Source organism: Leptospiraceae bacterium (genome assembly GCA_024233835.1).
GTDB lineage: Bacteria > Spirochaetota > Leptospiria > Leptospirales > Leptospiraceae > JACKPC01.
In genome coordinates, this window is the sequence record JACKPC010000002.1 from 1 (window position 1) to 57671 (window position 57671).

At 36.5% G+C, this 57671-nt stretch carries 55 protein-coding genes (1 of these 55 running past the window's edge); 24 read left to right on the top strand and 31 right to left on the bottom strand.

Features of this window, described 5'->3' with window-relative positions:
• The first annotated feature begins 123 nt into the window (after positions 1–123).
• Positions 124–738, top strand: coding sequence for a hypothetical protein (locus H7A25_09290; protein ID MCP5500083.1), 615 nt, complete (start codon positions 124–126; stop codon positions 736–738).
• A gap of 140 nt (positions 739–878) precedes the next feature.
• Entirely contained in the window at positions 879–3101 is a 2223-nt protein-coding gene (locus H7A25_09295; protein ID MCP5500084.1) for a hypothetical protein, read from the top strand.
• A 10-nt stretch (positions 3102–3111) separates the two neighbouring features.
• On the opposite strand, the gene H7A25_09300 is transcribed toward H7A25_09295, so the two are convergent.
• The gene (locus H7A25_09300) at positions 3112–3741 is read right to left on the bottom strand and encodes a hypothetical protein (protein MCP5500085.1); all 630 of its coding nucleotides are present in this window, start codon (positions 3739–3741) and stop codon (positions 3112–3114) included.
• 123 nt (positions 3742–3864) lie between these two features.
• Entirely contained in the window at positions 3865–5160 is a 1296-nt protein-coding gene (locus tag H7A25_09305) for an AarF/ABC1/UbiB kinase family protein (protein ID MCP5500086.1), read from the bottom strand.
• Between the two features lie 133 nt (positions 5161–5293).
• On the opposite strand from H7A25_09305, the gene H7A25_09310 reads away from it, so the two are divergent.
• The 11 genes from H7A25_09310 (at position 5294) to H7A25_09360 (ending at position 17282) form a co-directional block, all read left to right on the top strand.
• The gene (locus H7A25_09310; protein MCP5500087.1) at positions 5294–5650 is read left to right on the top strand and encodes a hypothetical protein; all 357 of its coding nucleotides are present in this window, start codon (positions 5294–5296) and stop codon (positions 5648–5650) included.
• Positions 5651–5672: 22 nt separating this feature from the next.
• The gene (locus H7A25_09315) at positions 5673–6056 is read left to right on the top strand and encodes a hypothetical protein (GenBank protein MCP5500088.1); all 384 of its coding nucleotides are present in this window, start codon (positions 5673–5675) and stop codon (positions 6054–6056) included.
• Between the two features lie 6 nt (positions 6057–6062).
• Complete coding sequence (locus H7A25_09320) at positions 6063–6404, top strand: hypothetical protein (protein MCP5500089.1); 342 nt, start codon at positions 6063–6065, stop codon at positions 6402–6404.
• 65 nt (positions 6405–6469) lie between these two features.
• On the top strand, positions 6470–8137 hold the full coding sequence (locus H7A25_09325) for a hypothetical protein (protein ID MCP5500090.1): 1668 nt from the start codon (positions 6470–6472) through the stop codon (positions 8135–8137).
• Positions 8138–8146: 9 nt separating this feature from the next.
• Positions 8147–9016 carry an NADH-quinone oxidoreductase subunit H gene (locus H7A25_09330; protein ID MCP5500091.1) on the top strand — a complete coding sequence of 290 codons (870 nt, stop codon included), beginning with the start codon at positions 8147–8149 and terminating at the stop codon, positions 9014–9016.
• 5 nt (positions 9017–9021) lie between these two features.
• The gene (locus tag H7A25_09335; protein ID MCP5500092.1) at positions 9022–9627 is read left to right on the top strand and encodes a formate hydrogenase; all 606 of its coding nucleotides are present in this window, start codon (positions 9022–9024) and stop codon (positions 9625–9627) included.
• Positions 9617–10831, top strand: a complete 1215-nt coding sequence (locus tag H7A25_09340) for a formate hydrogenase (protein MCP5500093.1) — start codon at positions 9617–9619, stop codon at positions 10829–10831. The genes H7A25_09335 and H7A25_09340 overlap by 11 nt, the downstream gene beginning before the upstream one ends.
• On the top strand, positions 10824–12254 hold the full coding sequence (locus tag H7A25_09345) for a metal (Ni/Fe) hydrogenase large subunit (GenBank protein ID MCP5500094.1): 1431 nt from the start codon (positions 10824–10826) through the stop codon (positions 12252–12254). Before H7A25_09340 ends, H7A25_09345 begins: the two co-directional genes overlap by 8 nt.
• Positions 12251–13075, top strand: coding sequence for a 4Fe-4S binding protein (locus H7A25_09350; protein ID MCP5500095.1), 825 nt, complete (start codon positions 12251–12253; stop codon positions 13073–13075). The genes H7A25_09345 and H7A25_09350 overlap by 4 nt, the downstream gene beginning before the upstream one ends.
• Positions 13072–14658, top strand: a complete 1587-nt coding sequence (locus H7A25_09355; GenBank protein ID MCP5500096.1) for a SulP family inorganic anion transporter — start codon at positions 13072–13074, stop codon at positions 14656–14658. Before H7A25_09350 ends, H7A25_09355 begins: the two co-directional genes overlap by 4 nt.
• A 203-nt stretch (positions 14659–14861) precedes the next feature.
• A complete protein-coding gene (locus H7A25_09360; GenBank protein ID MCP5500097.1) occupies positions 14862–17282 on the top strand; it encodes an EAL domain-containing protein in 2421 nt (806 codons plus the stop codon).
• Between the two features lie 30 nt (positions 17283–17312).
• Here the strand turns inward: H7A25_09360 and thrB are convergent, their stop codons facing one another.
• From thrB to H7A25_09380, 4 genes are read right to left on the bottom strand one after another with little or no spacing between them, the layout of a single operon-like run.
• On the bottom strand, positions 17313–18272 hold the full coding sequence (gene thrB, locus H7A25_09365) for a homoserine kinase (GenBank protein ID MCP5500098.1): 960 nt from the start codon (positions 18270–18272) through the stop codon (positions 17313–17315).
• Positions 18257–18787: an aminoacyl-tRNA hydrolase gene (locus tag H7A25_09370; protein MCP5500099.1), complete on the bottom strand. Its 531-nt coding sequence runs from the start codon at positions 18785–18787 to the stop codon at positions 18257–18259. The genes thrB and H7A25_09370 overlap by 16 nt, the downstream gene beginning before the upstream one ends.
• 2 nt (positions 18788–18789) lie before the next feature.
• Positions 18790–20319 carry a 2-isopropylmalate synthase gene (locus H7A25_09375; GenBank protein MCP5500100.1) on the bottom strand — a complete coding sequence of 510 codons (1530 nt, stop codon included), beginning with the start codon at positions 20317–20319 and terminating at the stop codon, positions 18790–18792.
• 4 nt (positions 20320–20323) lie between these two features.
• On the bottom strand, positions 20324–20599 hold the full coding sequence (locus tag H7A25_09380) for a Smr/MutS family protein (GenBank protein MCP5500101.1): 276 nt from the start codon (positions 20597–20599) through the stop codon (positions 20324–20326).
• Positions 20600–20735: 136 nt separating this feature from the next.
• Between H7A25_09380 and H7A25_09385 the strand changes: the two genes are divergently transcribed.
• Positions 20736–22280: a hypothetical protein gene (locus H7A25_09385; GenBank protein MCP5500102.1), complete on the top strand. Its 1545-nt coding sequence runs from the start codon at positions 20736–20738 to the stop codon at positions 22278–22280.
• Positions 22281–22307: 27 nt separating this feature from the next.
• On the opposite strand, the gene H7A25_09390 is transcribed toward H7A25_09385, so the two are convergent.
• The 4 genes from H7A25_09390 to H7A25_09405 are packed head-to-tail and all read right to left on the bottom strand — an operon-like array spanning position 22308 to position 27060.
• Complete coding sequence (locus H7A25_09390; protein MCP5500103.1) at positions 22308–23189, bottom strand: hypothetical protein; 882 nt, start codon at positions 23187–23189, stop codon at positions 22308–22310.
• 14 nt (positions 23190–23203) lie between these two features.
• Positions 23204–24538, bottom strand: coding sequence for an alpha/beta hydrolase (locus H7A25_09395; GenBank protein ID MCP5500104.1), 1335 nt, complete (start codon positions 24536–24538; stop codon positions 23204–23206).
• Between the two features lie 3 nt (positions 24539–24541).
• On the bottom strand, positions 24542–25813 hold the full coding sequence (locus H7A25_09400; GenBank protein MCP5500105.1) for a hypothetical protein: 1272 nt from the start codon (positions 25811–25813) through the stop codon (positions 24542–24544).
• 2 nt (positions 25814–25815) lie between these two features.
• Positions 25816–27060, bottom strand: coding sequence for a response regulator (locus H7A25_09405; protein MCP5500106.1), 1245 nt, complete (start codon positions 27058–27060; stop codon positions 25816–25818).
• A gap of 127 nt (positions 27061–27187) precedes the next feature.
• Here H7A25_09405 and H7A25_09410 point away from each other — a divergent pair, with 127 nt between their 5' ends.
• Positions 27188–28093, top strand: a complete 906-nt coding sequence (locus H7A25_09410; GenBank protein ID MCP5500107.1) for a hydroxymethylglutaryl-CoA lyase — start codon at positions 27188–27190, stop codon at positions 28091–28093.
• A 59-nt stretch (positions 28094–28152) separates the two neighbouring features.
• Entirely contained in the window at positions 28153–28812 is a 660-nt protein-coding gene (locus tag H7A25_09415; GenBank protein ID MCP5500108.1) for a Uma2 family endonuclease, read from the top strand.
• A 184-nt stretch (positions 28813–28996) separates the two neighbouring features.
• On the opposite strand, the gene H7A25_09420 is transcribed toward H7A25_09415, so the two are convergent.
• The 7 genes from H7A25_09420 to H7A25_09450 all read right to left on the bottom strand — a co-directional run bounded on the left by H7A25_09420 (position 28997) and on the right by H7A25_09450 (position 34128).
• Entirely contained in the window at positions 28997–29326 is a 330-nt protein-coding gene (locus H7A25_09420; GenBank protein MCP5500109.1) for a XisI protein, read from the bottom strand.
• Positions 29314–29730 (bottom strand): XisH family protein, encoded by a 417-nt coding sequence (locus tag H7A25_09425; protein MCP5500110.1) that lies wholly within the window; start codon positions 29728–29730, stop codon positions 29314–29316. The genes H7A25_09420 and H7A25_09425 overlap by 13 nt, the downstream gene beginning before the upstream one ends.
• Positions 29731–29946: 216 nt before the next feature.
• The gene (locus tag H7A25_09430) at positions 29947–30483 is read right to left on the bottom strand and encodes a hypothetical protein (protein ID MCP5500111.1); all 537 of its coding nucleotides are present in this window, start codon (positions 30481–30483) and stop codon (positions 29947–29949) included.
• A complete protein-coding gene (locus H7A25_09435) occupies positions 30480–30761 on the bottom strand; it encodes a hypothetical protein (GenBank protein MCP5500112.1) in 282 nt (93 codons plus the stop codon). The genes H7A25_09430 and H7A25_09435 overlap by 4 nt, the downstream gene beginning before the upstream one ends.
• 95 nt (positions 30762–30856) lie before the next feature.
• On the bottom strand, positions 30857–32965 hold the full coding sequence (locus H7A25_09440) for a tetratricopeptide repeat protein (protein MCP5500113.1): 2109 nt from the start codon (positions 32963–32965) through the stop codon (positions 30857–30859).
• A 41-nt stretch (positions 32966–33006) separates the two neighbouring features.
• A complete protein-coding gene (locus H7A25_09445; protein MCP5500114.1) occupies positions 33007–33570 on the bottom strand; it encodes a hypothetical protein in 564 nt (187 codons plus the stop codon).
• Between the two features lie 48 nt (positions 33571–33618).
• Positions 33619–34128 carry a hypothetical protein gene (locus tag H7A25_09450; protein MCP5500115.1) on the bottom strand — a complete coding sequence of 170 codons (510 nt, stop codon included), beginning with the start codon at positions 34126–34128 and terminating at the stop codon, positions 33619–33621.
• 137 nt (positions 34129–34265) lie between these two features.
• Between H7A25_09450 and H7A25_09455 the strand changes: the two genes are divergently transcribed.
• On the top strand, positions 34266–34619 hold the full coding sequence (locus H7A25_09455) for a hypothetical protein (protein ID MCP5500116.1): 354 nt from the start codon (positions 34266–34268) through the stop codon (positions 34617–34619).
• Positions 34600–35235, top strand: a complete 636-nt coding sequence (locus tag H7A25_09460; GenBank protein MCP5500117.1) for a hypothetical protein — start codon at positions 34600–34602, stop codon at positions 35233–35235. Before H7A25_09455 ends, H7A25_09460 begins: the two co-directional genes overlap by 20 nt.
• Before the next feature lie 35 nt (positions 35236–35270).
• Here the strand turns inward: H7A25_09460 and H7A25_09465 are convergent, their stop codons facing one another.
• The 5 genes from H7A25_09465 to H7A25_09485 are packed head-to-tail and all read right to left on the bottom strand — an operon-like array spanning position 35271 to position 36841.
• Entirely contained in the window at positions 35271–35582 is a 312-nt protein-coding gene (locus H7A25_09465; GenBank protein MCP5500118.1) for a XisI protein, read from the bottom strand.
• 4 nt (positions 35583–35586) lie between these two features.
• Positions 35587–35811 (bottom strand): DUF433 domain-containing protein, encoded by a 225-nt coding sequence (locus tag H7A25_09470; GenBank protein MCP5500119.1) that lies wholly within the window; start codon positions 35809–35811, stop codon positions 35587–35589.
• Positions 35812–35839: 28 nt separating this feature from the next.
• Positions 35840–36037: a hypothetical protein gene (locus tag H7A25_09475; GenBank protein ID MCP5500120.1), complete on the bottom strand. Its 198-nt coding sequence runs from the start codon at positions 36035–36037 to the stop codon at positions 35840–35842.
• Positions 36038–36077: 40 nt separating this feature from the next.
• On the bottom strand, positions 36078–36560 hold the full coding sequence (locus tag H7A25_09480) for a DUF3368 domain-containing protein (GenBank protein ID MCP5500121.1): 483 nt from the start codon (positions 36558–36560) through the stop codon (positions 36078–36080).
• Positions 36557–36841: a UPF0175 family protein gene (locus H7A25_09485; GenBank protein ID MCP5500122.1), complete on the bottom strand. Its 285-nt coding sequence runs from the start codon at positions 36839–36841 to the stop codon at positions 36557–36559. Before H7A25_09485 ends, H7A25_09480 begins: the two co-directional genes overlap by 4 nt.
• A 572-nt stretch (positions 36842–37413) precedes the next feature.
• Between H7A25_09485 and H7A25_09490 the strand changes: the two genes are divergently transcribed.
• Positions 37414–38151 carry a PrsW family intramembrane metalloprotease gene (locus H7A25_09490; protein MCP5500123.1) on the top strand — a complete coding sequence of 246 codons (738 nt, stop codon included), beginning with the start codon at positions 37414–37416 and terminating at the stop codon, positions 38149–38151.
• A 30-nt stretch (positions 38152–38181) separates the two neighbouring features.
• Here H7A25_09490 and H7A25_09495 read toward each other — a convergent pair whose 3' ends face one another.
• Positions 38182–39180 (bottom strand): hypothetical protein, encoded by a 999-nt coding sequence (locus tag H7A25_09495; protein ID MCP5500124.1) that lies wholly within the window; start codon positions 39178–39180, stop codon positions 38182–38184.
• A 75-nt stretch (positions 39181–39255) separates the two neighbouring features.
• Between H7A25_09495 and H7A25_09500 the strand changes: the two genes are divergently transcribed.
• From H7A25_09500 to H7A25_09515, 4 genes are read left to right on the top strand one after another with little or no spacing between them, the layout of a single operon-like run.
• Entirely contained in the window at positions 39256–40782 is a 1527-nt protein-coding gene (locus H7A25_09500; GenBank protein ID MCP5500125.1) for a hypothetical protein, read from the top strand.
• A gap of 41 nt (positions 40783–40823) precedes the next feature.
• Positions 40824–42917 (top strand): TauD/TfdA family dioxygenase, encoded by a 2094-nt coding sequence (locus H7A25_09505; GenBank protein ID MCP5500126.1) that lies wholly within the window; start codon positions 40824–40826, stop codon positions 42915–42917.
• Positions 42910–43992, top strand: a complete 1083-nt coding sequence (locus H7A25_09510; protein MCP5500127.1) for a hypothetical protein — start codon at positions 42910–42912, stop codon at positions 43990–43992. Before H7A25_09505 ends, H7A25_09510 begins: the two co-directional genes overlap by 8 nt.
• Positions 43985–44536 carry a hypothetical protein gene (locus tag H7A25_09515; protein MCP5500128.1) on the top strand — a complete coding sequence of 184 codons (552 nt, stop codon included), beginning with the start codon at positions 43985–43987 and terminating at the stop codon, positions 44534–44536. The genes H7A25_09510 and H7A25_09515 overlap by 8 nt, the downstream gene beginning before the upstream one ends.
• 15 nt (positions 44537–44551) lie before the next feature.
• On the opposite strand, the gene H7A25_09520 is transcribed toward H7A25_09515, so the two are convergent.
• The 5 genes from H7A25_09520 to H7A25_09540 all read right to left on the bottom strand — a co-directional run bounded on the left by H7A25_09520 (position 44552) and on the right by H7A25_09540 (position 52668).
• A complete protein-coding gene (locus H7A25_09520) occupies positions 44552–45754 on the bottom strand; it encodes an OmpA family protein (protein ID MCP5500129.1) in 1203 nt (400 codons plus the stop codon).
• Between the two features lie 74 nt (positions 45755–45828).
• The gene (locus tag H7A25_09525) at positions 45829–46035 is read right to left on the bottom strand and encodes a hypothetical protein (protein MCP5500130.1); all 207 of its coding nucleotides are present in this window, start codon (positions 46033–46035) and stop codon (positions 45829–45831) included.
• An 86-nt stretch (positions 46036–46121) separates the two neighbouring features.
• The gene (locus H7A25_09530) at positions 46122–47261 is read right to left on the bottom strand and encodes an ankyrin repeat domain-containing protein (GenBank protein MCP5500131.1); all 1140 of its coding nucleotides are present in this window, start codon (positions 47259–47261) and stop codon (positions 46122–46124) included.
• 110 nt (positions 47262–47371) lie between these two features.
• The gene (locus H7A25_09535) at positions 47372–49822 is read right to left on the bottom strand and encodes an EAL domain-containing protein (GenBank protein MCP5500132.1); all 2451 of its coding nucleotides are present in this window, start codon (positions 49820–49822) and stop codon (positions 47372–47374) included.
• Positions 49822–52668, bottom strand: coding sequence for a hypothetical protein (locus H7A25_09540; GenBank protein ID MCP5500133.1), 2847 nt, complete (start codon positions 52666–52668; stop codon positions 49822–49824). Before H7A25_09540 ends, H7A25_09535 begins: the two co-directional genes overlap by 1 nt.
• 136 nt (positions 52669–52804) lie before the next feature.
• Between H7A25_09540 and H7A25_09545 the strand changes: the two genes are divergently transcribed.
• Positions 52805–54088, top strand: coding sequence for a hypothetical protein (locus H7A25_09545; protein MCP5500134.1), 1284 nt, complete (start codon positions 52805–52807; stop codon positions 54086–54088).
• Here H7A25_09545 and H7A25_09550 read toward each other — a convergent pair.
• The 3 genes from H7A25_09550 to H7A25_09560 form a co-directional block, all read right to left on the bottom strand.
• The gene (locus H7A25_09550; protein MCP5500135.1) at positions 54085–54636 is read right to left on the bottom strand and encodes a hypothetical protein; all 552 of its coding nucleotides are present in this window, start codon (positions 54634–54636) and stop codon (positions 54085–54087) included. The genes H7A25_09545 and H7A25_09550 overlap by 4 nt on opposite strands.
• A 3-nt stretch (positions 54637–54639) precedes the next feature.
• Positions 54640–55755, bottom strand: a complete 1116-nt coding sequence (locus H7A25_09555) for a hybrid sensor histidine kinase/response regulator (protein MCP5500136.1) — start codon at positions 55753–55755, stop codon at positions 54640–54642.
• A 230-nt stretch (positions 55756–55985) separates the two neighbouring features.
• On the bottom strand, positions 55986–57671 hold the 3' portion of the coding sequence (locus H7A25_09560; GenBank protein MCP5500137.1) for an AAA family ATPase. Its footprint extends 1050 nt past the window's final position; the window shows 1686 of its 2736 coding nt (coding positions 1051–2736); its start codon lies off the right edge, out of view; the stop codon is at positions 55986–55988.

Below are 57671 nucleotides of genomic sequence, written 5' to 3' on the forward strand. Positions count from 1 at the left end.
GGATTAAATTTCCCTTTATTCCGGTTAAAGATGGGAATAATTCGAAAAAAAACTTATCAAAGATTAAGTAAATACTTGACTATTCCATTCTTATCTGCTACTCTGGTATTTCGGTGCAGAGCGATGAATATTACAGTTTATTCTCAAGAACCTTCAAAGGAACCCGTTTATAGGCTTATTTTGCATTCTCTTTCAATGAAAAAAGTTCCGGTTCTTATCATGGGGGCACAGGGCTTCCCCTTTCGTTCTTACATACAGTATGCAAGACAAAAGCACTTCTCTTCGGAACTCTTCGGAAGGCTGCAAGTCGCCAGTGCAGTTAATATGCACCATATTCGAGCCATTTTCAAGCAACTCGGAGGGAAAGATATTCTTCCTGTTCTTTTTAACTTGAGTGAAGTCTATACCGACGATACTCTCGAAGAACGAGTTCGTCTATTTATTTTCAGGCGAGACTTGAAAAAGCTTTCGGCAATCAACAGGCTTTCTTTTGCTTTTGAATACAACTATGATCGTCAATTTGAGCTAAGAAAAAAGTTTATTCGAATCCTCTTTCACAAAAGCCATCTTTATATTCATAGCACAAAAGGAATCATCAAAAACCACCTATCCCAAAAAGAGGAGGAATATCTCTATGGGCATTTTAGTCCCCACCTATTCCATTTTACTCGAAGAACTGCAATCAGAATGGACGAATTTTCGCCGAACCCTCTCCAAAACAGACAGGTACTATTTTGATAAATTGTTTAATCTGGCTAATTCTTATGTACAGGCAGGGAATACACAGGGAAATGCCTTTCCTTCAGAAACATTTTTCCTGTCTTTGTTTTTGGAATTACTCAAACAGAACCACAGTTTAGAGAAGAGGATACAAAAACTTGAAGGTGAACTATCTAAACTCAGCCTGTCTCGTTGATGCCTGGTATGTACCTTTTGAAATCAACCTCTGGATAAAAGATAAAGAAGGAGGAAACTATTTTTTAAAAGATACATTTTTTCCGGAAATCTTAGTCGAGCTTAAAACTCAAAAAGGGAAGTTCTACTTTGATAAATTTCTACAAAAGGGAATTTTTGATATATTGGAAAATACGAAAAGAATAGATGTATGGGAAAATCAAACCAAAGACTACATTTTAGTTCGAGTGAAGAAATACCTGGCCTATAAAAAAATTTTAAAAGAAGCTGACTTCTTTGACGAGGACATAGAATACTATAATGCCGATCTATTGGAAGTGCAACAATATTTCTTATTGCATGATCTATTTCCTCTCTGTGAACTGGAACTGGAATTTGATAAAAATCGACAGGTCCATTCTATTCATAGAACAAAGGAAGTCTTCATTCCGAATTTTTCTATGGCTCTTATGAAAGCCAAATTTGGAATCTATAAACCTATAGGCAAAGACAATCCGGTATCATTCATTAGCCGAAGCGGGAAAAGCTTTGAGATATGTGCAGAGGGTGAATCTTTCTTAAAAGAGCTCAATCTTTGTCTTCAAGAATTGGATCCGGATATTATTTATTCTGTTCGGGGAGATGAGAAGATCATGCCTACTATCTTCCAATGGAGCAATCGGTACAAACTCCGAACCCTTCTGGATAGAAGTGAATATGTATACAGAAGAAATCCATCCGTTCGTAAGCGCTCCTTTGTAGTTTACGGCCGTCCCCTGTCTAAAGTTAGCCCATTTCCCCTTTTCGGTCGTTTGCATATAGACAAGGGCATTTCTTTCTTCCAACAAGAAGCAAAGTTAGAAGGCATATTGGAAATCGCCAGGCAATCTCGACTTCCTATACAGAAGCTGGCTCGCTCAAGCCCCGGTAATGCCATGTCCGCTATGGAAGACGAAGTTGCCTTAAAACGAGGTTATTCGATTCCAAGGATAAAAGGAAAACCCCCTCTTCCCCGCAGTCTTTCGATTATACTCAAAACCGATCAGGGCGGGATAAGCTTTCGTCCTCCTGCTCCCGGTATATATGAAAATGTAGCGGAACTTGACTTTCGTTCTCTATACCCAAATATTATGCGCTATCATAATGTATCCGGAGAAACAATCAATTGCTCCTGTTGTGAAAAAGATGGAACGAAACAGGTAGTTCCTTTTACACCTTATCATACCTGTTCTAAAAGAAAGGGAATTGTGGGAGATACCATTTCGACTCTCCTTGACAGAAGAGAAGAACTCATAGAAGAACTCAAAAGAAATTTAAGTATGAAAGAAAAGTTGGCAATAACCAACCGTTCTGAAGCGATTAAATGGTGCCTGGTAACAAGTTTTGGTTATACGGGTTATAAAAACGCCAAGTATGGAAGAAGAGAAGCCCACGAGGCCATTACCGCCTGGGGTAGAGAATGTCTTTTAAGTGCAAAAGAGATAGCGGAAGATAGGGGTTATATTTTCCTTCACGGCCTGACAGATTCTCTCTGGCTCTGGAAGGGAGGAGAAAAATTTAGCAAAGATGAAATATTAGAGATTACGAACGAGATCTATAATTCTATTCAAATTCCGATTATCCATGAAGCCAATTATTCTTTCCTGGTCTTTCCGGAATCAAAAGTAAAAAAAGGAAATACAGTAGCTACAAGATACTATGGCAGAAAAGAAAATGGAGAGCTGAAGATCAGGGGTTATATGGTTCGCAAATCTGATGTCCCTAAAATTATCCATACGTTTCAGGAAGAACTATTTAAAGAAATAGGGACCTGTCAATCAGCAAAAGAATTAGAATTACTCGATACAAAATTATATAAGATTTATTGCAGATACTATACCTACATCACTTCCGGTAAACTTCCTCTCGACGAACTCCTGGTAAATAAACATGTTTCAGGCAAATCGAAGGATTATACACAAAATAATGCATCAAAAATTATCTTACAAAAATTAGAAACAGATGAACTAGAGCACGTAGGAGGAGACAGGATCGAATACATTGTGTTTGATTCCAGGGCCCGGGATCCGAGTAAACGTTATATCTCGATTATGGAATACGATTTCAAGAAAGGCTATGATATACAATGGTATTGTAGAGAATTGCGAAGAGCTTTTGAAGAAGTTCGGTTTAGAGAAACGGATACATTATTTCCGGGCTGGGTATAGAGCCTTTCATTCAGGAGAAAAGATCGTCGAGTTCATCCATGTTCATACTCAAACTACCCTCTTTCATATCTTCAATATGCTCTTTAATCGATTCTATGTAGTTATCCATAAAGTATACACTATTCAAATAAAAATCTATAATTCCCTGAAACTCTTCTAATTCTTCCGGACTGAGTTTATTCTCAATCAAGAGAACCGAAAGGCAAACTACTCCAAAAGCAGACTTTATATGAGACTTATCTTTTGCCAGGTCTAACAATTCCCGAATTTCCAGATCCTGAAAGCTGGAAAGCTGACTGGCAATGAACTTGATGGCTCCGAGAGGAATGGGCCTGTCCAGAGATTTTCCGTAATTGATAACAATGCGGTAAGATTTACTGTCTCCAATTCTTGAGAGCATGAAGAATATTCCACATAGAAGTTCTTTGTGATACCCCCAGGAGAGCCTCCCTGCATCGGCTTCTCGAATAACCTGGTAGATCACAGACCAGGTCAGGTTATTACTGGATGATTTAGCATTTTCTATGAGTACATCGATTAGGTATTTAAACTCGCTGGTCTGGGACTTTTTTTTCAGGTATGTCACAAATTCGCTGAGCGTTTTGGGCATTTCATCCCGGAATTCTTCCGTATACTTCATCTCTTGGTTATGTTCTCCCATTTTGTTTATACTGGGGAATGAATATATTTCAAGCGATTTTTAAAATTTAGAAAGAAAGATGAATGACAGGGTGAAGAAAGTCACTTCACCCCGGTAAATATTTTACTGGCCGATATACATCTTCTGATCTCGCAAAAGATCAATATCAGGGGCAAGAGCTTTCACATAACGATCAAAGTAAAGAAGTTGTTTAATCAGAAGGCCAAACTCTCTCGGAATTTTAAGACCATTATTTCGGCTCACTTCACTTAAATCTAACATTACACGGTTTAATCGGTCTTCATCGATCATACCGACGCCTGACTGCATGTTGAAAGCTATAGAATTAATTTCATCAAAAACACGCTGTAAGTCCCGAATAAAGGCCCTTTCATCGATTTCTTTAGCGGTAGAATCCATAGCAATAAGTCCTTTGGCCATTAATTCTGCATTATTGGATTCAATTCCCTCCATAAAGGTTAAAAGTCCGAGCCATACTTCTTTCGAAATCTTCCCTACAATACCAAAGTCTATAAATCCAATCTTTCCATCGGTAAGAACCATCAGGTTTCCTGCGTGCACGTCTGCATGGAATACACCGGTAGTGCCGAGGGAAGTAAACCAAATATTCAGAGCGTTTATCAGGGTTTGTCTTGGATCATCGGAATATTTCTTAATGCTCTTTATGTCAGTCAAGGGAACACCATACAGCCTTTCCATTGTAAGAACTTTTTTCGTACTCAAATGGTGATAAACCCTCGGAACTCTGGCCCTGTCTTCTCTTGTCATTTGCAGGTGCCTATCAAAAAGCTCGATATTCTCAGCTTCTTTAATAAAATCAGTCTCCATTAAAATAGAGGTATAAAAATCTTTTACAATATCCATTATTCCGGATTTACTTAATCCCGGTGATATCTGGTTAAAAAGCAGGGTTGCCAGATAAATCAGGTTCATATCGGCACCCAGAATATCCTCAATATCCTTTCTCTGTACCTTTATCACTACATCCAGACCGTTTCGTGTAGTAGCCCCGTGAACCTGTGCAATAGAGGCGGAGGCGATCGGTTCTTCGTCTACATGGCGAAAAAAGTCAGAAAGACTTCCTCCTAACTCTTCTTCTATGGTTTCCTTGATTTCATAGAAAGGAACCGGCCTGACCGAATCGAGACATTTTTGCATTTCTTCTACATAGTCTTTAGGAAATAAGGAAGGGGCTGAGGCAATAAACTGGCCGAGTTTAATATAGGTAGCTCCTAATTCCTCAAAAGTTTCCCTGAGCCTGACAGGTAAATTTATGCTTTTTTTTCCATTAGCGAGATCCAGAGTAATAGCCATAAGCTTTACCGAAAAGACCATGCCTGACTGAAGGATACGTACGGCTCCGTTTATGCCGGAGCGAATGGGATCTTTTAGCTTCATAATGACCATTTTTTTACGGGCACTTTTCGTGACAACCACATTATTATATAGTGTTTTCTTTATTTTTGAGTCCTGCTTAACAATGTCTTTACAAAAATAGAAATCTTCTATATCCTACGAAAAGGAGATATATATGTCTGAAATTAAGGGTCTGGATAACATAACTTATGCTCAACTGGATATAGAACTACGGAATGGTGCAAAATTTGTATATTACGAATACTGCATATCTATTCTTGTAATGACATTTAAACGACCTTCTAAAATTTACTTTATTCGTGCCGAAGAAAATCCGGTGTTTAAAGGACTCATCTTTACAATTATAAGCTTTTTCTTTGGCTGGTGGGGGATACCCTGGGGCCCTATCTATACAATAGCTGCATTTATCACAAACTTTTCCGGTGGAAAGGATATCACTTCCGAGGTAGTAAAAAGCCTTCAAAGCAATATGGAATCATCAGCGAAAGAAGAAGAGGATGATAGATGGTAGTTTTAGAGATAAGGTATATTTTATGAAAGTAATTTATCTTTTCCTTATCATTACTTCTTTATCTTATGGACCCGTTTTTTCTGAGGAGAATAGTTCTAAAAATCGGGAGCAGAATCATTTTATACACAAATTAATGAAAGAAAGTTATGAAAAAGCAGAACGAGAACGAAAAAAGCAAGTAGATAATGTTAAACTAATACTCTATCCTCTGGGTTTGCTTTTTATTTTTATAGGTTTGAGTAATTTCTTTGCTACAGATTTTTGGATAAAACTTAGAAAGACAAGGAATGAACTAAGAGGAGTTAAAACCAGGATCAAGCGAACTACAGTCAACGGAATTTACCTTGGAGGAATTGTTTTCATTATAGGAGGTTTATATTTTTTACTTATGGCGTCAAAATTATAATGGAAAATGCTTGATAATTTTTTGAGTTATAATAACATGGAAATTATGAAGTTCAAAGGCTTAGCTCTACTTCTCCTTTTAGGTTTTTTAAACCTTCTTTCTTTCGTTTCTAAGCCTGTAAGTCCTGTCAAATCTGCATCTTTCCAAAATCCCGGATATGTTCAAATATTCGACTTTAACGAAGAAGAGGAAGAACTCCTACAATTAGTCAGCTTACTCTGTTCCTGTTATTATCTATTTTCTCATGTTGTACAGATAAAAGCGAAAAGAATTTCTACTCAAACTTTAGTTCAAACTTTTTCCATACCCTTTCATTTACTAAACCTACCTCCTCCCCAACACTCCTAAGTTTTTAATTATCCGAGTAATCGGGTGTGTTTTAAGCATTATCACATAATTTATTAGGAGTTTTCATGTACAATATTCTACACGTACTCACGGGTATAGGTTTGCTATGCCCTCTTATCTACCTTTATCTTCAAGGTAGTACTAACTGGCCTTTATTTCTGGTTCTGTTTCTCCAGGGTCTGATTGGAAATATTGCCCTGTTATACGTTCGGGCTTATGAAGATAAGCGAAATTGGAGTCTTCATTATACTGCTTACTTTCTTTTCTTCACCGGTTTATCCGCAATTTACTTTACAGGTAAAACAAATTGGATCTGGTTTTTTTGGGAACTCAGTGCTTCTGCCTGTTTTCTTTTCTATATAGGTAAAGAGAAGATTCTCAAGCGGGATATCTTGAGTATACTTAGCTTGAGTCTTGTAAGCGCAGTTTCCATGTTCTTATTGGCCACCTGGGTATTTTTAAAAGAAGACGACAAGGCTATCTACTTTTTAATATCTGCCCTATTTTTAAAATCAGCTTTTTCCGGCTTTCATCTCTGGCTATCGAAGGCTGATAGCGGAGGGCCTTCTCATAGTCTTGCTATATTTTCCAGCTTATACTTAAATATGCCCCCTATATTATTTTTACTTTACATCGGACCGGTTTGGGAACAGGTAAAACTCGGTTTTATTCTAATTCCTTTAGCCGGTCTCGGTGTTTTCTTTGGGGGAATCACAGCCTTCTTTCATAAGGACATTAAGAAATCCCTTGCTTATTCCAGTATAGAAAATATCAATCTTATATGGTTTTCCCTATTCATGTTCCTTGAGTTAAAAAGCTCAAGTATCGAAAATCTTAGATTCTTATCTGATGGCTTTTATGTGCTCTTCTTACTGAGTATCCTGAATCACAGTTTATCCAAGAGTTTTCAATTCTTTTCTTTTGGATATTTAACGAAAGTATTTCATGTAGAAGATATAGATTCTGCCAAAGGAATCGGAAGATTGAGTCAAATACCTTCCTGGCTATTAGGTGTAGGTACATTTAGCTTTTTAGGACTACCGGGAACTCCTGGCTTTCTTTTTGCAGCAAGCCTACTCTATATGTTTTCTTTTATAATCGATTTATCTATTCCGGATTCAATATTCATTTTATCCGGAATTATTCCGGTTATTTTCGGGATAATCCTTGGAGATTTCTCTCACTTGCGATTATACTTAAGCACAACTTTTTCCTTACCGGATAAAAAACATTTTGATAAAGTGGTATTAGATAAGCCGATTCTTCTTAAAAAATCTCTTATACTCCATGCTTCCGGTATGATAATTCTCGGAATAGTTATGAATGTTCTTCTAATATACTTCACGGATAAAAACTTTCAAAACTGGTTTCTGTCCTTACTTTTTGTAAGTATTCTAACTATAATTTTTATTTCATTTCTACTCTTTATCAAAAGAAAATCTATCGTTCGTAAACTGAGTTGGGATTGCGGGAATAATTATAGCTCTTCAGTAACCAATATCCCTGCTTCGGTTATTTCCGATCCGATTCATTCCTTCATAGGAAAATACTTTATTAGTTCCGAGGGAGAGTCGATCATCGATACTTTTTTGGAAAGAAATCTTTTATTTCTTATGAATATACGAAAGTTAAAAGCTGGAATAGAACAAAGTGGAGAGGTTTCCAATTATCTTGCCTTTTCTTCTTTCGTCTTTATTCTTTCCATTTTGATTTTAGGTATATTATTATTCTGAGGAGAAAACATGGAATATATACTATCTTATATTATCGCAATTTTAATTTTCATAGGCTTCCCTATTCTTCTACCGGGAATTATTCGCAGTGTCAGGGCAAGAGCACAGGGTAGAAAGGGTCCTTCTATCCTGCAAGCCTTTTATGATGCAAGCAGAAGCTTTAAAAAGGAAAGCTTATATTCTAATGAAGCGGGTTTTTTTAGCCCCATTGTTCCTTATGTTTCTGTATTTGCTTCATTATTACTCTGGTCATTAGTAATGTTTGAATGGTCTTCCCCGGTATTAATTCCTTTTCTTTTAGGACTTTCACGTTTGTGTATTCTTTTATTTGCCATGGAAGGGGGCAATTCATTTGGTGGACTCGGAACTTCCAGGGAAATCCTTCTATCCCTAAGCGGTGAACCTATACTGTTCATTGTTATTCTTTTTGCCGGCTCTCATCTCCAACTCCAGCTCTCTTTTGAGGTGATGATAGCCGGCTTTCTTTTTATCATAGCTTCCTTCGTGTTGATATTTGCAGAAACAGCAAAACCACCTTTCGATGATCCAAGAACTCATCTCGAATTAACAATGGTGCACGAAGCTATGATACTGGAAGCCTCCGGAAGAAGCCTTTCTCTTTTCGATATAAGTGCTTCCATCAAACTTTCAGCTCTTCTAATATTCGTTGTTAACCTCGGAATCGAACATTCCAATATAAAGGATATGGGAATGATCTGGCACTATGGAATATTAGGTATTTCAGGTTTATTGTTAAGTGTTGGAATAGGTATATGGGAAGCCTCCCGCATGAGACGAAAATGGAAATGGAACCCTGAAATTATGGGCTTAACTTTTATATTCATCCTTCTTCTGGGAACTTTAATTAAATTGAGGTAAACTTTATGTTTTATGATATTATTTATCTTTTACTTCTTCTTTCAAGTGTAATTATCTTGATTGAAAACCGTTTACACAGGGTATTTCGCTTTTTAACATTCCAGGGAATTTTGCTTGTATTTCCTCTTTTACAGGTGCTTCCCATTGAGGAGATTCATACCCACATACTAATTCTTTTAACCCTAATATTCAAGGCTTTTCTTTCTCCATATGTCTTGTTTTGGATTACAGAAAAAAAGCACTTACCGGAAGCTACCAATCCGAGAATAGGTTCTATAGCTACATCTTTTTTCCTTCTGCTCGGTCTTGTAGTTACCGTAACCTTTGCAAATAAGTTAAGCAGTTTTTCTGAAGGAATTCATAAGATTGATCTAATATATGTTTTTCTGATGATTTATACCGGTATGCTAACTTTAATTATCCGAACCCACTGGATAGCGCTAATTACCGGTTTTGTAATTTTTGAAAATGGAGCTTTTATTTTAAGCCTACTATTACGAAAAGGATTACCCTTTGGAATTGAACTAGGAACCTTTATCGACGCTTTAATGATTCTTGTAGCAGCAATTACTTTAAAATCCGGAAAAGAGGAGATTTTACATGAAGCTTGAAATATTTGCTGGTCTTGCCATTTATACCGGCCTTACCCTAACCTTCCTTTTCATCTTTGCAAATACGCGAGAAAAAGGAAGGACTATTTTTTGGCCATTAATAATTCTTTTATTTCTTTCCACCATTATCGGATCTTTCTTCACGAAAGATATGGGTTTACAATGGGTTTTAATTGAAGCCAGTACTCTCAGCGGAGCGGTTTTAATTTCAACAGCAAAGACGGAAAGATCAATGAAAGCAGCCTGGAAGTTTTTGCTTATGAATTCCTACGGACTTGGAATTGCATTTATAGGCCTGCTATTCATATTCTATGGAAGTACCGTTAAGGGCTTAAATCGAGAACTGGTATCTCAATCTGTTAATGAACATGATACACTGATTGTTCATGTGGGAATCTGGTTTACTTTATTTGGTTATTCTGCTAAGCTGGGTATATTTCCAAATTACTCCTGGGTAGGTGATACTTATGCAGATAGTCAAAGCCTGGTTTCTGCTTTAATTGCATCCTTCGTTCCACCTGCTGTCTCTTTGGCGATTTATCCCCTGATACAGATGGACAAAACACTTCAACACAAATATATAAGTCCTTCTACAGTATTTGTAATATTCAGCTTTATTACTATACTTTATAGCATCTGGAAGCTTTACCATACAAATGATATAAGACGTTTAAGTGCAAAAATTGCTCTTTTTCACAGTGGTTTGCTCGGTGTAATTCTTTACTTTAGCCCGGAAATGGAAATTCTTTATTATATTCTTTTAACAGTTTTACTGGTTAAAACCATGTTGTTTTTAAGTCTGGGTCTTTTAAGGATGAATACAAAAACCAGGGATCTTCCAGAAATAATTAAATCAGGAAGCATTCATAAAGGAATTCTTTATGTTTTTCTATTTGCAGTATTTATCTCTTTATCATTCCCCTTATCTCCTGTATTTATAAGCGACATACTCTTATTATTTACAGGACTCGCTCGGAATGCTTATTGGGTCCCATTTATCTTATTTTCGGGTCCCATTTCTTTTGCGATTCTTATTTATAAACTTTTACCTCTCTGTAATCTTTCAGACAAAGCCATAAATGAAAAAGATAAGAAGATAATAAAGATACGCTACATTGCTACTCTTCACTTCATGATCCTGATAATTCTTCTAGGTACTTATGGAGTTTATAAAATTCAATTCGGAGAAATTTTCCATGGATAATAAACGTCTAAAAAAAGCAATTACCGGTCTCTTTTACCCCAGCCTCGGTGATAAGATGTACACTTTTTATGTGGGCGAAGAGAAAATATGGGTAGAACAGAATACCAGATTAAGTATTAATGAACTGGTAAAAAATAGAGCTTATCCGATACAAATCCTTCAGCATTCCCTCGGAGTAGATAATTCTGAAGAAGACTATCGTAATATTCCTCTTGAAGATTATCTTTCTAAAGATAGAAGAAATCTTATAAAAAGATTATATTCCAAGAGTCTAAAAAGCTTTAATTTTACCGGTCTGGAAATACCGGTTCCTGCCGATCATTATGTGCATGCAGTCGGACCGATTCATGCGGGCATTATTGAACCCGGACATTTTAGATTTCTCGTTAAAGGAGAAGAAATTCAATCTTTAGATATCCGCCTTGGTTTTCAAAAAAGAGGTATATTGGAAAAGCTAAAAGGTTTATCTCCTTTTGAAGCTTTTCATTATATTCAAACGGTATCCGGGGATAGTTCCATTGCTTATTCTTTAAGTTTGTCCAGATTGTATGAAAATGCTTTGAATATCGAGGTAGAAAAGCATATCCAACTTTCCAGATTGATACTTCTGGAGTTAGAGCGTATAGCCGTACATATCGGAGACCTGGGTGCCATTGCTGGTGATGTGGCTTTCTATCCTTTACAGGCAGTAGGTTCTACAGATAGAGGTATTCCGCTTGGAATCACAGAAGCACTCACAGGTTCTCGCTTTGGAAGAAATAGTTTATACCCCGGAGAAATCCGTACAAAAAACAAACTTAGTAAATTAGATTTAGATAAATTAGTTCAAAGACTGGTTCTACTAAAAAAAAGAATTAGTAAACATGTTCGAAGAGCTATGAAGTCAACCACCTTCCGCGAAAGACTTCAATTTTGCGGAACAGTTCATGCAAGCACAGCCTATAAAAAAGGTTTTATCGGAATGCTGGCAAGAAGCTGCGGACTCAGACAGGATACGCGCTTTTCAGATTATGACTATAATCTAATAAAAAAACTTAGTTTAGAATTAGATAGAGGTTCCTTAAAAGGGGATGCCTGGTCTCGTTTTCTAATTCGATATTTAGAGTTTATGAATAGTACAGAATGGTTAATTCATGTATTACCTTATTGGGATATAACAAATAGTCAGAATGTTCCGAACATCTATAATCGACAGTATGATATTGAAAGTAAGTTCTATTATGGTATTGCAGAAGGCTGGCGTGGTTCAGTCATCACAGGTTTCATCCTGGATAAAAATGCTAAAATAAAAGAAGCATATATTCGAGACCCTTCCGTTCTTAACTGGCATGGTCTTGAACTTGCTGTTAAAGGTGAAAATATTGGTGATTTTCCCCTGAATAATAAATCTTTCAATCTAAGTTATGTAGGAGTAGATCTATGAGTGTTCTAACTGAATTAATAAACTTAATAAAAAAGCCTGCAACTATGCATTATCCTTCTATTCCTCATACAAAAATGGAAGCAAGAGGTATACCGGTTCCGGTGGATATGAACCATTGTAACTCCTGTAAAGCCTGTGAGAACATTTGTCCGACAAAAGCGATTCATTTTAGAAAAGAGAAAAGCCTTGAAATCGATTACGGTAAATGTACTTTATGCGGTTTTTGTATAGATACCTGTGAAACTTCTACTTTAAAAGATTCCTCTATTGTATCTGTTTTTTCTTTGCAAAGAGAAGCACTTGTCTATACTTACGACAGCAATGGATTTAATACAACTGAAGATACAGCAGCAGATAAACAAAAAAGTTTTCAAAATCTTGTAAAAAAGAAAGGATTTGTTTTTCGAGAAGTAGCAGCATCGGGAAATAATACGGTCGAGATGGAAATGAATGCAAGTTTTAATAATGTATTCGATATGGAATCAGAAGGAATTCGGGCCTGTGCTTCACCAAAACATGCAGATGCTATTTTGTATTCCGGTCCTATCGGAAAGAATATGCAAATTCCTTTACAAAAGGCCTGGGATTGTCTCGTAAAACCCAAACTACTTATAGCAGTGGGAACGGAAGCTGCCAGTGGAGGCTTATTCGAAAAAAATGAAATTTCAGAATCACCAGGTCTCTACATCATTGGAGATCCTCCTCCCCCCTATGTAATTATACAGGCTTTACGATATCTTCAAGGAAAGCTTGATTATTCTCTTTCCAAAGAAATATCAGAATTTATTAATAAAGAACAAATAAAGGGAGCAAAACAATGAACAATAATTTGACTTTTAAGGAAGTGTGGAAAGACGATCTACTGGCGGGTCTTATCGTATTTATGATCGCTCTTCCACTCAGTATTGGTATAGCAACTGCTTCAGGTGCACCACCGATAGCAGGTCTTTTAGCGGCTGTGGTAGGTGGAATGTTATGTGGCTTCGTTAGTGGTTCCCATGTAACTATCAACGGACCGGCAGCAGGCTTGATTGTGGTTATCTTGCATTCCATAGAATCTCTGGGAGAGGGAAACAGGGTACTGGGTTTTAAATTAACACTCGCCTGTATTGTGATTGCCGGAATAATACAAATAATATTTGGAATTTTAAAAACGGGTAAATATGCAGCATTATTCCCCTCATCAGTAGTGCATGGAATGCTCTCTGCGATAGGAATCATAATTTTTTCTAAGCAAATTCATGTGGCCTTAGGTGTAAGTCCTGAATCAAAATCTATACTGGGACAAATTATGGAGATACCGCATAGCGTTATGAACATGAATCCGGAAATCGCTTTAATTGGTTTTCTGGCTTTACTAATTTCATCTATATTTCCATTATTTAAAAATAAATATTTAAAAATGATTCCTGCGCCTCTTTTAGCGGTGATCCTCGGTATTGTGTTGAGTTTTTATTTTGATCTGGATCATCAGCATCCTTATACTTTTTTACAACATACATATTCTCTCGGACCTAATTTCTTAATAAATCTTCCTACAGAATTTTCTACTGCAATAACGTTTCCTGATTTTTCTAAAGTACTGAGTTCTAAAGGAATCATAGCTATTATCAGTATCTTTTTTGTTGCCAGTCTTGAATCCCTTCTGAGTGCAGTAGCGGTGGATAAACTGGATCCCTACCAGAGAAAAAGTGACTTAAATAAGGAATTTGTTGGAAAAGGTATAGCGAATACTTTTCTCGGTCTCATAGGTGGTTTACCGATTATTGCAGAAATTGTAAGGAGTTCTGCTAATATTCAAAACAATGCAAAAACCAGAATGGCCAATTTTTTTCACGGGTTATTCTTATTGATCTTTGTTCTGAGTGTTCCTGCATTATTACATGAGATCCCCCTTTCTGCTCTTGCCGGGATTCTGATCTATGTAGGGTTTAAATTAGCTTCCCCTTCTACTTTCTGGCATACAATGGAAATAGGAGTGGATCAATTTATTATTTTTGGTACAACCGTTTTCGTTACACTTGCAGAAGATCTACTTGTCGGAGTTTTTGCAGGATTGGTAATGAATTTTATCATTAACTATTTCAATAAACTAAGCTTAAAAAATACATTTAAAGCTGAATATACAAAAATAGTCAATGGAGATGCAGTTACTTTTAAAATAAAAGGTTCCCTGGTTTTTTCAAATTATTACTCACTGGATAAGGAATTAGAAGAAGTATTAAATGAAAATAAAAAGGTTGTTCTTGATTTTGAAGAAACACAATATATCGATCATTCTATCGTAGTAAAACTTTTTGAACTTACGGTATTAAATCCAAATTTGACTTTACAGGGAATTGAAAATATGCAGGGACTGTCCAAACATCCTCATGCAGCAAAGAAAAAGCAAAAAGTAGCATAATCATAAATCTAAATTCTCTAAATATTAGGTGAATTTAGCAATAAAGTGCCCGCTCAATTTCCATCGGATATTGTACAAAACAGTATCCGATGGTATGATAAAAAGCATATCATTAATATAATACAGTGAGAAAAAAAATATTTCAGAATTTGAATGGTGAATTAATAATTGATAAAACCTTCATTAACACCTGAATAACTTTAATGAATATAGTCAAAACTCCTTTACTTGCTATTTCTATCTCCTGGACTATTGTTATCTTTTCTTCCTTTCTCTGGAATTTACACCAGGTTCATGAAAGCATTGAGAAAATTTTCTATGTCACTGCCAGGTCCAGTTTCGAAAAGGACCTTATTTATAGAAGTTGGAATGCCGGTCATGGTGGTGTTTATGTAAAACTGGATGCTAAGACCAAATCAAATCCTTTTTTAAATGTAGAACACCGAGATATAACAACAAAAGAAGGTATCAAACTCACCCTGATGAACCCGGCTTTTATGGTCAGAGAAGTTTTTGAACTGGCACGAGAAAAGCTGGAAATCATATCTCATATTACCAGCGACAAACCCTTGAATCCCAATAATAAGCCGGATGAATGGGAGAAGCTTGCTTTAGAAAAAATCAAATCCGGTTATAAGGAATTTAAAGGTATCAGTGAAGATGGAAAACATTTCCGTTTACTAAGACCTTTATATGTACAAGAAGATTGTTTACAATGTCATAAGCACCAGGGATACAAACTGGGTGATCTCAGGGGAGGTATCAGTATTTCTATTCCAGTCAGTTTATTTGCCGGTCAAAAAAATAAACAGATATTATCCCTGTTTGGAGCACATTTCGGGATCTGGTTTATTGGCTTTGTAGGTTTATACTTTGGATATGAAAAATACAAGCAGTACCACCAGACAAAGAGGGATTTACAATTACAAATAAAAGAATTTCAATCTTTACAATCTATCATGGATGGAATGGCAGATCCTATAGTTGTAATTGATACGGTAGGAATCATTATTCAATCCAATCCTGCCTTCAGAGAGTTCTTTTCCCTGGAGCCACCGGGAATAGGTATATATTGTTATGAAGTAATGTCTCGTTGTAGAAATAGTTGTTTCCTTATAGAAGATAAAACCTGTCCTCTGCTGATAGAACAGGGAAGATATAAAAAAACCATCCAGAAAGAATGTGTATTAGAGAATGGGTCTTCTCGTATTGTTGAAATTACAATCACTCCTTACTATGATGAAAATAATGTATATAAAGGTATTATTGAAATTTTACGTGATATTACCGAAAAAGTAGAAGCCGAAAAAAAACTAATTTATATTGCTCATTATGACAAATTAACTTCTCTTCCGAATAAGTTTTTATTTGAAAAAGAGTTAGAAAACTCCCTCACCGAGATGAAGAAAATAGAAGGTGAGTTAGCTTTATTTTTTATAGACCTGATTCGATTTAAAAACATAAATAACATTCTTGGTCATCCCAGCGGAGATAAAATTTTAATCGAAGTCGGACAAAGACTTAAATCTACTTTTTCAAAATCACATTTTATTTCGAGATTTGGTGGAAATGTTTTTACAATCATTGTAGCTGGAAATAATACAAAAGAAGAATTAAATACAATCTCCCAACTTGTTCTTGATGCTTTTTCACAACCTTTTGAAGTCAATAATAATAAACTTTTTATCAACGCCTGTATCGGGATATGTTCTTATCCTCAGGATGGTGAAAATGTTATAGAATTAATGCAACACGCAGAAATAGCCTTAAACCGGGCTAAAAACGAGGGCAGGAATTCCATCCAACATTATTCCGACTTAACAGAAAAATACTCTTTCCAACGCTTAAAACTGGAAAATGAATTATACCATTCTATTGAAAACAAGGAGTTGGAAGTCTACTACCAACCACAGGTTGATTCAAACAATGAAAATTTAATAGGTTTTGAAGCCTTATGTCGATGGAAACATCCGGTTATGGGTGAAATTTCTCCCGGAGATTTCATCGGCATAGCGGAAGAAATAGGCTTTATTGTTCCCCTCGGAAAATTTGTTCTAAAGAAAGCCTGTGAGCAAACCAAATTATGGATGGATAGATTTAATTATCCATTCCGAATTTCTGTAAATATTTCTCCCCGCCAACTATTAGTTGAGAATATCGTTTTTGATGTAAAAAATATTTTAGAAGAAACAGGCTTAGAGCCATCTTCTCTTGAATTGGAAATCACAGAATCTTCCATTATTCAAAATGTAGAGCATGTACTAAAAGTCCTGCACTCATTAAAAGAACTGGGCATAAAAATTTCAGTAGATGATTTTGGTACAGGCTATTCCAGTTTACAATATATAAAGAGCCTGCCCATTGATAGTTTTAAAATTGATCTCTCTTTTGTCAGGGGTGTACCGGATAATCTTGCCGATAAAGCAGTTATAAAAACCATAGTATCCCTGGCTAAGAACCTGAATCTACATACTGTAGCGGAAGGAGTCGAGAATTCAGAACAGAAAGAGTTCTTAACTACTGTAGGTTGTAATATTCTCCAGGGTTACTATTATGGAAAGCCGACTCCGGCCAAAGAAGTAGAAATATCACTGCAAAATTTAGTAAAGCAGGTTTCCCTATAAATTCATAGAGATTTTTGGGGTAAGCCTTCTTTATAGTTTTTTAATGATTGTACCCTTATTATCTACTTTCAACTTTTTAAAAGAATACAATAACTCAGAAGAAATATGCTCATTTAAAAATAATTCTACTTCCTTATGAAACTTTTCTTCCTCAGATTTCTTACAATAAAGAAGTAAACTCGGTCCGCTACCCGATAAAGAATAGCATCCACCCAGTTTTTCTATAAACTCGGATAGTTTGGGTAAAACCGGATGTTTCGTGATTCTATAAGGTGTATGCAGTTTATCTTTAACAGCAAGTCTTAAATGAGAGAAACGCTTTGTTCCTAAAAATTCAAACCAGGTAGCGACCCTCGCCATATTATAAATTACATCTTTCGTTGAATAAGAAACGGGTAAGGTTCTTCTTGAGGCACTGGTTTCAATTTCAATATTCGGAATAAAAATAAAAATCGAAACATTTGTAGGAAGTTTCTTTTTAAAAAAATGAAGTCGTTTTCTTTCAATAAAATAAGCCAGGACCAAACCGCCCATGTAAGCCGGAATTGTATTATCTGCATGTCCTTCTACTTCTGCCAGCTCATACAAAAACAAATTTTCATCGGGAAGCTTATCACTTTTATAAAACTTCTTATGAGCTAATCTCGCAGCAGAAAAACCCGCTACAACGGCTGAAGCACTCGAACCCAGGCCTCCCTTCAGGGGAAGATTTAAATCCATACTTAAATCATAAGGCAGAGGTTCCTGATTCGGTAAAAAAATAGAAAAGTATCTCTTATACGATTCCCAGACCAAATCATCAGAGGGTTCAAAAGGTACCGGCCTTCCGTCAACCAACTGTGTTTTATAAGCACTCTTATCTGAAAACTCAAAGAAGAATTGGTTATAAACATTTACCGCAAGACCCATGATGTCAAAACCGGGCCCCAAATTTGCGGAAGTACCCGGAACCCGAATTAAATACCTTTGCTTTTTCAAGCTTTTACCCATTGCCTTATTAATTCTGCTACTTGCTTATACACCGTATCCAGTTGAGATTTCTCTTCCGGCTTAAAATTTGATAACACATAGTCGGCTACATCGTTTTTATCTTCCGGTCGCCCTACTCCAATTCTAAGCCTGTGAAAATCCCTACTCCCCAATTTCTCTATTATATCCCGAAGTCCATTATGACCGGCATGACCGCCGGAAAATTTAAGCTTTACCCTAGCAAAAGGAAAGTCAATCTCATCGTGTAAAACTAATATTTCTCCGGGCTCAATTCCATTTTTTCTGGCGATCAAAGAAACCGCAGATCCCGAAAGGTTCATATATTCAAGGGGCTTTAAAAAGTAAGCCCTGCATTCTCCCAGGGTTTCCTGTGCCAGGGAATACTTCTTATCAGAACTGAAACTTGCACCTTCCGCTTCAACAAATTTATCCAGCATCATGAAGCCAACATTATGCCTGTTTGCTTCATATTTTTTACCGGGGTTTCCCAATCCAACAATCAGGACTTTTTTCATAACTACCGTAAAAGAAGATGGATCATTTTCTCGGTAGCTAATATGGCTGCTACCGTTTGATCGGTATCCACCCCTATAGTTTTGAATGTAGTATCCCCCGGTTTATCCGGTTCTTTGTCCCAGGTAATTAGAGTTTCCACCAGGGCTGAGGTTTTACCTCCGGGTGGAATTCTTACCTGGTAATCTACAAGATAAGGAAGTTTAATGCCTATTTTATTCATTACAATACTTAAAGCATTCATAAAAGCATCATAACCTCCATCGCCTTTTCCAACCTCTTTATAAATTACGTCTTTATAACGAACCTTAAGACCGGCAGAAGGAACCACTCCCACACCGGCACTGACAACACAGGACTCAATTTTAAAATCATTGTTCTGTTTTTCACCCGACACATCAGCAATGAGAAAAGGAAGGTCTTCTTCGGTTACGGTAAGACCGGCATCTCCCATCTGAATGACTCTTTCTAAGACCTTTTTTTCTAACTCTTTGGATAAGGTAATTCCTAACTGCATCAAGTTTTCGGTGATGCTTGCCTTTCCGGCTAATTTACCCAGAGCATAACTTCTTCTTCTTCCGAATCGTTCAGGTAAAATGGGGTTAGCGTAGAGATTTCCTTTCAAGTCTCCGTCTGCATGAACACCGGCCGTCTGGGTAAATACATCCTGTCCGACTATAGGTCGATTATCGGAAACTCTCTTCCCACTGAAGACTTCGACCAATTTGGATAAGGCTGTTATTTCACTTTCCTTGATACCGGTTTGAATACCGAGTTTATCATGAATGGCAGTTATCGTAGCTTCGAGAGGAGTATTTCCCGCTCTTTCTCCGAGACCGTTCACCGAAACGTGTATTCCTTTGACTCCTGCCTTAATGGCATAAAGGGCATTCGCTACCGAAAGATCATAGTCGTTATGACCGTGAAACTCCAATTGCAGGTTCGGATACCTGTCGAGAATATCACTTACTGCATCGTAGATTTCATAAGGTGCAAGAACCCCCAGAGTATCTGCGAGATAAATCCGTTTAATAGGCATTTCTTGCATACCTTTCAGAATATCGTATACATATTCTCTCGAATTCATGTAACCATTAGACCAGTCTTCGAGATACGCATTCACCGTGATACCTTTAGACTTTGCATAACTTACCGTCTTTTCAATGTCGGAAAGGTGTTCGGGAAGGGTTTTTCTAAGTTGTCCGCTCAGGTGTTTTAAAGATCCCTTGGTCAGAAGGTTCAAATTTAAAGCACCACATTCCACCAGCCAGTCAACCGTAAGGGTGTGATCTACAAATCCGAGTAGTTCAATCTTATCCTGAAAACCGTTTTCTTTGGCCCAGTGAATGATATTTTGAACTGAACGTAGTTCCCCTTCGGAAACTCGAGCAGAAGTTACTTCCACTCTCGGCACTTTCACTCTTTCCAGAAGAAAGCTTGCAATATTTAATTTCTCTTCAGCGGTAAACACAACTCCACGTGTTTGTTCACCGTCTCTTAAGGTAACATCCAGAATTTCTATTTTATTATCCATATATTTACTTCTTATAATTTTTCAGGTCAGCTTTGTCGGGGGGAAATATCTCGACTTTCGTACTTCCCGGGTTGGAATAAATCCATTCATCGGTTTTGTAGAGCCTCAGAAAATCATATTCATTCACCATGTCTTCCGTTAGTTGTTTCAGTTTTCCTTCTCCTATACCATGAATCACTTCCACAAGAGTCTCCCCTTCCATAAAGGCGGCATGAAGCTCTCGTTCCAGTTTATATTTAGCTTCCTCGTAGCGCATTTTTCGTATATATATCTCTCTCATAGTGTAAGAAGCCCGGGAAAAAATTTACAAAATACAATATGTGGAGTCGTTTTAAATCCTGCAAGTTTAAAAATAGGTTTGTCATTTCAGGTGCTTTTACAGGAGTATGGAATTGACAGGATAGATTGAAGTGGATATAAACGAACAGGAAATCAAGAAGCAGTTTAGCCGTAAGATTAGAGGAAAAAAACGCCTCGCTATCTGTGGAGGTAGTATTGGCCGTGAAAATCGTATTCTCATTCAGGGACAGGTAGTAGATGCCGGCATCCGAGAACCTTTTAATGTAGATAGCCTTCTTGATTTTTTAACCGGGCTTTTCAACGGAGAGGAAGACTTTATAACCCCTTTTCTCGATTTCAGCCTTGCCCCGGTTCGTAAGCCTTTTCTAAAAATCCAGATTTTACGAGAAACGGAATTAATTTACGAATCAGACATTTTTAGTGGCAGTAGAGATGGATTTTTCAATTTTGACTCGCAGCTTAAACTGGAGCCGGGACTTTATTTTTACCAGGTCGTTTTCCAGGGAAGTGATTCCTACAGGCAACAAACCCGTGACCTAAACTTTATTACCAATTTTCGAGAAAGCCGGATCAACAATTATACCGTAATTGGAATGGGTCGTTTAACGGTTCTTCCTTCCGATTATACCGGGTATATAACCACTTCTGATATCGATCAGACATACCTCGCGACCGATCTGGAAACAAAGGGAGGTAAGCTGGCTACTCTTTTTGAAACACCGGAACAAAAACTTCCCATTCCCGGAATGCCCGAACTATACAAGGAGATGAAACTTCATACTAATAATTCTCCCCTGAGCTTTATCTCGGCCAGTCCTCATTTTTTTAGACGCTCCCTGGCAGCTACCATTCGAAAAGACGGCATTGAAATGGACAGCCTGAATTTGAAGTATTTAAACGGAACCCTGCAAAATGTAATGGATAAGGCCATTAATTCTATTTTCAACCTGGATGATTTGTTTCGAGACGGCTTTGCTCCGGCCCTGAATCGAATGAAAAAATTCTGGAACTCTTCTTATTTAAGTTTATTCGACCAGTTGACCTACAAGCTCTCCACTCTTCTCCATAACCGTCTATACCAACCCACAAGGGCCAAAGAAATATTAATGGGAGATAATACAGAGAGTGATTATTTGATTTTTACCCTGTATCAACTAATCCTCATGGACCTGATTTCCGGTAAAGAACTGGAAGACTACCTTTATAACTTACATTTTCTCGGAAGAAATGCTGTAACCAGGGATAACGCAATTAAAATCAAGAAATTAGCTTCAGAGTGTCTTGCCATACACGGGAAAATGAATCCGGTAGAGGTAGTATTGATTAACATGTCTCACATGGGACCTGTAACAGAAGAAATGACAGACCATCTGGATAAAGCTTTACCCATAGGAATCAATATTCATCACCTCGAAAACTTTAAACTGTATCATACAACAGAAGGCGCCCTCGGTTTTGCAGTTATCCTTCATGCAAAAAATATAATCCCTTTTGAATCAATGATAAATGTGGCTACATCTATGTTGGGAAAATGGTTTAACGGACAGGTGATCGATGAAAAATACCTTCTCTCCCTCTGCCGCAATTTAAGTGTTCCCGATTATGCAGAAGGAACGAAACATTTACTTCGTGATGTAGTGGAAACAGCCTTACAATCATAGCCTCACCCACCGGACTGGCCTGTACTTCTAATCTTTTACCGAGTGCTTTTCCATAATTTTTAGCACCAGGCTTGAGTGTTCGGTTTTATCAAAGTCCGGTTGTAGAATTTCTCCCGACTTAAACCGAAGACTCTTAGAATCGAATTTTAGAACTCCGAGATATTCTCCTTCACCCGGAAGGTGATACAGAGGTTTTTTTTGTAAAGACAGGCTGTAAAAACCCTTAGAAGGTTTTTTCTTTTCCGAACCCACTATCATGATAAATTTATTGCCTAATTTATCGATTAAAGTAGAAGCTTCTTTAAGAGTTCCGTAATATACTAATATCCAGAGATCGGCTTTGTTGTTTTCTACGACCTGCAGAATACTCTCTTCCACTTCCGAAATTTTCAAAGAATCATACTTCTTACCCAGCTTGAGTTTTAGAAGTTTGGGTGAACTTAAAGGTAGAAGCCCTATAACTTTTTTATTCCTTTTTAAAAGGACAAATTCTTTCCCGATAGGCTTGGATAAAAAATAATTAGGAATCCGAATATTAGCTGAGTGTAAAGGATAACTGGAGAAAGGCTGTTTAAACAGATCCTGGGTTCGAAATTTTAATTCATGTAGGCCGGGTGTAATCAGGTGATAGCCAATTTCTGTATAACTTTCATAGATAGCAAAGGCTTTATTTGGTTTTATAAAACCCTTATCAAGAATATCACCTGTTTCAAGGAGAATATCTTTATATCTATCAAAAGATAAGCTTTGCAAGAGAGTATGACGTTTACTTAAACCCGGTGCGGGCACGGCCTTACAGAGACAGTCCTTGATATAACCATTTAAAGAAGAAGTAAAAAAAATCCGTAAGTCAGAAGCCGTTAAGGATACTTGAAGGAAAAATAGACTCAGAAAGAAATTCAATTTCATAGTCATGTCGTAGCTTATTTCTTTTTCTTTTCCAGGTAATCCTGGGCCAGACGGTTTATTTCCTTATTCAGTACCTGTATGGATTGATAGACTCCTCCGAGGCTTTTACGATTCATCTTTTCAATACCACTTATCAGTCCCGGAATCGGTATCACCTTTTTTAATATCCCGTACGGCTTATCCATAATCTTATTCTGGATTTCTTCTATCGTTTTGGCCCCACCGGCAATAGCCGTTTCTACAAGTCCGCTTAAACCCTGCAGGGCCTCCGGTTCGAGACGAAGATTTTTTTCTGCTTCACTTTCTTCTTCCTTTTGTATTTCCTGAAATGCTTCAGAAAGTCCTTCTTTTACCCATTCCCGTATTTGCTCATATACTTCCAGAGAGTGGCCGAGACCGATATGTCCGATAGAGGTAAATTCCTTATGGTTCTTATCTTCTATTAAGAGGAAGTCTTTTCCATCTTTCGTTCTTCCGAGGGCACTTCCTCTTCGCACCATGGCATCGCCAAACCAGTGACTAAAAATGTGTTCCGGATCCTTCGTAATGGTTCCGGAAATTACATAGTATTTTACACCCGTATACAGAGGAATATCTACCTTAGCATTCTGTAATAAAGCATCTTCCTCTACATCTTTCCAGTCTTCATCGATAATATTACCAAAACGTAAATCTTTAATTCCTTTACTGCGTAAATTAATCAGGTTTCCTGCGAGGCGGGTATAAGTGGAAGGAACAGCCTCCAAAACATTGGTCAGGATATTACCGAATTTTTCTAACGGTGCTCCCAAGTGAGGAGAACCGATAAGGATTATTTTCTTCAAAACCTGAAGCCAGGAAGCCTTTCCCTGTTCTGCATAGTAAAAGGCACTGCGACTCACAAGTCCTCCCATGCTATGAGCTACAATAACCAGTTCGTCTATAGGAATCGGATAGTTTTGAACCAGGTTTTCCATAAACTCTGAGAATAACTTACCATTCTCGGAAATACGTAAACCTGAATTATAACGAAAGTAAAAGGGAGTGAATTGCAGATCCTGTTCTAACATTTGACCGTAAGAGGTCTTTTTCTCATCCTGTTGAAAATCCCAGTAGTTCTCGTCACAGACAAGTCCGTGCAAAAACACGGAAACTCTCGAACTCAGTGTTGTATAAGAAGTTTCATAGATTAGATTTGTCTCATGAATCTTCTGATTATTCTTATAAAAACCCGGCTTAATAGCCAGTCCATTTTCCGTCTCTGCCAGATAATCCCCGAATATACCGTTTAACACAGGTTTACTCAGTTGGAGACTCTTCGCCAGCCCCCCTATCAACCGATTAGCTTCTTCTTTTTCTGTTTTTTCCATGTTTTATAATCTTCTTAATAGTAAATAGGTTTTTACGTCTCTGGTACCGGAGCGTATCTTGGGAGTTCTTTCTTCAAAGGCATACTGACCCTGCAAAAGTTTGTGGGTGTCTTCACTTACCTGAATCTGTCCGGTTACACCGTGAGATTCCATTAACTTTCCAATGCCGAGGGTTTCTCCGTAAAGGTCATAGATATAAAGTCCTTCTTTTCCGAATAAACAGGCCACTACCGGCCCGGAATGAATACCTATCCTTACCTGGAAATAACGGTTGTTCTTTCGGGATATATTCCGAACTGCTTCTATCATATCGAGAGCCAATTCGGCTACTCTCGAAGCATGATCGGGTCTGTATTCCGGCATCCCGGTTTGAATCCAAAAACTTTCTCCGTCGGTTAATATCTTCTCAATTCCATGCTTCTGGCCCAAAAGCTCAAAGGCATCTTCAATCTCTTTTAACTGGGAAGCTATCATGTCCTGGGGAAGAGTCTGGGAAAGCTGGGCAAAACCTGTAATCTCGGCAAAGAGAACAGTGGTATTTTCATAGCCGTTAGCTGTCATTCCCAGATTATCCCGAATTCTCTGTGCTGCACTTTCCGGTAATAAGCGATGAATTACATGATCTAATTTAGAATCTGTATTTTCCTGGTTCTCCTGCTGAATAAAAACAACTCTTACATTGGACTCTATCTTATAGTTAATCAGGTAGCCTAAAAGTATTAGAGAAATCAGGATGAGCATATTGGTATGAAAACTCATCCCCGTCGGAAAACCCGGAAGCCCTACACTAAAACCCACTACAAGATAAAAACTCAGAACAAAACCCGAAATAACCAGGAAAAAAACCTTTCTATGAAATCCGGAAGCTGCTACAATGATGTAGGGAAGAGCAGAAAAATATAACCAGTGAGAATCAGCATTCTGATAGCTAAAGCCGATAGCCCAGCTCTGTGTTAAACCAAATACAATTAGAGACACTGCATTTAACAGTTCACGACTGGCATTCTTAGCCAGTTCCGGCATCTGGTTGGCCATCAGGCTAAAAAGTAGCAGTCCGAAAGAGGTTAAACGAAAAAAGGCTATTTTCCCAAAATTACCGCCGGAACCATTGATATCGATATAGATAAAGGGAAGGGAAAATATAAGTGTAACCAGGGAAAGGATCTTTAAATTGTCAGTCGTTTTATCTTTATGGGTTTCCATAAACTTTTTTTCCAGACCATGGGCGAAACGCAGATCCATGGCTTCTTTTTCTAATTTTTCAAAAGGAAACATGTTTATTGAATGATAGGAAAGTTCAGGCTAAACACAACCTCACTATCACTACTCTGGTTAACATTATTTCTAATAGTATGAACCAAAAGACTTGCTCCGTGTAATTCTATGATTTTTTTCACGATAGTAAGACCCAATCCATAACCAAACTCTTCCTCGGTATATCTATCGTCCACTTCTTCGGTTAATCTAAAGAAAGGTTCAAAAACAACTTTCGCATCTTCTTCGTTAATCCCTATTTTTCCTTCCTGGTTGGATCGGGCCGGATTCAGGACTTTCAATTCCAGATGATCGTTATTGATAAAGAATAAGACAATTATCAGGTCTCTTTCTGCCGAATACTTCATGGCATTTATCAACAGCTCTTTTACAACACTTTTCAGGTAAGGTCTGTGGAAAATGATTTTCTTTTGCTTTCCGATTTCCGGGACTTTTCCGAGAGAAACCTGCTGGTTTTTAAGTGCGGCCATAGGACGGATTTCCGTATTGCACTCGGAGAGTATATGCACAAATTCAGAGATATAATTCGTTTCGGTAATCGGATCTTCTCTTGTCAGGATTTTTTGGGATTCGGCGATGGTTCTCACCATTTTATCCGCCTGGGCAAAATTATCCTTGATTAAGTTGTAGAGATTACGGGTAATTTCGTAAGAATTCTTCTGGGCGTTAAATTTAGCCTTGGAAAAAAACATATTCAGGGTATTGAAAAGAATGGCAAAGCCACTATCCTGAAACAGGTTTTTATTCATCTGCTTAATCATATTCCCGGTGAGAGACTCTATCTGGCTTTGTTGTAATTCCTTTTTCCAGCTAAAAATATCAATAATGGTTGTGTAGAAGTTCTTTTCACTCTCAGTAAAACTACTTACCCGCAAATTATACTCATACCTCGCGACCGCGCCATCAATGGAAGCTTTCAAAACCTCTTTTTGTATGGGTTTTAGAACATAGTCAAAAACTCTATATTTACCCAGACTGGAAATAATGCGTTCGGGGTCAGAATCGTCTGACATGATGATAGGAACGATTCCATAGAGCTTGTCTACTCTGTCGATAAGCTCAAGAGTAGGAATATCAGAAAGATCTGCATCAGCTAAAAGAACATTGTAAAAGCCATTTTCCAGTTCTTTTAGCGCATCTTTCCCATTGTTTACGAGTGTGAATTCAAAACCCAGCTCCTGGGTTACCTTCTGAATCTGCTCAATGTCTACCGGTTCGTAATCAACAATTAATATACTGGGTTTCATATGTATTTTAGTGTTCCCGTTCAAAGCCTGAAAAAAATATTATCCTTGCACTCAGGGCTATTTTTTCCAGTCTTTTATTATTCTATAGTATCAAGAAATGCCCTGATAATAAAACTACAAAATGATTATGGAAAGAAAAAAAATCACAATTACAGAAGTCGGCCCGAGAGACGGTTTACAAAACGAAAAAACCCCGGTTTCCACCGAAGATAAGCTCAAATACATACAACTTTTGGAAGAAGCGGGGCTAAAAAGCCTTGAAACGACTTCTTTTGTGAAACCGGAGGCTGTGCCGGCCATGAAAGATTCCTATGAGCTTTCAAAAGCCCTGAGAAGATCACCCGGACTTGAATATACGGCCCTCGTTCCCAACCTCAGAGGCTATGAAAAAGCCCTCGAAACCGGCTACCGCCAAATAGCCGTTTTTACTTCTCCCTCAGAAGCCTTTAATAAAAAGAACATCAATAAAACAGTAGAAGAATCCCTCCTCGCTATCCGGGAAATTTTTGAAAAAGCGAAACAGGATGGCTTAAAAGTTAGGGCTTATGTTTCTACCGTCGTGCATTGTCCCTATTCCGGCTATATTCAACCGGAAGCCGTACTCCAAATATCTGAGAAACTCTTAGAACTCGGAGCCTATGAAATATCCTTAGGAGAAACTATCGGAAAAGCTGTTCCTTCTGAGACCGAAAGGCTTCTTGAGAAACTTCTTAAGACCCTTCCTTCCGAAAAGCTCGCCGGTCATTTTCATGATACCTACGGAATGGCTATCGCAAATGTCCAGAAATCTATAGAAATGGGGCTTCGTTCCTTTGATTCTTCCTCCGGAGGACTCGGAGGCTGCCCCTATGCACCGGGTGCTTCCGGAAACCTCGCTACAGAAGACCTGGTTTATTTCCTCTCTGCTTCCGGACTGGAAAGCGGTGTGGATTTATATAAACTGAGCCTCGCTACCGAGTTCATTTTCAAGGTTTTACAAAAACAGAGTACTTCCAAAACCTACCAGGCCCTACGTTGTAGCTCCGCAGGCTAAAACCTGGGGCTTGAGGATAAAACTTGACAGAACTTTATAAATACTTAAAATATGTTTCTATGTCAGTTGAACTACTCAGGTCATTCCATCCGGAAGAGCTTTTAAAAGGGAGAAACTGGGCTTTCTTCGAGGGAAATCTCATCTTTTTTGATGAAGCTTCGCAACAATATATGATAGCTGAGATACAGGAAGGAAACAGGTATAGCTTCGAGGACTATATGAGTCTACCGGAAGGTGCCCCCTTCCAATTGATTGAGGGAGAACTTACATTTATGGCTGCACCCGATTTTAAACATCAGGAAATCTCAGGCAACATCTATTTTGCTATTAAAGCCTATTTACAAAATCATAATCTGGGAAAAGTAGCTTACTCTCCTGTAGATGTAAAACTGGACGAAAAGAATGTAGTGCAGCCTGACATCATTTTTGTTTCTATCAAACGTTCTTCAATCATTGACAGGTACATTAAGGGTGCTCCGGACTTTGTCGTGGAAATCCTCTCCAAAGGCAATGTTGCCACCGATAGGAAAAAGAAAAGGAAGCTCTACGGAAACTTTGGGGTGCTAGAATACTGGATTGTAAATCCTATGCTCGAAAATATCGAAATCTACCACAACCACATGGGTATCATGTTTAAAACAGAAACTGTAGGAAAAACCGGCAGGATTCAGTCCAAAGCCATTGAAGGCTTCTCTCTCGATGTAAGCAAGATTTTTTAAACTCTTCTCTACAGCTTACTGTGTGAATATTCAAATCCCTAATCCCTCCATTTCCCCATATTCCCCTGTTCCCCATTTTCCCCATGCTAAAGCATGGGGCTAAGAAAAAAATCTTTCAATATTAGAATAATCGAATAAACCTACCGGACTATACACCAATCCTTAATTTCTAATCCCTAATCCCTCACCCCTTCATTGCCCATTGCCTTTTAGACGGATGGAGTAAACCGAGAACTATATCTTCTTTAGGAATACCTTTATCTACCAGACTTTCTGTGAGATCTTCCTCGGTTCCGTTAAACTCTATCCATATTTTTTCGTCTTTTATACGAAAGTGAATGGGGGAACCATGAATTCTGCTGTTATTTTCCCAGCCTACCCGTGTAAAAAAATAGTTCTTTGTGCTGTCATCTACCACGACATATTTATCGATTGTTTCTTTTTTTGGATATTCATTATAATATTCCGTCAGAACTTGAATGATTGCATTTCGATAGAGTTCTAATTTATCCATTTGATAACCTCCTCCTTCTGTGGATCGAACACCAGTAATTTTATATTATGCCGTTTGAGTGAAAGTTTAATCAATAAATATTTTAAAAAACTTTTATGGGTATCTTCTGTTATAGCCATGAATAGTTCTCTATCACAATTATTTTCTTCTAATACCACTTTATAGTCCAATATTTGTCCAAGTGCTTTATGGAAATCATTTATCACCGAGTTGCTTAAAAAGCTTTTTACCTCTACAGCAATTCTTTTGTTTTCCTTGGTTGCGATTATAATTTTTTCAGCACCTAAATCAATTCTATAATCCTCTTCTCCTAAACTTGCAATTAGAGGATCATCAGTTACAAGCCAACCATCCTTTTTTAAAGCATTTTTCGCCTGGTAATGGTATATATCTCTTTTGCTCATTTTGACCTCCAAGAATTGTCAACAATGAACTATACGCATAAATAGTCAATTTTATTTGCAGAACAGAACTAATTTCTATCTTTCAACATTCCTATCCGATGACGTGGCTTTCCCTCTTTCCCCATTCCCCATGCTAAAGCATGGGGCTAAGATAAAATCTTCTTATATTAGCATAATAGAATAAATCTACCGGACTATACACCAATCCTTAATCCCTCACCCCTTCATTACATGATTCAAAACCAACTCTACCCTGTTTTTATCCAGGCAGTTCGCTGTTCTTTCGGTTACCAGAAAATCTTCAAAACCCTGAAGCTTTGCGTTTTTAAAATGCTTTTTTATCCAGCGAAAAAGAGAAGAAGCTATTTTTAGAAACTCTGCATTCTTTTCTTCGCTCTGTCCTTTTTTGTTGAGTATATCTTTTACATAATACAGTCTTCCTCTGTAAAATTTATTCTCTTTGATTCCTCCCGGAGAAAATTCGATTACAGGAGAGTCCATTATATCAACATTATACATTTCTTTTGTTTCTATGTATCCGGGCTTTAGGTGTGGAAGGTCTTCCTGTAATAGAATCAATCTGTTTTTTTGAATGGGCTTATCATTTTCGGATACGAGTAATGAAGGAAGAACTTTTATCTCTTTTTCGGAATGATAGGCACTGATGATAACAAGTCCTTGAGCTTTGAGATAATTGTCTATTTCTAATATATCTTCATCGGTCATGTAAAAGTTTATCTGACTACTTTTCATTGTTTGTCGTCCTCATTGTAAGCATGAAATTCAGGTCTGATTCCAAATTCTTTTTCTACTTCGTCTAATACTCTCTTTTCACGCATTACCGGTTCTCCATTCTTATTTTTTTTGCCTATCTGATGTAATTCGACGATGGCTTCCGTTTCTTCGTCTATTCCAGCTACATCAATGTACCTTCTTTTTCCGCTAAAAAATCTTAATAATTGTGTTCCAGACGAGGGATTAAACCGGTTTTCTTCTTTCCCCATGCTAAAGCATGGGGCTAAGAGAGACATAACCAAATAGCCTTTCCGTTCTCTGAGCCTGGTTGCGCCCCCTGAGCGAATGAAATGAGTCGAAGGGCAGCCAACGGCGAGTCGAAGTGCAATCCTCAATCCTCCACCTGCCCAATCAACGCCAACAGCTCTTCGTCACCCAACTGCTCCGCAAGCTCCTTTGCCCGTGCCAAAACCTGTCCCGCTCCCTCCGTTTCTCCTGCTTCTTTTAGCTTTACTGCCAGAATAAGATGTAACTGTGCAAACTGCTTGAACTCTTCTCTCTCAATCTCACCCGCTTCCTGGAACTTTGCATCCATCTGTTGGATGAGTTGGATGATTGTGGGAAGGTCAATGTCGTCAGAAGTTTCTTCTTCACCGCCTTCTGCAAGTCTTTTTACATGATTATAATTACCGATCATTGTCTGCATATTCGGATGGGATTCTGGCACATAATCTTTCAAAATATCAATAGCTTTTGCAAACATTTCCATTGATTCCTGATAACGTTTTTGATTATAATATAAACTACCGATATTGTTATAAGTTGTGGCTACAGAGGGATGCCTTTCCCCTAATTTCTCTATACTTATTTCTAAATCTTTTTCGTAATACTCTATCGCCTTATCATACTCACCTTTTGACTCATAAGCACCGCCGATATTGTTATAAGTTGTGGCGACATCGGGATGCCTTTCCCCTAATTTCTCTAATCGTATATCGAGCTCTTTTTTGTAATACTCTATCGCCTTATCATACTCACCTTTATTTCGATAAGCTTCGCCGATATTGTTATAAGTTGTGGCGACTTCCTCGTGTCTGTCTCCGTGGATCTGGATTCTCTTTTTCTGGGCCTTTTTTAGATAATCTACGGCTTCGTCGTATTCACCTTTACTCTGATAGAGGTTTCCCAACCATAGTTCCAGATCTGCTAAATCTTCATTGGTTTCTGTTATAGCATCAGATATAGCTCTTGCCTGTTCTATCAGGTAATAATTGGCGAGAGGATTATCCCTGGATGCAGATAATTTGGTGGTAATAGTCGAAACCAGTGCCTTACAGTCCTCATACCCGGGGTTTAGTTTATCATACACTACTTCTTTGATAATCGAGTGCAGGCGGTATTCCTCCTCTTCACCGTTTTTTTCCAGCCAGCCGCGCTTGTAGAGTTCTTCTGTGGCTTCATCCAGTGTATTTTCATCCAAATCTTCAGTCTTTACCATATCACCAAAGTCTTCTTTCGAAATATAATCCGGCAGGAAGTAATAGTTTTTCAAAGCATAGATAAGGTTTTTCTCATTCTCGAGTTCTGTCATATCAAAGATTTTTGAAATATACTCAAAAGCAATAACCTCACCTTTTGGATGATTTGCATGAATTTTCTTCCGGGCAGAAGGATTTTTTCCCAGTTCATGTTTTTTTAAAATATCAAATAACTCAGCAACAGACTTAATTCGGCTCGCTGTTTTTAAAGTTTTGGCCATGAGTTCAACTGTCAGAGTATGCTTGCCCACATGGTTTAAAAGAACCTGAATATCTTCCTTACTTCCCTTATCAGGACAATGGAATAAAAATAATTCCAGGGCTTTTTCATCAGTCAAATAATCCAATTTGTATTCCTTTAAATATGGGATTTCCTCAAAAGATGTTACCAGAATTTTCCAGTTGGAAGATAGATGGTCTATAACTTCTTTTAGAAAATCCCTGCTGCCCTTCGCTTTTCTCGGTAGAGCATTATCGATTAAAATAAAGCCATTCTTTTCAGACGAATCTTTTTCAACCACATCAGTCAGGGCATGAAGAATCTTTTGCAGCCTGTCTTCATCGGTTTCACCTTCTACCACATCCACCCGGCAGGGAACTCTGAGTTTTTCAATAAAAGACTCTAAGAAACTCTCGGTAAGTTCAACAATCGCATAATAAGAAAAAGAATCCAGCTCTTTCAAATGATGATACACCAGTTTTCCAAGAGTCGTTTTCCCAACACCACGTATAGCGTGAATATAAACGGTTTCCTCCTGTTTAATAAGCCCTAACAATTCCTGCAATGCCGTTTCCCGACCGATGATTTCTTTGGGTGAAACCTTGATCGGATTGAGAAAACGGGGGATGGGGTCTTTTTTAATTTCATTATAAATTTTAACTCCATCTTTATTTTCTTTTATATAAATTGCTTTAGAGTTTTCCCCTTCCGCGTTTAAAGTAACTCTCTCTTCTGATGACATTTTTCTTCCTTTTGATGATTGCTTATGATAAAACAAGTAACTTATTCAATGGTTAAACCTTTATTTTTCTTTATATAGATTGCTTTAGAATTTTTTCCTATCGCATTGAGTGTTACTCCATCCACTTTTTCCCCTTTTTGTTCCAGCTTTTTGTCTATGTCTTCGAGTTTACCCATTACCTGCTTCGTATTTTTATCTCCTTCCTTTTCTATCTTCTCCTGAATGTTTTCTGACTCCCGGCTCAGGTGTTCGGCGAAGAATTCTCGATTTTCTTCGAGTTGGAGTTCCAGTTTCTTCAAACCCTCCCGGCTTAAACTACAGAGAAGCATCACCTTCTCTTCGAGGATATGTTCGAGTTTTATTCTCTCTTCTTTTAGGCTTTCAGGTTTTTGTAGGTGTTCCAGCTTTTCATCCAGTGCTTTGATAATCACATCCACATTGACTTGCGGAATGGCTATTTCCCTATTTTTCAGTTCCAGTAATTCATTACGAATCTCTAAAAAAGAATCATAGCTTACAGCCCTGAAAAAGGTTTCATCGCTCTGAATGAGTTTTCTTAGTTCGGCAAAAATATAGCGAAGTAAATTCTTTCTTATGATTTCCATAAAGCGATTCCCGAAAGCCTGAATCTCTGTCTTGTTACCAAGATGAATCTAAGAAGTGTTATGAATTTTCTCTGCTATAAGGTTCAGGATATTCAGGTAAGCTCCATCTTCTTCGATTTGCTGGTAGCGAGTATCCCTTCCCCCGGAGTCTATCATCATAGATTCGAGGACTTTTTCTTCTCGCTCTCTATCCGGCGCACCGAAGAGTTCCTCTATCTTTTCTTTGGTACTTAAATCCTTACAAAGAGCTTTCAGGCGGTTCGGTAAATCGGTATGGATAATATTCTCACTGGCAACTTCTTTTTGCCAGTCCGAAAGGCAGGAATATAAAGCTCTTGTATAAGCTTTAGAAAAAGCAGAATACAAATAGTTACCGCCATCAGCTTCCTTCTTCCCAAAAAGTCCTGTAAACCTTTTGAAATAAGATTTCTCTTTCTCTTTTACAAAATCTTTTAACTTTCCCTGTAAATACTTCTCCGGGTCAATATAATCCCCGATAACAGGTTTTAAAAAACTCCAAACAAGTCCCGCCCAGGGCAGTATTTCTAATCCGGTCATGATTTCTCCACCTACGTGCTATGCAAATATTGCTGTATATGGAATATCATAATATTTACAAAAAAATCCAAGTATTTTTATTTTTTATTTGCAAGGAAAAGTGAAATACTAATCTTTTGTTAGTAAGAGGTATATTTATGGAATTGTTTTCAGATGATAAAGCATATAAGGAATACAAAGATTTTAAAATTGCAAGAGATAACTTCCGAGAGTCTAATCGTGAGATGACTGATCAAATCGATGTCAAAGCCAGAGATAAAGAAAATGTCAATTATACAGAAGTTCATTTAAATATCTATGAAAACGTTGGTTTAGGTAGAGAGTGGCGTGTAGAGAAAGAAAAAAATCCAGAGGGACTCAATCGGGCAACTCATGGTTTTAATACTGTTACAGAAGGTTTGAATCCTTATCCCGATAAATCAATTTCTTCCAATAAACTTCTCAAAATAATACTTTCTTTTTTCGGGAAAAATGAACCTGCAAGAGATTAAAATACCGGGAAGAATTTGTATCTTCTTGGAAGAGGTGAAGGCTTTAGAGTCTGAAGTTTTTCTCCGAAAAGCTCGTGAGGATTTTTATTCAAACATGAACGAGCCCGGTTTTCGATACTATTCATTTTTTCTAAAAAAGAAAACGTATAGGATAGACTATCCATTGCTTGAAGAAGAAGATATTCATCCATCCCATTTCCGGGAAGAATACGGGCAACGATTTTCAAGACTATCTAAACTTTCTACTGATGTATACTATTTCCAAATTAAGTCTGTAAATGAGTCTTTGAGTCAAATTTTAAAATACTCGGAGGAAAAAGGGCTACATCGTATATTGGTGTTTAACTCGGCACATATACTTAGAGATGAAAAAAGACTTTTAAAAATTTTCAGAGCCAATTCATTTTTATATAACCGGGAAGCCAACTTTAGTCTGGCACATAATCTTTTTAATGAAACTGCCTATATACGGAAGGGCAGGTTAAATGCGATTCTACAGGGCAAAGCAAAGTTAGCCTATGATTCTACATTCCGAATGATTGAGCTGGAATTGGATCAAACCCTCGGTTCAAAGCTCAGCACCATTCGTTATATTTCCGAAAAAAGAAAAGTATAATTAAAATCAAGAGGGATTCGTAAATGAAAAAGCCTTCATTTTCTTCGGAAAGCAAGCGAGCCACCGATGGCTCGCCTACGATTAAAAAAGATTTCCCTGATTTTTTGAACGGATACATCTATCCTACTGACCTGTGAAGGAAGAAAGGCATTTTTCATCCACGCTCTTATATGAATAATACAATGGTGAATTCTTGTCTCCTTATTCCAACCAATATGATACAAAAGAAAATGTTGGCTCTCTTTATCATGAATTACATAGTATTTATCCGAAGACCCGGTACGAACGCTTTTATATCGATGTAATAGTGCAAGAATTGCAGATTCAATTTGTTCTAATCTATCCATTTTATTACTTTCCAAACACCATTGCTGTTTCCAATAATAACCTGCCGGCAAGACCCAGAACCTTATCAATTTGTTCCCGCGAAACATAGGGATAATCTTCCATATAGGTCTCGATAGATTCACCGGTAGAAATGTAGTCAAACAAACTTTTTACCGGAACTCGCGTATTTTTAAAAACCGGTGTACCACTCTGGATTTCTCTATCTATTGTCAAAATATCTGTATACATAATGATTTCCTAATAATATGCTTTGGATTTATTTGTTTTCCAAATATTTCTCTGCAGATTCTACAATTTCATCGATTGATTGTCCTTGAAATAAATTCTGACTCCAGGAAGAATAATCGAAAGGTTCTCTTTGGATTAAAGCTATAAACCTTTCCGATTCTACTAATCCAAGACCGGATATTAAAAGTTCTACACCCTTTAGTCTTAATTCTGTATCAGTGATCATGATTTAACTCCTTAACATAATGACATTGAAATTAGGGGATTTACTCACCCGCCAACTTTACTGCGACATCAATGATTTCATCACTATAATAATATCCATTATCTCGAATTGCTAATAAATGCTTCTTCACATTATCTATCAAATTTTTCTTCTTAGCTTCTAATAAAACTCCAATACTTCCTGTAAAATTTAAACCTAATTTCTCAGCAGCAATTCTCGCCTGTCTATCGTCAATAATGAGAAAGGAACCTGTATTATAAGCAAGGGCAATCGCTTCTTTTTCTCCTGCATCTATCGCTCGAATCGTTATTAAAATTTCTCTGGCAATTACTGGTCTGGCTGTAACTTCAATAAAAGAAGAAATAGCTTTTTCCAGCTCTTCTACCTCATCAGATAACTTAATAAAAACTTCTCTTTCTACCATTGGCGGAATTTGAACTTTTCCAAACAAATCTTCCAGCAGATGAATTTTTCCTATTTTTGCCAGAGCAATGATAGGTCCTGTATTGGATACAATATTCATGGAAACATGGTCTCCAGAGTTTTTATATCTTTTTCAATTTCCTCTATTGCTTCTTCCGGCGGATAATTAAAAATAGATACCCTGTATCTCCCACACATGTCTAAAAAATCTACTCGGGTAATACCAATCAACCGTGCCGCTTTTCCTGAGGAAATTTTACCCAATTCAAACATTTTTAAAGCAGCCATCAGTCTTATTTGATAGTTCAGCTCTTCTTTAGTCAAGCCCACAGCCATATCGAAATTATCCGGTATCTCAATTTCCATCTTTTCCATAATCAAATCTCCTTTTCCCCATAAATCCCCCATAGGGGGACTTTTATCAAATATAAAAGATTTCTCCCCCTATGGGGTCGGGGGATTCGGTGTACCTAATAATATTTTTCATATATTCCTGAAATTAATTGGCTAATAAATTACAGATTAAAATAAATAACGATATTTGTAATTTAAAAAATATATATCGTCAATTTGATCATCTGTCAAAATAAATAATTCCATACTTTGCTATAAACCATTTCCTTCGACTTTATAAGCTCCTATCTTCGACTTTATAAGCTTCTATCTTCGACTTATCCTTCTCATCCGGTTGCTGTCCTTCGGGAACGCTGACTGAGAGTGCTTCGGTGCACCCAGTTACTGAGCAAGCGAATCGGAGACTGAGTAGCGAAGCGTATCGAAGTCCCGAAGCCCGGCCCGGGAAAGAGAAAAGTGGACTTTTTCCCTGATTCTTTGAGCGCTTACTACTTAATACCGACAATCCCGATCCATTATTTTTAAACTCTTTTAAATTAGAGCATTGACAGGATAAGATTCCTGCATCATAACTACCAAAAAAACCCGGAGACTAGTCTATGGAAAATCAGATTTTTATGATCCTCTCTATCATCGTCAGTGCAGTTATCTGGCTCAGGTACATCAGAAAAGAAGATAAGTATGAGCCGGAACCTCTTATGACGGTTCTTCGGGTAGGGCTTACAGGTGGTTTTATCAGCACCATGATAGCCGGTTTTCTGAATGTGGAAGCTGCAAACTTTTTGCAGGTAGATATCGGAAATACCCAGAATATGTCCAGTATGCCGGCAGGTATTCTTTCCACTTTTATTGGTTTTAACGAAGAGTTTAATAAAGCGATAGCGACTATTTTTCTGGTTCGAAACCTGAAAGATCTGAATGAGCCGGTAGATGCCATTGTCTATTCCACTGCTGTAGGTCTCGGTTTTGCCTTTATCGAAAACTTTTCCTATTCCATGCAGTATGGTTTTATAAACCTCGTTATGCGCTCAGTTACCGCTATGCCCCTGCATATAGGTCTCGCTGCTCTCTGGGGCTATAAGATTGCCGATGCAAAGTTTGTAAAAAACACGGGACTTTTCAGGGAAATGTTTCCTATGATTATCACAGCTTCCTTAATCCATGCCTTATACGATTATTTAATTTTTACGATTAATAATCCTCTGGTTTCTCTTTCTATCAGCCTGGTCACCGGAGTAATTTTAGTTAAGTTCATCAAAAGAAAACTGATAGAGCTGGCCGAAAAAAGTCCTTTTAAACCCCAGAATTATGTAAAAAAAGAGGTAGAATTTCTTTAAACGTAAGCGAACCACCGATGGTTCGCCTGCTTACCTGAAAAACCTGAGTATGGCTTTTCTGTATAGAATCTCATTCAGGGGGTCTTTTAACTCAAAAAGACTCCTGTCTTTGGAAAGAGAACTTACCTTCTCTTTTCCAAAGATTCTATCGAGGCCGGAAAAGAATACCGAAGCAGTAGCCTCAAGTCCGAAAGGAAATTCTTCTTCCATCTTTACACCTTTATCTTTTCTTCCGGAAATATCCCAAATTCTTGCCTCCAGGTTTTGAAGATGTTCGTGCAGGTAAAAGACTTCCCTTTTATCTTCCTCGGATAAGAGCTTTAATTCTCCGTTTTCCTTTAATTTCCGCAAAAGCTTCTTTCCGAATCCGCAAAATATGGCCGTAAGACTCAAGATTTCGGAAAGACGGTATTCGAGGGCATGGGCTTCATACTCTAGAGGTAAGATATCCTCTTCAAGAATTTTTAGTTTATCTGCTCTGGCCCGGCAATGCGTGGCTTCCGGTGTAAATTCGGTATGGATTCTTTCTATACTCATTTGGGAGGAATCTACAGGTATGAGGACCGGAACATAGGTCTGCCGTTTTTCGTCTTTGGCTATAATAATAAAATAATCTGCTCCATAGCCATTGGTCAAAAAACCTTTTTGGAAGTTTAAGTCTCCTGCCTCTGAAATTCGACTCTGTAAATTTTTAAGTCTTCCTTTCCAGCCGGGTTCTGTAACTCCTGTAGAACAGATGGCTTTACCCTCGATAATCTTTTGTAAGACTTCAGCCGCTTTTTGAGAGCCTGCCTGTTTTGCCATTTCGAGAATCCTTCCGGAAATGTTTACCTGTGCCATAAGAGCGAGGCCTATGCCTGTACCTCTCTCTTCTTCTGAAAGTAGACTGAGCTTTTTATGAAACTCAACAAAGCTCCCCCCTTCCAATACGCGAAAAAAACCATCTTCTGCAAGATAGGGTAAAAGTTCTCGATACAGAGTTTCATCGGGCTGTGAGGATAATTGTTGTAGTTTTTCCGGGCTTTTCACAGTAAGCAGTAAAAAAAATAGAGTCCCAGAAAAAAAGAATTTTCTCTTTTCTCATATCCCTACTTTTATCAGGAAATGGTTTTTTTTCAGAGAACGGCACATTACCTCTTCTTTCTCATTGCACTTATTCAGGCTTTAGCTTATCGTTGGGTCTGTGACGATGCCTTTATTAGTTTTCGCTATGCGAGAAACCTTACAAAAGGATTGGGTCTTGTATTTAATGAAGGAGAAAGAGTAGAAGGCTATACAAATTTTCTCTGGACTCTTTTACTTTCCTTAGGCTTTCAATTTAAACTAAACCCGATTCCCTATTCAGAAAATTTGGGTGTTCTTTTCTATCTCGGAACTCTATTTGTCACCTACTACTTTGCCAAAAAAATCAATGCCAGGCAAAGAAATTATTTCCCTATAGCTTTCTGCGGACTGGCTGTGCATAAGTATATGCACACCTTCGCTTCTTCCGGGCTGGAAACTTCTTTTTTCACCTTTCTTGTTTTATCTGCCTATTACTATGTTTTTCTTGCCGAAGATCTAAAACCGAGACTCATTGCTTTTACCTTATTAAACCTGGCTGCTCTTACCAGACCGGAAGGACTTTTGTATTACTTTGTAGCTGCTTTTTATATATACTATTTAGATATTAAAAATGGGATCTTATACAGGGGTAGTACCGGAAAGGAAATCCTTTTAAGATCTCTTCATCACATTCCTTTTCTAATTATCTATATACCCTATTTTATCTGGAAATACAACTATTACGGATTTCTTCTCCCCAATACTTACTATGCAAAATCAGGAGGAGGAATTTATTTTTCCCAGGGCTGGAAATATTTAGAAATATTTTGTGATGCCTATTATTTCCTGTATACCCTGCCCTTTTTTCTAATTTTGTACCTATTCAGACTTCGTAAAGAAAGAAATACACACAGGAACTTTTTACTGATTTTTATAGCTCCTCTCCTTCATCTTTTGTATATTTTAAAAGTAGGAGGAGATTTCATGTTTGCCCGCTTTTTCATTCCTCTCTTACCTTTTGTATATATTCTTTTTGAAATATTCCTATATCGCTTTTTTAGAAAAATCGATAATACCTTAAAATTTGTAGCTTTAATCATTTTAACACTTCTGTTCATGGATCCCTATAAAGGAACCTCCGTACCGATTATTAACGGAATCAGCAATGAAAGAGAGATCTACAAACCCAATAATGTAACTTATCTTATGCTAAAAATACTCTCCTGGAAACCACATTTTGAAAGAGCCAATGTGCGTTTTGCTTTTGGTGGAGCCCAGGCAATCTATGCTTACTACCTGGAAAACAACTATGCAATTGAAGCAGAATGCGGCTTAACTGATTCGTATCTGGCACATAGAAAAATCAGTATGAGAGGTAGAGTCGGACATGAAAAGGAAGCTCCTCTTTCTTATTTAAAAGAAAAAGGCATTCACCTTCACATGAGCGGAGAGGAAGGTCACTGGGGAGAAGAAAAATATAAGGGTTACATAAAGGGTCTACCCGGTGAAATTAACATCATCTATGATGATCCGAATGTAATCAATATCTTAAGGCAACACCCCGATATACAGTTTCCCAATTATTAATTACTAATATAAGTATTTCGATATTTATTTCAGAGGAAGTTATGGAAAATCAAAATGATTTGCTGGAGAGGAGACGTTTTTCAGAACAGATGAAAACAGAGCAACGTAGTATTCATGTATTCGATGCAGGTGAAAATCTATCAGAAGAAGTCTGCAGGCAAATACGAGCGGAATATGAACATCTGGGCGGACTTCATATTTGTAATACAGGTTTGAAAAGTGAAGAAGAATTATTACCTTTTATGGATGCACTGGGATTTTCCAAGCTTCGTCAATTTTCCGGTGGAGGACGAACCAGTACCCAATGGCAAGAAAAATGGGTAGTCCCCGGTCTTCGTCGAATGGATTATTATCCGCCGGATCTGTATCTCTTACCCAATAATGAAGTACAGTATCAACGTTATTCCCCCAGGGATATTCTGTTCTTTTGTAAAAAACCTGCTGAGACGGGAGGAAGAAGTTTCTTGCATGAGGCAAAACGTGTAGAAAGGTTTTTAATAGCAAAAGGTGGTAAAAAGTTATTAGATAAATTGGATAAATTTGGTCTGACAATAGAAACAGGTTTTCTGGATAATAGGCATCCCAAAAAGTCAGAGAACTATTTTGCTTCCTGGCAGGAACGCTTTCAAACGGAAGATCCTTCAGAAGCTCTTGCAATCATCAAAAATAAACAGGATGAATATGATGAAGGCTGGTGGAATTTAGATGATGGAGAGTTTCCAAGTCTTATGACAAAAATAACTCTCTCCGCCTATAAAACTCTGGGTAAGGATAAATTTCTTCGTTTTCCGAGAATAGCATTGGGAGAAGCTAATATTCAAAATGGTTATCGACGCTATCTCCTGGGAAACGCTCAGGAAATGACAGATGAAGAAAAGACTTTACTCTTTGAAGCCTATGATAAAACCAAAGAAGGTATTCAGTGGCAATTTGGTGATATAATTCTTTTTGATAATATTCGCTACGGTCATTCCAGGGAAGCCTTTGAGGGGGAACGGGAAATTTGGGTTGGAATGGCAGGAATGGTCTGGGACGACAGGCTTAAAAAAGAACCTATTCCAATAAAACAAAATACCATTCATTCTTATGAGCCCCAAATAAATTCTCAACACTATTATCGTCAGCCAATTAATGTTGATAAAAGCAAAGCCTGCTCTATGCGCATCTTTGATGCAAAAGAGAAGCTTTCTGAACGTACAATACATTGGATCCGGGAAGAATTTGCCTTACATGGAGCTTTACATATTATTAATACAGGTTTGAATTGCTCGCATCCGGGAGAGTTGCCCTTTGAAATTCAGGCAGCCCTGGGTTTTTCTACTGAAGAACAATTTATCTGGGGAGGAAGTAATAGCGGTAGAACCATGAGAAAACACTGGGGAAATGGTGTATATGCTACAGATTACTATCCACCTGAATTATTCTTGCTTCCCCATAATGAAATTTTATATCAGCTACGTTTACCTACACGCTTACTCTTCTTTTCTACACATCCGGCCAAAACAGGTGGAAGAACTTTTGTTCATTCCGCAAAGGGTTTTGAAGAGTTTTTACTGAATTCCGGAAATGTAGGTATTGGATTGATAGAGAAAATGTATCAACATGGCTTTCGTATTGACACGGGTTTTTTAGATGATAAGGATCCCCAGAAAAAATTCAACTACTTTCGATCCTGGCAGGAGCGTTTCCAAACACAGGACAGAGAAGAAGCCCTGAGTAAATGCCGAAAGGCTACAGACCAGTTTGATGACTGCTGCTGGAAAACTGACTTTGATAAGTGTGATGAATTTCCTATGCTGATGACCCGGATTCATGTTCCTGCGGTATTATTTGACAATAGGATGAAGGAAAACTTCTTACTCTTTCCCCGAATTGCCCTGGATCCTCCTCATCATCATAACGGATTTCGAGAGTATTTATTTGGTAATGGAGAAAAACTTTCCAAAGATGAAATCAATCTGCTACTTTCTTCTTTCATGTATGAAGCAGAAGCCAGGTATACACAATCGAATGATATCATACTGGTAGATAATATACGATACGGACATTCCAGGGAAGGCTATAGCGGAAAACGTGAAGTAGGTGTCTTGATGGCAGGTCTTATCCATAATGAGGGAGCCAAGCATAGTGAATGAGCGTTTATTTGAGCCCAACCAGATTCGATATGCAAAAGAAATCATTGAGCCGGGCATCTATCGTGATGGGCGCTGGCGATATTACGATGAGCCGGAACTTGTCTCACATAGTCTCTGTGGAAAGAATTTTTTACTTCGTCCGGGTCTCACCTTTACACCCTATGCTAATCCAACAGCCTGTAATGCTCACTGCTTATTTTGCTCGGAAGAACTTTTGCGAAAAGACGGTGAATATTTAACTGCTAAAAGAACAATCCATGATCATGATGGATATTTTAAAGGTTTGGAAAAGTTTTTCCGGGAAATACGTGGTTTTCCACTGGGCCTGAGTTTAAGCGGATTAGAAGCAACCAACGATTCAAACTGGTTTTTACGCTTAATGGAACTTTTAGAAGAGAACAAAGATATTTTCGCTGAAAAGGTTTTATACAGCAATGGAAGCGGTTTATTACGTAATCCTCATTTTTTGGATATATTAATAAAACTTAATTTTGATAGAATTGAATTATCCCGCTGTTCCTTTGATACGGAGATAAATCAAAATATTATGCGCTTTAACCGTACAGAACCTGTATATAGACAGGAAGGATTTCTCTCTCTCTTAGACTTGCTTCGCGATCGAATACATACCAAGCTGTCCTGTATTTTAAACCGTAAGGGAGTATCAAGCCTTAAAGATATTGAAGACTATATTACAAAGGCGAGACAGGGCGGAATAAAAGAAATCGTATTTCGAGAATTAAGTCAACTCGGAGATTTGTATCATATAAACTCTTTTGTACAATGGATTGAAGACCATCGAGTATCCGCAAGAAAATTCATGGACGATATTTATCCTGAGAAAAATAAAATCCGTGAAGGTTGGGAGTTTATTGCAGCCACCTGCGGATATTATTACTATAATGAAATATACTCTTTTCAAAATGTACAGGTGATCTTCGAAACTTCTTCCTATGTTGTACATCAGGAAGCACAAACAAAAGGAGTCATTCATAAACTGGTTTTTCATTCCAATGGAGATTTGTGCGGAGATTGGGTACCGAACTCTAATAAACTAGGAAACTACTATGGATGACTTTCCATATAGGAAAAATCTTAGCCTGCAAATGCTTGAAGAAGGCTTCCATATCTTCAAATTAAGGTTTTTATATTTCGGTTCTTATGCTTTGCGTTTATATGAACCTGAAAAATTAAAATCCTTTTCTCCTCCGGATATTGATCTTTTAGTAGATAACGATAAAGAGAAATTACTCTCTCTGGCAAAATATCTTCACCAGAAAAGCTGGGAGGTTCGTATCTGGGGAGAAGAATACCGAGATGATTGGGATCCATCCTATCTCGAAGGAAAATTTTATATGCGCTTAAAGTATATAACAGAAGACCAAAAACTCAGCACCCTTGATATTACCTATGAGTCTCCCTATCTAAATTTTTCTCGATCTTACGCGGAAAAAGAAGATAGATATGGTTATCCATTATGTTCTCTCAAGGATTTATGGTATCTGAAACTCTTGAAAAACAGTGAGAAAGCTCTCGCATTTGCAAAAGAACATGCTTTAATTATTCCGAAACAAAGTAAGAAGTCTGCAAAATCCTGGAAAATTACAGGTCAGAGATAATAAAAATTGCCTCAATTAATTTTCCAGGATAGTAATTTCTACTCTACGATTTTGCCTTCTACCTTCTTCGGTATTATTATCACCAATAGGAACTGTTGAACCCTTACCAACAGTAAGAATCTGTCGATTCTTTAATATTTTTAAAGATATAAGAAAATCACCTACAGCTTTTGATCTTTTTTTTGATAAAATTTGAGAAGTCTCTTCATAACCGACGCGGGCTGTATGCCCTGTAATGAATACATCTCTATCCGGAACTTTTTGAATCAATTCTGCAATCTTTTTTAACTTTTCTTTTTCTGACTCAGAGAGCTGAAAAGAGTTTGCTTGAAATTGAATATTTTCAAGGGATAAGGTTACTCCTTTTTCATCTGTTTTAACACTTGTATCTGTTATTCCTTTCTCTTTTAATTCCTTGTTTAAGTCTTGAGCTATCTTCTCTTTATCTAATGCTGGAGATAAATAATAAGTTCCTTTAGAATTTCCTATATATTCAATGCTTGAGCGGTTAGAAAGTGTAAAATAATAATCAAATTCTTCCTTATGAGAATCTAACCTCCCCTCTTCTATATTCCAGTAATATACCTGCTCCGAGTATCCACTTATGAGAACAGGTATGGGCATTAAGTTAAGCTGTTTATAGGGAGTTTTATAAAATATTGTATAAGATACTTTTAAAACTGCGATTTTCTTAGAATCTATAGTAAGATTATTAAGATATTTATAATGTACTTTTATTGGTATCCGAAGAGGTTGTTCTAAACCAAACTGCTTTTTCATATCATGAACCTCGTAGGCATCAGAGGTCCAGGTTTCTCCTATATTAATATCTTTATCCGGAAAAAGCGGAATGTTTCTGATAACCGGCATGAAATATTTATCATCTATAGTATATAAACCTAACCTATCACGCCAAAATTTCGATTGATAATCTTCCTTCAATTGAAAAGAAGACTTATTTCCAAGGAAATTTTCAGAGGTCTGGTAAATACAATCTAATTCTCCGGAATCAGATTTTGTATTAATCGTATGAACCGCAATCTTATTCATAATTTTTGTTCGATTCGTTGGGATTCCATTAATATTTATATACTCATCGACTTCGTGAATAATTCGATATTTCTCACCTTTTAAATATTTATATTGTAACCTTTCCGGATAGATAGAAATACTTAATAAAAATAGGTAAAATACAAGAAGATTGAGATAACGATTCATAGTAACTCCTTACTCCTATTTATGTAGCCTTCATAAATACCTTAGTTGATATATTATAGTTTATAAGAATACGTTTATTTTCTTTTCAAATATAAGGTTCCAATTACAGAAAGTATAGCTCCTAAAACTAAAAAAACAGAAGCACTTACATAATCAGCAGGAAGCGGGCCTGCCGAACGAAGCCCTATACTCCATCCGAAGGTTGCATTTAAGGCAGATCCAATTCCAGCTAGCAATAGAGCATATCCTATCGTTTGAATAATAACCATGAATATTTTCATAAATTTCTTTCTCCTAAAGTGTATATATCCGTATTACTTATTGATACTATTAAATTATAACCGGACTATAGTGCAACTGTCATTTTTTATGGAGATAATATAACAATAATTTCTTTCAGCTTATCCTTTCTTTTCTGATTTTTTTCTTTTTCGTATCTGAACTTTGTATATGTCAGAGCGTCCTGTCCTTTATTATTCTTAAAAATTGCATCTGCACCATATTTTATAAACAGACGAACAAGATCCGGCCTGGCGTAAGATATAGCCATATGCAAGGGAGGTAGAAATTGCTTCTCATATTGATTTAACTCTACCCCTGTTTTTAAAAATTCTTCCATCCACTTTGGATCATTTTCTCGTATAAAACCATTTATTGCTTTTTGCTTATATTCCGGTTTGTCTTTTAAGAAATCAATATATAACTGATAGAAAGTATCTCTCTCAAAAATTTTTGCAAAATTATTCCGTATATACTTCTTCCTCTTTGAAGATTTATCTTTCTTGTATACCAGGTTAGTTTTTCCCGAATTATAGTAAATAGGTCGTTTATAAAAAAGCAGACTTTCCGGTATAACAACTTCACTATTTATAACCGGGTAATAAGATGTATCCCGAACTAAAACCATCTCGCCATCTTTTATATCTCTTGATTCCTGTTTCTGATCGGACTTAAAAGATTCTTTTTCCACCTTTTCTTCTTCATACGAACCGAGGCGAAATGGAAGACTTATCCAATCCCCTATAGAAATAACCATATCGATTCCGAGAGTGAAAATAGAATAAATAGCGAGGTGTTTAATATAGGATGCTTTTCCGGTTCCTTCATAAACCCAGGCCAGACCGATAACAATAAACTTCATACGTCCTTGATTATCCTTCTTAACCTGCTTATCACAAAGATACAGGGCTTTATATTGGTTTACTTCGTAATCAGTATAAGTAATATTTTCCCTAATTTTAAATCGAAGGCCTTCCTTTTCTTTTCGCAGGAATTTTAAATTTATAGATGAGTGTTTTCGAGTTTCTTTCTCTCCGCGAGAGATTTCTTCCTTTTTAATGAGTTTCTTCGTAACATGAGTAGAAATTAAAATACAATTCATCACAGGAAGTAAGCATAAAAATATAAGAGCCTGTCTGAAAATGAAGCTACAGGCTCTTGCAGCTTGCTTTTCTTTAATAGATAAGCCTGTTTTATGACACGCTGTAATATTTCTTAAAGTAGGCATTCTCCATATACTATGGAGCAGTTTGTAAATTGCAAGAGTTTTTAATAATCTCTTATATGTTTAATGCTTAAGGGATTCTATTTTTGATGCAATATAGGAAAATATTTTTTTTACAATAGTAAGTATTGGATTTCTGAAAATTCAGAAGGAGGCATAAAATAATAACCCTGGTAATAATCAAAACCAAAGGTTTTTAGTAAACCCACATATTCCGGTTTTTCAACTCCTTCTGCAATTACCTTGATATTCATTTTATGAGAAAGTTCAATGATTTCCTGTACTAATTTTTTATCCTTTTTTTCTTTACATATACTTTGAGTAAAATCTTTATCAATTTTTAAACAATGAAAGGGATGTTTCATCAAGCTCCCAAAAGATGAAAAACTTGTTCCTACATCATCTATGGATAGTTGAAAACCATTATTTTGAAGATAATTTAAGTCTAAATCTAAGTTCTTAACATCAGAAAGTAGTGATTCAGAAATTTCGAACTCTATATTTTCTTTTTTTATCTCTTTAGCATTTAATGTTTCTATAAACTTACTCATTATTTTACGATTACTAATTTGGCTGTTTGATAGATTGATTGAAATCTTAAAATTTTCATTTCTGTGTAAATAATATTTAAAATCATCACAAACTTTATTTAAAACAAATATAGATAAATCTTCTAATATACCGGCTTCTTCTGCATGTGGAATAAATTCAGATGGCGACACATAACCCAGTAAAGGATTTTTCCAGCGAAGTAAAGCTTCAGAACCCCGTATTTTTCCTGTATCGAGAGCAACAATAGGTTGATACTGTAATTTTAATTCTCCTTTCTGTATGGCATATCTTAACTCGCTCTCAATAGAAATTGGATTATGTTTATCATCCTTCATTCCATCAGTATAAAAAATAAAGTGACTTTTCTCTTTTTCCTCCGCCTGGGCACTTGCAACAATAGCTTTTTGCATCAAATCTTTTGCTCCGATTCCATGTCTCGGGCATAAAGAAACCCCGAAAGAGTATACAGGTTGTATTCTGGTTGTATCTGAGCTGAATTCTTTTTTTATTTCATTTCTAATAGCTTCCAATTTTTTCTTTAGATGATATTTATCTATTATATGTGGTATTACTAATGCATATTTATCTCCTCCAATTCTCGCGACCATTCCTTCTGAACTAATACTTCGTTTTAATCTTTCTCCAAGGACTATTAATATTTTATCTCCAAATCCACGTCCATATTCAGTATTAATATTTTTAAAATCATCTATTCCAAGATATACTACCGCAAGACTTTCTGAGGAAAACATCGCTCTTTGAATCTCTTTTTCAAGATGTTCAAATAATAAAGCCCTATTCGGTAAACCGGTTAAGGAATCATAATTCGCTTCATGACACAACTTCTTTTCATATTTTTTCCTAAGGCTGATATCTTCACTTACAACAAGATAATGTAATATTTCTCGCTTTGAAGAATATACCGGACTTAATTGCAATGAAACCCAGAAAAACTCACCACTTTTCTTCCGGGTCAAAATATCTCCTTCCCAGGTTAATCCTGACGATAGTCTTTGCCATAGCTCTTTATAAGTTCCATCTAATATATCAGATGCCTTTAATATACTAAAATTTTTTCCATAAACATCTTCAGCTGCATAACCGGTAAGCCTTTCAAAACGTGGATTAACATATTTTATTTTTCCTTCTATATCACAAATAAGTACCATAGCAGGGCTTTGTCTTACAGCACCTGATAACCTTCTTAGTGAATCTTCCGCAGACTCTAACTCAGTTATATCCTGTATTAAACCAACAAGTCCGGTTACGTTTCCTTCTTTTATTTCAGGAGTACAGATAACCCTGATTTTTTTTACTCTTCCCTGCTCTAAATAAATATTACATTCTTCTTCAAATCCAATAGCACTTCTTATACTACGATTAATCGAAATAACTAATCTTCTTCTCTCTGAATCTTTTAAAAAATGAAAGGAACCCTTACTATCAATAAGATTAGATCGCCCTTCCATTACCCAATGAGCTTCTTCGCTCCATTTTATAAATTTTTGTTCTATATTATAAGTCCAGGATCCCACACGGGCGATTCGAATAATTTTATCTTTTGAATTCTCTTTTAACTTCTTTTTCTTTAGTTCTCTAGTAATTCCTATTATTCTATAGACTTCATTTCTTTCATTTATAAGAGGAACAAATGTTGCTTGAACATAAACTGTATCTTTCCCAAAATTTATAGCTTCTTCTCTATGTATTGTCCTTCGAGTCTCTTTAGCTTCTTCGAGAATAGGAAAGAAAACATTGTAGGAGGATTCAGGTAAAATTTCCCTTGGAGTTTTACCAATTGCTGATGAATAAACTCGAACAGAATGATTTTCACCCGCAAGATTAAAGTATAAATAATGATATTCCGAATCAAAAAGTGCAATTCCATAAGGAAAGTTTTCTATTAAAACCAGCCATTCATCTTCTGTAAGAATTTCTTTCTTAAAGTCTTCTGTTTTTGAAAATTCCTGACCTTCATTCATAAATTTTATCACCATATCTTCTTTATTCATCAAAATTGAAAATAAATAAAAGGTTGAATTTCCGCTGTATTTAAATTATAAACAACAAGAAGACTTATAACAAAAAGGAAAGCCTGCGCGGAAGGAGGTAAAATAAGCCAAAACTCTTTTATTTTCTTATGTAGTTTTATAGGTAAAAAAACAATTATATACGAAAAGAACAAAACACCAAGGATATCAACAGAAGGCAGTTTTAAGGATAGATTACTATGAAGAGCCTGAAAAGCATCTTTGAAGAGCTCTAAACTTTTACTTCGAAAAAGTAACCAACCCAACATTACCAGATGAAAAGTTATGAAATATTGTATCATACTGAATACCGGATTATCGCTTTTTTTATTAAATCCTAGAAATCGTTCCAATGCAAGCAAAAAACCATGGTACAAACCCCAGAGTATAAATGTGTAACCGGCTCCATGCCATAATCCACAAATAAACATCGTTATAAATAGATTTCTATATACCATATTTCTATTCCCTCCCAGAGGAATATACAAATAATGCATAAACCATTTACCTAAAGAAATGTGCCACCTTCTCCAGAAATCTGTAATTGAATAAGCAATATAGGGTCTATCAAAATTTAAACTTAAACGAAATCCTAAAAGCATTGCAGAACCTATTGCCATATCAGTATAACCCGAAAAATCACCATAAATCTGCAAACCATAAGCATAAATTGAAAGTAAACCATAAAAATTTCCCTGTAAAGACGGGTTATCAAAAAAGCGATCCGAAAGGTTGGCTCCCAACCAGTCAGCCCCTGTTTTTTTTAAAAGACCTGTGATAATAAAAAAAAGAGCCAGAGAAAAATAATATGGGTTTAAACGAAAATGTTCTCCTCGATTCTTTAATGAGGGCAAAAAGTCAGAAGCACGGACAATCGGGCCTGCTACCAACTGTGGAAAAAAGGTTACATATAGAGAAAACTTTAAAAAATTACTTTCAGGTTGAATTTTTCCTTTCCAAACATCTATACTGTAAGACAAAGTTTGAAACGTATAAAAAGAAATTCCTACCGGTAAAAGTATTTCTGATACTTTAATACTATATAATATACCATTTACTGTGAAAGGCATAGATAATACTTCTAATGCCGGTATTTCTTTACCATTTATCCTGAGACCGTGTAATACTTCTGAAAAAAAACCAAGGTATTTAAAAAATACCAACAAGCCAAGGTTTAAGAACAAAGATATAAACAAATATCCGGTGCCTGCTTTTTTTTCTTTTTGACTTTCATAAATTAAAAGACCAACGAAATAGTCTACAAATGTTGAAAAAAGAATCAGAAATAAAAGAGAAGGGTTCCAGCTTGCATAGAAATAATAAGAAGCTATAAGTAAAATAAAGATACGAATTCCCTCATATCCTCTTAAAATTAAAGAAAGAAAAAATAAAAATAATAAAAAATATGCATAAGAACTGGTATTAAATAGGATTGCTGCTGACTGCTTTTCTAATTTTTCCTCATACTCAACTTTTTTCTTATATTCTTTATCTCCTATATATTCTTTGTATGCTGCAAATATATCTTCATAAACAATCGAAGCGTATACATCTCCTCCTTTACGAGTAAGATGTGTTCTATCTACTTGTAAATAGCCTTTTTGATAAAGTTCTCTATTTTTTCCCTGTTTTCCCATAGCTTTCAGGCTATCATAAAATGCCACATTATTTTGCAGAGAGATAGCTTTTTGCAATTCCCTGATTACAAGTACCTCCGGCATAGTATCAAAATATCCATAAGAGTTTTTCCTGATCCTCTCTAATGGAGATAGAACAATCATGTTAGTCTGAGGTAGTGCCCGTTTAAAAGTTTTTAGTACTTTCTCAAAACTGTAACGATAATAGTTTGGAGTAACTACAGAAGTAAGCCACATGTTTTGTGATTCGTTCACACCAAATTGAAAAACAATAAGATCCGGTTGGAAGTGTTGCATACCGCAGGAAAACGTTGCATAAGGGATAGTTAATAAATCTTTCATTTCCATACTGGTTCTAGAAATGGAACTATAAGCAATACCCACAGCAGTTTCTATATTGATGATATCGAGATAGGGAAAAGGAGGCTTTATATCATGAAAAGTTAATTTAACTGAGTCTATATCCGGTAAATTAACTTCTGAATACGAACAGGATCCCTCAATATTCAAATTTCTGTTTATTTTTCCCATCGGATATTTTAATTCATAACTCAGAGAAGAAGGAATATTAGAATAGGAATGAAAATATAAACCAAGTTTTCTCCATTTTTTAAAACCCTCCGGTAATTCATGCCGTGTATAAACTCCATTTCCATTAAGCCTGGCCGATTCACCGACAAAACCAAGAGAAGACTTTTCCTTGCCCCAGGGTTCAATAGCATCCCATTGAAAGTAATTTTCAGATGTATAATTACGATGTTCTAATATTCTTCTCTCCAGTCTCGGAACAATAGGAACAAGTCCCCTTCCGCCATCTCCAAATTCTTTTTGGAATCTTTGTTTAAAACCAAGTGTTACAAAATCTCCCCAGATAAGGGAATCTCCAAAATGAAGTATCCGAACTACTCTCTTCTTTCCACTTTTTAATTCTTGTAAGGCATCAAAGAATTTTGCTAGATGTTTATGCTGAGTTCCTGAATATAGATTTGTTTTTTCTGGTGAGGCAGGAATCATCATTTTTTTTCCCGCAAAGAAATGTGCTTTTAGTTTAGCAGGAAGTAAATCTTTTGTTCCGGGAAATATTCCTTTTTCTTTCAAATAAGGAATTTGTTCACGAGAAAAAATAACTAATGTTAGAAAGAAAATAAGAAAAATAAAAAAAGTAAAAACCCTCCTGTATAATTCCTTCAATTCTTCCGCCTTGCTCTTATCAATCCCGCTATCAATTCAGATTTATCTTTTAGGATTTTAATTCAAGCTTTTTTCCAAGATATATTAAAGATTGAACTTTACTTGCAGGATCAATAAACAAAAATAAGATAACATTATGCACTATATTTTTATAGCTTTTATTTTTCTTTTTATTTCCTGCTCCGGAACAAAATTTTTAAAAAAAGATGATTATTATCAATCTTACAATGCTTTAGAAAACAATCAGGCTCAAAAAGCTCTCCAAAAACTCCCGAAATCAACAGAGAGAAATACATTCATCACCAGTATGGAAAAAACTTATCTGAGCCTTATCTCAGGTAAACCCGATATTGAAGACCTCATTAATTATTCCAAAGATCTGGATGAAAGAGTGCGATTTAGTGTAAGCCGTGAATTAAAAACTTTTTTTTATCTGGAAACCCCGGAAGGATACTATGCATCCGAACATGAACTCATCCTCCTGCACATGTTTTTGTCCTGGGGATACTCTATAAAAGGAGAATATGAAAAAGCTTATGTTGAAGCCAAAAAAAGTTCTAACCTTCTGGGAAAACATTGGAGTGCTGAAGGCAGATTTGATGATCCATTTCTTCGTGTGTTTCAGGCAGTGCTCTGGCAATTATGCGGTCATTGGGATGAAGCAAGGGTAGATCTCAGGGCTGCCTATCACATGGATAAAAATCTTCGCTGGGCAATCAAATTATCGGAACAACAAGAAGCCCCGGAGGAAATCATTTTTCTTTTAGGAGGGCCGGGTCATGAACCTAAGTGGGATCCTTCTATTTCTTACAATCCTTTAAGAGGAATGCGTAATGTTCGTTTTGAAGGAAAAGGAAAAAAAAGTATTCTCATTTTACAGAGTCAATCCCAAAAACATGAATTCCACATTTTACCGGCATCTCTCCCCTGGTATGAAAGACATCTTAAACGTGATAATGAGATTCATGAACTTATTCGTGATTCCAATTATGGACAATTAGCTTTTGCAACCGGTGTAAAAAATACATTTGTAGTCATTCTCGGAACAACAACCGGGATAATCGGAATCGCAACCGGAGTCGGAATAATCGGAGCCAGTATTTATTATGCTGCCGAGTTAAAAGAATCAGCTTTATTAGGAATAGCTCTCGGAATTACTCTAATAAAAGTAAGTGCCGAATTTATCGGAGATACATTTGATTATGCTGTAGATGATACAAAAGAAAAACTGGATACCTCCTCTGATTATCGATTTGTTCGTTTTCTACCGGAATACGGTTGGTTGGGTTGGAGAAAAAAGAATAGTGAACCTCTCATCCTTTTTAAGTCAAACCCTTATTTAAAAAAGACTATTCCTATAAAAACACTAAACACCGGAAACAAAAAGGTAATTATAGACTTTTATGCCGATACCCATTAAAGGCCAAAATTTTTCTTAGGTATATAACGTTTATGCTCATAACGATTCTGCCATTTTATTGTTCCGGTTTCTAACTCTAATAATTGAAAGGTAAATATTAGAAGTTGCTCTTTATCACCTGAAATATATCTCACATTATCATTTATCTCGCCTTTCATTATATAGGATGGAGATATAAACTTACCTGCTTCCAGTGCAGAACGCTCCACCACGGCCCCCTCCTGGGCAAGGCGGATTTCTTCCATGGCTTTTTTTCTCTGGCTTTCATCTACAAGTTGTATTTGTAATTCTACCATTCTCGCTTTCATATCCGCAGTAAGTAATTCTGTATTAATATGCTCTGAAGATAAATTTTGTATCCCGCTAAATTCAATATATACATTTTTCTTTCTCTTATCGAGAAATTGTTTCAAAGAAAGTGTAGAACTCTGGGTAATTTTTTTAATATCTTCTGTGCCGAGATCCTCAGGGCTGCCTGCTTGTTCAGTAATTGTATTACAAAAACTTAAAAACACTAATAAAATAATAGAATAAATTTGTCTTGTCATATCTCATTGAGACAGCGGTAAAACCACTGTGAAACTGGAACCTTCTCCTTCTGTACTATTAACAAATATTTTTCCACCGTTTTTTTCTGTAAACTCTTTACAAAGAATTAAACCTAATCCGGAGCCGGTTTCCTCTTCGGTTCCCCTTTTACTAAATGAAGAGTCAATTTTAAAAAGTTTATTAATATCATCTTTTGATATACCTATACCCGTATCCCGTATAAGTAAAGTAGCTTCCTTCTCTTTACTGCTTAAATCTACGTAAATGCGACCCCCTCTCGGAGTAAATTTAATTGCATTTGATAATAAATTTCGGATAACCGTCCAGATAGAGTTTTTATCTACCAAAACCCTGCATTCTTTCGGGATATTATATTCTAAAATAATTTCTTTTACATCGGCCTGCATTTTTGCCATAGAAAGGCTGTCTATCATCACAGGCAGCAAATTTAAGTTGGTAATTTCAAATTGTATTCTTCCGGTCTGGGTTCTGGCCCAAATAAGAAGATTTTCTAACAACTGAAATGTAGTTTTAGATGATTTATTAATACTTTCAATATAAGATTTGCAACTCTCATTATCACAGTATTTCATCTGATTTTCCAGCCTTCTTCCATAAGAAATAATTGAATTAAAAGGAGCTTTTAGATCGTGGGCGATAATGGAAAAAAATTTGTCTTTCGAATGATTGAGTCTTTGTAACTCATCCTGGTGCTGCTGCAATAAATATTTTTGTTTTCGTATTTCAATATGCGTCTTTACCCTGGCTAATAATTCCTTGGGATAAAAAGGTTTTCTAATATAATCCACTCCACCTGAATCAAATGCACTTTCAATAAATTCAGGTTCAGCCATAGCGGTTAAAAAAATAATTGGAATATCTCTACAACTTTCATTCTCTTTGATTTTCCGGCAGACACTCAAACCATCCATTCCCGGCATATTAATATCTAAAAGAATCAAATCAAATAACACTTTCTCTATTTTTTCCAGAGCATCTTTTCCATTTAAGCATGAGTGTACCTCATAATGCTGCTTGCTTAATAAAGAAGAAGCAAAAATTACATTATCTTCTACGTCATCAATGATAAGGATTTTATTAAATGCTTTATCTTCCATAAATCCTCCATTAGAATAACTGCTAAATTTGCTTCATACATATTTTTTCCGGATAAAAAAAGATAAAAATATAATCTAAGATATATTATATAAGACTTATTTCCCAAAAAAATAAATCCTTTATTTTCTATTTTTTTAGATGATTTTTATCTGTAAAAAAAGCTATCATTTTTTTTAGAAAGCAAGCCACTGATGGCTCGCCTAAAAAAAAACGCTCCTGCTTGTTTCACTTAAACAGCTTTCTTAATTTTCTTAGCAAAATTTCTGGCTTCCTCCATTTTTAAGGAAACTATTTTTGAAATACCGGGTTCTTCATTCGTAACTCCAAAAATTGTACTGGCTCTTGAAATAGTGGGAGGAGCGTGGGTAATTACAATGAATTGGCTTGTGTCTTTAAACTTATCCAGCAGTTGACAAAAACGATTTTTATTGACTTCATCCAGAGCAGCATCAATTTCATCAAGGAAACAGAAAGGGGACGGCTTCACCATGTAAATGGCAAATAACAGGGCGATAACAGTGAGAGATTTTTCTCCACCTGATAACAATTTCAGGTTTTGAAAATGTTTCCCGGGAGGTTCTGCAATAATTTCAATTCCACTATTTAGAATATCCTCAGATTCAGTCAATATAAGCTCAGCTTTTCCTCCGTTAAATAGAGTCGCAAAAGTTTCGACAAAGTTCTTCCGGATTACTTCAAATGTTTCTTGAAACATTTTTTCTGATTCTTCATCAATATTACGAATTACCTCTTCTATATCTTTTTTTGAGGACTCAATATCATCTTTCTGGGATTTATGATGGTCATAAATTTCTTTGACATTCTGGTATTCCTCAATAGCGAGAGGATTTATAGAGCCGAGGATTTGCATTTCCGATTTAATTTTTCGAACCTTGAGTTCCTCATCTTCTTTTTTTAGGGAGAGCTCTTTTTTTTCTTCCAACAACTCTTCTTCAGAAAGTGAATAATCATTATAAAGTTCTTCATTAAAACTATCTAATTGAACCTTGAACGAAGTAACGCGTCGCTCATGTTCTGAAAGTACCGGAAGTAAACTTTTAAATTCTTCCTGATCTTTATGGGAAGCAGCCTTCATTTCCTGTAGCTTACTAAAGGTAGTTTTTAATTCCTGTTTTTCCGCTTCCAGGGTTTTACTCATTCCCATAAATTCGGCATAAGAAGCCTCTATCTGTTCTTCTAATTTTCTTACTTCCTGTGCAAACACTTCCTTCTTATCTTTTAAATTCTGAATGGATTCTTTAAGGGAAATAATTCGTACATGGACCTCTGCAAGTTGATCTTTTATCTTTTCGAGTGTATCTGAGTTCGCAGTCTTCTTTCCTTGCATTTCGAGAATGCGCTTTTCCAGATCGGTTACTTCTGTCTTTTTAATTTCGAGGGTATCCCGAAAAGATTCAATTCTGGCAAAGGATTCCTTTATCATTCTTGAATAGCTTTCATTCTCTTCAATCAGCTCTTCTATTTTTTGATCAATACTTTCTTTTCTGGCAAGCATTCCGTCTTTGTCAAAAAGTATATTTCGAAACAGGTCTTCAATTTTTAAGAATTCGTGTAAATGAGAAAGATACTGCTTTGTTTCTTCGAGACTTAACTCTATTGTGTCTTGCTTTGCTAATGAAACTTTTTCTTCTAAAAATGTAATCAGGTATTGCTTTAATTCTTTTCTCTCATTTTCAGAATCTTCTGCTTTCTTCTTACTTTCTTCAATCTGGTTAATAAGTGAAACAACAATTTCCTTTAAGTTTTCTCTATAACTTAAATGATTGGAGTCATTTTTCTGAATTCTTTCTTCGTAAGTCTCTATTGCACTTAACTCGTTTTCTATGGCTTTCTCGATATCAAATTTTTGTCCGGTTAAATTTTCAATACTATCTCGTGTAAGAGAAATTTCTCT

What these genes read in the sequence shown, in the direction of transcription:
- H7A25_09355 (MCP5500096.1), top strand. Translation starts at nt 13,072, where the DNA reads ATGAACAATAATTTGACTTTTAAGGAAGTGTGGAAAGACGATCTACTG.
- H7A25_09555 (MCP5500136.1), bottom strand. Translation starts at nt 55,755, where the DNA reads ATGGAAGATAAAGCATTTAATAAAATCCTTATCATTGATGACGTAGAA.
- H7A25_09330 (MCP5500091.1), top strand. Translation starts at nt 8,147, where the DNA reads ATGGAATATATACTATCTTATATTATCGCAATTTTAATTTTCATAGGC.
- H7A25_09480 (MCP5500121.1), bottom strand. Translation starts at nt 36,560, where the DNA reads ATGAATATTGTATCCAATACAGGACCTATCATTGCTCTGGCAAAAATA.
- H7A25_09470 (MCP5500119.1), bottom strand. Translation starts at nt 35,811, where the DNA reads ATGTATACAGATATTTTGACAATAGATAGAGAAATCCAGAGTGGTACA.
- H7A25_09380 (MCP5500101.1), bottom strand. Translation starts at nt 20,599, where the DNA reads ATGAGAGAGATATATATACGAAAAATGCGCTACGAGGAAGCTAAATAT.
- H7A25_09460 (MCP5500117.1), top strand. Translation starts at nt 34,600, where the DNA reads ATGAACCTGCAAGAGATTAAAATACCGGGAAGAATTTGTATCTTCTTG.
- H7A25_09445 (MCP5500114.1), bottom strand. Translation starts at nt 33,570, where the DNA reads ATGGAAATCATAAGAAAGAATTTACTTCGCTATATTTTTGCCGAACTA.
- H7A25_09465 (MCP5500118.1), bottom strand. Translation starts at nt 35,582, where the DNA reads ATGGATAGATTAGAACAAATTGAATCTGCAATTCTTGCACTATTACAT.
- H7A25_09475 (MCP5500120.1), bottom strand. Translation starts at nt 36,037, where the DNA reads ATGATCACTGATACAGAATTAAGACTAAAGGGTGTAGAACTTTTAATA.
- H7A25_09325 (MCP5500090.1), top strand. Translation starts at nt 6,470, where the DNA reads ATGTACAATATTCTACACGTACTCACGGGTATAGGTTTGCTATGCCCT.
- H7A25_09340 (MCP5500093.1), top strand. Translation starts at nt 9,617, where the DNA reads ATGAAGCTTGAAATATTTGCTGGTCTTGCCATTTATACCGGCCTTACC.
- H7A25_09530 (MCP5500131.1), bottom strand. Translation starts at nt 47,261, where the DNA reads ATGCCTACTTTAAGAAATATTACAGCGTGTCATAAAACAGGCTTATCT.
- H7A25_09450 (MCP5500115.1), bottom strand. Translation starts at nt 34,128, where the DNA reads ATGACCGGATTAGAAATACTGCCCTGGGCGGGACTTGTTTGGAGTTTT.
- H7A25_09310 (MCP5500087.1), top strand. Translation starts at nt 5,294, where the DNA reads ATGTCTGAAATTAAGGGTCTGGATAACATAACTTATGCTCAACTGGAT.
- H7A25_09320 (MCP5500089.1), top strand. Translation starts at nt 6,063, where the DNA reads ATGCTTGATAATTTTTTGAGTTATAATAACATGGAAATTATGAAGTTC.
- H7A25_09425 (MCP5500110.1), bottom strand. Translation starts at nt 29,730, where the DNA reads ATGAGCAAAAGAGATATATACCATTACCAGGCGAAAAATGCTTTAAAA.
- H7A25_09300 (MCP5500085.1), bottom strand. Translation starts at nt 3,741, where the DNA reads ATGAAGTATACGGAAGAATTCCGGGATGAAATGCCCAAAACGCTCAGC.
- thrB (MCP5500098.1), bottom strand. Translation starts at nt 18,272, where the DNA reads ATGGGTAAAAGCTTGAAAAAGCAAAGGTATTTAATTCGGGTTCCGGGT.
- H7A25_09420 (MCP5500109.1), bottom strand. Translation starts at nt 29,326, where the DNA reads ATGGATAAATTAGAACTCTATCGAAATGCAATCATTCAAGTTCTGACG.
- H7A25_09400 (MCP5500105.1), bottom strand. Translation starts at nt 25,813, where the DNA reads ATGTTTCCTTTTGAAAAATTAGAAAAAGAAGCCATGGATCTGCGTTTC.
- H7A25_09535 (MCP5500132.1), bottom strand. Translation starts at nt 49,822, where the DNA reads ATGAATAAAGAAGATATGGTGATAAAATTTATGAATGAAGGTCAGGAA.
- H7A25_09290 (MCP5500083.1), top strand. Translation starts at nt 124, where the DNA reads ATGAATATTACAGTTTATTCTCAAGAACCTTCAAAGGAACCCGTTTAT.
- H7A25_09415 (MCP5500108.1), top strand. Translation starts at nt 28,153, where the DNA reads ATGTCAGTTGAACTACTCAGGTCATTCCATCCGGAAGAGCTTTTAAAA.
- H7A25_09545 (MCP5500134.1), top strand. Translation starts at nt 52,805, where the DNA reads ATGCACTATATTTTTATAGCTTTTATTTTTCTTTTTATTTCCTGCTCC.
- H7A25_09550 (MCP5500135.1), bottom strand. Translation starts at nt 54,636, where the DNA reads ATGACAAGACAAATTTATTCTATTATTTTATTAGTGTTTTTAAGTTTT.
- H7A25_09455 (MCP5500116.1), top strand. Translation starts at nt 34,266, where the DNA reads ATGGAATTGTTTTCAGATGATAAAGCATATAAGGAATACAAAGATTTT.
- H7A25_09395 (MCP5500104.1), bottom strand. Translation starts at nt 24,538, where the DNA reads ATGGAAAAAACAGAAAAAGAAGAAGCTAATCGGTTGATAGGGGGGCTG.
- H7A25_09440 (MCP5500113.1), bottom strand. Translation starts at nt 32,965, where the DNA reads ATGTCATCAGAAGAGAGAGTTACTTTAAACGCGGAAGGGGAAAACTCT.
- H7A25_09430 (MCP5500111.1), bottom strand. Translation starts at nt 30,483, where the DNA reads ATGAAAAGTAGTCAGATAAACTTTTACATGACCGATGAAGATATATTA.
- H7A25_09505 (MCP5500126.1), top strand. Translation starts at nt 40,824, where the DNA reads ATGGAAAATCAAAATGATTTGCTGGAGAGGAGACGTTTTTCAGAACAG.
- H7A25_09370 (MCP5500099.1), bottom strand. Translation starts at nt 18,787, where the DNA reads ATGAAAAAAGTCCTGATTGTTGGATTGGGAAACCCCGGTAAAAAATAT.
- H7A25_09410 (MCP5500107.1), top strand. Translation starts at nt 27,188, where the DNA reads ATGGAAAGAAAAAAAATCACAATTACAGAAGTCGGCCCGAGAGACGGT.
- H7A25_09335 (MCP5500092.1), top strand. Translation starts at nt 9,022, where the DNA reads ATGTTTTATGATATTATTTATCTTTTACTTCTTCTTTCAAGTGTAATT.
- H7A25_09305 (MCP5500086.1), bottom strand. Translation starts at nt 5,160, where the DNA reads ATGAAGCTAAAAGATCCCATTCGCTCCGGCATAAACGGAGCCGTACGT.
- H7A25_09525 (MCP5500130.1), bottom strand. Translation starts at nt 46,035, where the DNA reads ATGAAAATATTCATGGTTATTATTCAAACGATAGGATATGCTCTATTG.
- H7A25_09435 (MCP5500112.1), bottom strand. Translation starts at nt 30,761, where the DNA reads ATGTCTCTCTTAGCCCCATGCTTTAGCATGGGGAAAGAAGAAAACCGG.
- H7A25_09405 (MCP5500106.1), bottom strand. Translation starts at nt 27,060, where the DNA reads ATGAAACCCAGTATATTAATTGTTGATTACGAACCGGTAGACATTGAG.
- H7A25_09360 (MCP5500097.1), top strand. Translation starts at nt 14,862, where the DNA reads ATGAATATAGTCAAAACTCCTTTACTTGCTATTTCTATCTCCTGGACT.
- H7A25_09500 (MCP5500125.1), top strand. Translation starts at nt 39,256, where the DNA reads ATGGTTTTTTTTCAGAGAACGGCACATTACCTCTTCTTTCTCATTGCA.
- H7A25_09315 (MCP5500088.1), top strand. Translation starts at nt 5,673, where the DNA reads ATGAAAGTAATTTATCTTTTCCTTATCATTACTTCTTTATCTTATGGA.
- H7A25_09390 (MCP5500103.1), bottom strand. Translation starts at nt 23,189, where the DNA reads ATGAAATTGAATTTCTTTCTGAGTCTATTTTTCCTTCAAGTATCCTTA.
- H7A25_09350 (MCP5500095.1), top strand. Translation starts at nt 12,251, where the DNA reads ATGAGTGTTCTAACTGAATTAATAAACTTAATAAAAAAGCCTGCAACT.
- H7A25_09515 (MCP5500128.1), top strand. Translation starts at nt 43,985, where the DNA reads ATGGATGACTTTCCATATAGGAAAAATCTTAGCCTGCAAATGCTTGAA.
- H7A25_09375 (MCP5500100.1), bottom strand. Translation starts at nt 20,319, where the DNA reads ATGGATAATAAAATAGAAATTCTGGATGTTACCTTAAGAGACGGTGAA.
- H7A25_09490 (MCP5500123.1), top strand. Translation starts at nt 37,414, where the DNA reads ATGGAAAATCAGATTTTTATGATCCTCTCTATCATCGTCAGTGCAGTT.
- H7A25_09345 (MCP5500094.1), top strand. Translation starts at nt 10,824, where the DNA reads ATGGATAATAAACGTCTAAAAAAAGCAATTACCGGTCTCTTTTACCCC.
- H7A25_09520 (MCP5500129.1), bottom strand. Translation starts at nt 45,754, where the DNA reads ATGAATCGTTATCTCAATCTTCTTGTATTTTACCTATTTTTATTAAGT.